Consider the following 57,671-nt stretch of genomic DNA (forward strand, 5'->3'; position numbering starts at 1 on the left):
GTATGAAATGGTTGTTTTTAAGAAAAAAGGGATATAAAAAAAGGCAGCTCCCTCTATGGTTCTGCCCTTTTTGCTTGTTAGCCTAATAATTTATTTTTTATAAGGAATACTGTTCAAAAGGTGTTCTGCCGCTGCGATCAGTTCTTCTTCTCTTGTATCCTTGTCTATTTCGATCCAAGGGGCATAATCTGTACTGGTTTTCTCAAACATCGCCTCTTTGTATTTTAGGTATTTCTTCAGGATTTTTGGAGTATCCTTAATCCAGTTCTCTGTCTTCCATCTGGTGAGCGGTGATTTCTTTAATTCTTTGTATCGGTCGGCCTGTTCATCAGGGCTGATGGTAAAATAGAATTTGACCAGAATAATTCCTGAATCGACCATCATCTTGTCAAAATTGTTGACCTGATCCATGAATTTCTCATACTCGTCATCAGTACACATGCCTAGGATGGGCTCAAAAAGCGCCCTATTGTACCAGCTTCTGTCCCACAAAACTATCTCGCCGGCCTGGGGCAATTTCTCCACAAACTTTTTAAAGTAATACCCGTTCTCCCCGGACTCGTGCTTGTGGGGCAAATTAACTTCCACCCTGAAATGCCTTGGATTGTTATGGGAAAATATCTTTCGGATTATTGTGCTTTTCTCTGAGGAATCACCGCCATGAAACAATACCACTACCTTTTTGCCATTTGCTATGACCCAAAGCTGAAGCCTGACTAACTCCGATTGGATTTCCCTCAATTTGAGTTCATGGCGGGTCGCTTTCAACACTTTTTCCAGGTTGATTTTTTTATTGGCCAACAAATGTTTGATGCCTATTTTAGAGTTCAACACCTCTACATCTTCTTTAGAAAGTACCATGGTCATTACAGGTCAAATTTTTTGTTCTTACGGAAATATTTAAAAATCACATTCGGGTCATTCTTCAGGTTGGCTTTGGTTTTTCCTTTTCCCGGATATTTAAACCTTGACAATACATACCGCAGACTTTCCAGCCTCGCCTCCTCTTTGTCGTTGGTTTCCACTACTACCCACGGGCAATAAGAAGTATGGGTCTCGGTAAACATTAAATCTTTGTACTCTGTGAATTTGTCCCAAAGTTCCTGGCCTTTGAGATCCACCGGACTGAATTTCCATTCTTTGAGAGGATTGCCAAGGCGGGCATCAAACCTCTTTTGTTGTTCTTCTCTGCTGATATCGAACCAGAATTTGATCACCATAATACCATCTTCATAAAGCATGTGTTCAAAATTAGGAACCTGCTTCATGAAGGTTTCATATTGCTTATCGGTGCAAAAACCCATTACAGGCTCGACTACGGCCCTATTGTACCAACTTCTGTCAAAAAATTTGATCTGACCGCTGTTGGGAAGTTCCTCGATATACCGTTGAAAATACCACTGTCCCCTTTCCACATCTGTAGGTTTGCTGAGGGCGACGACCCCACTAGCATGAGGATTAAGGTATTCGACAAAACGCTTGATCGACCCACCTTTTCCGGCGGCATCTCTTCCTTCAAAAATCACCGCAACGCGGAGATTTTTTTTCACAATATGCTCCTGAAGCAGGGAAAGCTCTGTCTGTAGCAGCTTGAGTTCCTCCTCGTATTTTGCCCGTTTGATGGATTTTTTCAAGTTAATCCCTTCAATTTTAGACAAGGCTACCAGTTCCTTCCTGGTTTTAATATTTTCTAATTGCTCGGCTGAAAACATGAAATATTCGGTTTAATATTTAATTAAAAGTTAGAAAATTACAATCACTTAACAAAGGACATACTCCTATTCCTTTCGCTAAAGGTACTTTTGGGAGGAGAAAAGGTGTTTCTTTTTATTTTTCAAATCAAAGGCGACCTTTCACGACCCTTATCTATTCCACGACAAACCACGTGTACCCATCTGCCGGAATATCCACCCTGAGGGTAACTTCCTGTTTTTGATTGAGGGCATAGGAGTTTTTATTTTTACCCTCCACACTGATACTCGCTTTATCATTCAGCCCGGTGTAGTAAAGCGGGATCACCAAATCTTTGGACATGGGTTCTTTGGTAGGATTGAACAACATCACGAGAGCCTTTTCTCTCCCCTGTGGATCTACATGCATCCACCCGTCCCAATCCCTTCCGTCTGCCCGGCGGAGTCGGATGATGTCGGCGTTGAGGATATCTCTGTATTTCTTGTACCAATCGATCACCGAGATGACCACCGCTTTGGTTTCCTCGGTGTCATACAGTCTCGGCCCCCGGTAGCAAGCCTGCACCCCTGCTCCGTAATATTGCATCATCAGTTGCCTGTAATCCTCAAGATGCTCGCTAAGCGGCTCCAATACTGCATCGGCACCTCCTCCGTGATAGGCAGTCAAGGGTACAAAACCCCAACCCATTGAAGGCGTCTTTTCCCAGGTCCCATCATGGATATTCTGCCTGTTTAGGATTTTTTGTCTTTCTCTCGGCAGGGAAAAATTCACCTCCCGATAGCCCAAAGCGATCTTGTGCGTCCCATCCAAAAAGTACCAATCCGGTGCATTGATATAGATTCCCCGGGCATTCATCCATTGGTAAAGACTCTTTTGGAGATTGATTTGTACCCACTGCGAATCATGCAGACCCTCGTGACCCGGATGGGTAGTGGAAGCACAGACATCCCCGGGATAAGGTCCGTCATTTTCAAAAATATCGAAACCGGTGTTTTCAAAGAAAAACCGGAGCTTGTCAAGGTAATCAAGACCCCACTGACTTGCCATACAGGGTGCATTTCCAAAAAAAGCACCGCCGGGTTTGCCTGTAAGTGGACTGATAACGTCATGTTCATCGCTTATTTTGCGGGAGCTAAAAAGCGAATAGCCTCCGATTTTGATTCCTTTGTCATGGGCATAATCTGCAAGGTCTTTCCATCGGGAGATATTTTCAGGAGAAATATCCTCCATATTGATATGGCTTCCAAAACTCAGAATCAAAGCTTCATATCCTGTAGCTACACATTGGTCGATGGCAGTCCTGACTTCCTCGTCGTTTTTGCTCACCAAATGCATGAAAATCGGATTCTGCAAAGTCCAAGGAGCCAAAGCCCGGTACATTTTTCTCCTTGCCAAGCCATTGCGCTCCCTGTCATAACTGTCCAAAACCAATTCATACGTACGGATAGACTGGAAATTTTCTCTTGGCTTGAGGTCGATTCCAATTCCTCTTTCGGGATAGACTTCAAGGATGCTGGGTGTCCGCAATTCATAATTGACTTGGGAAGTATAGCTTGAATCCGGCTTCCAATGTGTCGTCTGACTGCTGAGCTCGGCGTGCATGGCGTTGTTAAACGCAAAGTTGTTTTCAATATAAAGCTGATGGGGCTTCTTCATCTTTTCTGTACTGCCGACCACGGCGGATTCTTCCTCCACGATTCCGAGGATTTCATTGACCACCTGATTGATATGGATGCTTTCCTTTCCGGTATTTTCAAGGGTGAGGTATTTGCCCATTAGAGGAAGGTCATCGAAGATCTCATAATGGACTTTCAAAATGAGGTTTTCAAAATCCGGATGGATATAAGAAAAGCTAACTTTTTTGCCAGAAGCATCTTTTTTATGGCCTGTCCAAAAAACAGTTTTGGTAGGAAAATGAGGTGTGATTTCTCCGATTTCGTAAGATTGGTATTGGAAATCTTCATGAGAGGATTTCATGTCGTCCAACCATTCTTTGCGGAAAAATCCCCTTTCTTGTTGTCCGCTAAGGCCACCGATCTGATAGGTTTTGCCATTCAGGATAATCCGGGCTTCCGGCATGACGGTCCGGAGCATTTGCTCGCCTGTCATCAGGTTTGTGAAATCAAAGCAAGCCAGATTGGGTGATAGGATGAAACTTCTGCGGATCAGGCCATTGTCCATCTGGATTTCTTTCCCATCCAAAAGGGTGATTTCGGCTTTCCTTTGTTGTCCATCCACAAGCCAATCGTCAAAGTTTTTCTGCTCCACATTGGTATTGCAGGAAATGAGTCCGGCAAAAATAAAAATAGAGACAATCCGTGCTGTTTGCTTAATCAGGGAATTGGACATTAGGTTAGGGGTTTTACATTTTGATCCAAATAAATTGACAGGGATTGGAGTGGGTTATCTTTTTGACTAGGAACCGTACTTGAGGATAATCGCCAATTGTCCTGCGTGGTAGGCGGTATGAGTGGTGATTCTACCCAAGGACTCTGCCTTTGTCTTTTTTCCAAATTCCTTGGTTTCAATGACCTCTTCCCAGTCTTCCTGGCTTGCGATGGCTATCTCCAATTGTCTTCCGGCCTCTTCCACCAATGCCAACAATGGTTCCAAATCAGTCCATTCTCCTGTATCTCTTCCGGCTTTTAGTGTTTGGGCATCTACTTTTACAGCCAAATTGCCAAATACATTTTTGGCAAAAAGCAATTCCACTTCAGCTATATGCCGGATCAGGAAGCCGGCAGAATTTGGACTGCCTCCGAGTCTTTTGGATAAATCTTCCTGCTTGATATTGGCCAGTTGATTGGTAAATCTGGTGCGGCCTTCTTTCCAAAGTTGAATGAATTCTCTCATACTCCAAGGTACAAAATTTGAACAGAAATTTGGATTGAAATAACATTCATCGTAATATTGCAATGTAATTAAATGATATATGCTTTGCGATATAAGTTGATATATGCCTTCGGCGATACAATTTTCCATATCAATTCTGATTTGAAGAAAACAAGCCTAATATTTCAATCTATTTCTAAATAGTCTAATCTCTCGCCTCTAAAAGTCTAAAAAATGGGTGTAACCAAAACAGATTTATTCACAGAAGAGCAAAATGAACTGGCCAAAGTCGCTAAAGTTCTGGCTCATCCGGCGAGGATCGCAATCCTCCAATACCTTATCCAATCCAATACCTGCATCAACGGGGACTTGGTCCAAGAATTGGGTTTGGCACAGGCGACGATTTCACAGCATCTCCGCGAACTGAAAGAAACAGGAATCATCAAAGGAAGCATTGAGGGCGTTTCGGTCAATTACTGTATCGACCCGATCCGTTGGTCAGAAATCCAACATCTGTTTGAAACCCTATTTTCCGGATTTCCCAAAATACCGGGTTGCTGCTAATCCTTTGAGGTTTTTGAAACCTCGAAGGTTTAAATTCTATTTAATATTTAAAACCTTCGAGGTCAGAAAGACCTCAAAGGTTACCATTCTATCATCAAACATTCAATAACATTCTTAAATTTGGCGCCTTTGCGTCTTTGCGAGATATCCATATGAAAACTTCAGAATTTACCCAAATCCTCAGAGAAAACCCTGAGAAATCCCTTTTCTTCGAATACCAAGCTGGACAATATGTCCGCACTGACTACCACATCACCGAAATTAAAAATGTCTCTTATGACACGGTGGACTGTGGTGGGATCCGCAACGAGTGGAATGAAGTCCATATCCAACTTTGGGAAAATGAAATCCCTGAACCGGACCATGCTGTCGATACCAGCAAAGCCCTGAAGATTTTTGACGTAGTCCAAAAAGTCAGACCGACTTTTCAGGATAGGGAGATCAAATTTGAATATGGAAACAGTTCCTTCCCTACAGCCGTGCTTCCTGTACACAATATCAAAGAAGCCGGAAACAGCCTGATTGTGCAGCTGACTGCAGACCAAACAACCTGCAAAGCCAAAGACAGGGCGACGACCCCGGAAGAAAAAGCTGCTGCCTGTTGCGGTCCAGCTGCAAAACCAAAGGTCCGTGTTTCCTTGGCCGCACTGGAAGCAAGCGCTTGTGAACCTGGGTCGGGATGTTGCTAGATTGTACCATATACCACGTACTAAGTACCAAGTAGGTGCCATACTTGATACTTTGTACAAAAATATATACCATGAACCTATACCCAACCCTTCAAGCCACAATTGAAAAGGCCAAAAGCCTTGAAATACCCGAGGACCGGATTCCCATCCTTCAGGATTTTATCGCCTATATCCAAAAGAAAATCGATGCGGACCAAACGGTCAACCTGAATTTTATCTGCACCCATAATTCCCGGCGGAGTCAGTTTTCCCAGATTTGGGCGAAGACGGCAGCCGAGTATTTTGGCATAGAAATCAATTCATTTTCAGGCGGAGTGGAAGTAACGGCATTTAACGAAAGAGCGGTAGCCTCTATCAAAAGGGCAGGATTTAAAGCCACGCAAAAAGGCGTCGGAAACCCAAAATACTTTGTCTTCTATTCAGATGATGACGATCCGATTATCTGTTTCTCCAAACTGTATGATGATCCGGCAAATGTTCCCAAGGGATTCGCAGCCGTGATGACCTGCTCACATGCGGATGAAAATTGTCCATTTATACCGGGTGCTGAGGCAAGGATTCCCGTGAGGTACGAAGATCCAAAAGCATTTGATGGAACTTCCGAGGAAGCAGATCGCTATGATGAGCGAAGTCTGCAGATAGCTTCGGAGATGTTTTATGTTTTCTCTAGAATATCTAAAGCCTAAAAGGATTGATATTAATTGATATTGGATATTTGTGGATATTGCTATGATGTTCCAAACCAATATCCAATAATATTGCGCAGCTAATATCTACCAATATCAGCCTCAATACCTACTGAACTATAAATCAATCTAAAAATGTCTGAACCTAAGAAAATAGCCTTTTTTGAAAAATACCTGAGTTTGTGGGTTGGGCTCTGCATTTTGGCGGGAGTGGGGATCGGACATTTTGCCGGGGACAGCATGGCTTACCTGAGCCGAATGGAAATCTACAATGTCAACATTCCCATCGCCATCCTGATATGGATGATGATCTATCCCATGATGCTACAGATTGACTTCAGTAGCATCAAAGGGGTTGGCAAAGCTCCAAAAGGGTTGATTCTGACTGTTGTCATCAATTGGCTGATCAAACCTTTTACCATGGCATTCTTCGCTTGGATCTTTTTTGACCAGATATTCTCAGCATTTATCGAACCTGAGTTGGCCGGAGAATATATCGCCGGAGCCATATTATTGGGTGCTGCCCCTTGTACCGCCATGGTTTTCGTCTGGTCTTACCTGACAGATGGGGATCCCAATTATACCTTGGTACAAGTCTCAGTCAATGATTTGATTATTTTGGTGGCCTTTGTTCCTTTGGTAGGTTTCCTGTTGGGAATTACCGATGTGACCATTCCTTATGAAACTTTGGTTTCTTCCGTAGTCATATTTGTCGTGATTCCATTGGTAGCCGGAGTAATTACGAATAAGATCTTGGTAGGAAAATATGGCGAAGATTGGTTCAAGACGGTTTTTCTACCCAAGTTAAAACCTGTCAGCATCATCGCCTTGCTTTTGACATTGGTTTTGTTGTTTGCTTTCCAAGGGCCAAATATTCTGAATAATCCATTGATCATTGTCCTGATAGCCATACCGCTGATCATTCAGACATATTTTATCTTTTTCATCGCCTGGTTTGGCGGAAGAAAACTCAAATTACCGCACGCCATCTGTTCGCCGGCAGCCATGATCGGGGCAAGTAATTTCTTTGAGTTGGCGGTAGCAGTGGCTATTGCATTATTCGGTTTGGAAAGTCCCGCTGCACTGGTGACAGTAGTTGGCGTATTGGTAGAAGTTCCGGTGATGCTGAGTCTGGTTGCTTTGGCAAATAAGTGGAGGTATTGACCTTTTCCGAAGTTTTTGAACTTTGGAAAAGGTCTACTAATCAATAAAATATGATCGTCTTGTTTCTATAGGCCAATATTTTCCTTTCAAGGTGGTATTTGATGGCTTTTGAAAGAACCACTTTTTCTACATCCTGACCGATCTGCACCAAGTCAGCCGGGGAGTTATGGTGGCGCACGCGGGCCACTTCCTGTTCGATGATCGGACCGGCATCCAATTCCTCGGTAACATAATGTGCCGTGGCTCCGATGATCTTTACTCCACGTTCGTATGCGGCATGATAGGGCTTGGCACCTACAAAGGCCGGCAAAAATGAATGGTGGATGTTGATGATTTTGTTGGGATAATTCCGGATAAAATCTTCGCTCAGGATCTGCATGTACCGGGCCAAGACCACAAAGTCAGTTCGGTATTGATTCAAAAGTTCTAGTTGTTTTTCTTCGACATCCATTCTGTTGGCTTTGTCCACAGCAAAATAATGGAAAGGAATACCGAAAGCTTCTACTACTTTTTTGTGGTCCGCATGGTTAGAAATCACCACAGGAATATCCACATCAAATTGTCCCGAATAATGCCTGCTCAAAATATCAATCAGACAGTGGGAAAGCTTGGATACAAAAACAGCCATTCTTGGTTTTCGGAAGTTGAAAAACAGCTCAAACTCCATGTCAAATTTCTTCCCGACTTTGGCCTCAAAAATCGGTTCAATTTCTTCCCTTTTTAGCCCAAAGGTGTCCAACTCCCAAGAAACACGCATAAAAAACATCCCTATTTCCTGATCTACATGTTGGTCAATTTCAAGGATATTTCCCTGATAGGAGTATAAAAATTCGGAAACACTTGCAACGATCCCTTTCTGATCTTTACACTGGATAATCAAAATTGCTTTTTTCATTTTTTGCGAGTGTGTGTGGTTTATCAATCCAATAATGCCTCGACATCTTCCTTGCTGAGACTCTTCATAAAACTTTCTTCTGTGCTGATCAATTCTCCAGCGAGCGCCATTTTCCTTTCCTGCAGCGCCATAATTTTCTCCTCTACCGTATTTCGGCTGATGAATTTATAGATAATGACTTTGTTTTCCTGACCTATCCTATGTGCCCTGTCTATGGCTTGGGCTTCCACGGCAGGATTCCACCAAGGGTCGAGTAAAAAGACATATTCTGCTTTGGTCAGGTTCAGTCCAACGCCACCAGCCTTGAGTGAAATCAGGAAAATCTTGACTTCATCATTTTGCTGAAAAGACTGTACTTGGGCCTGACGGTCCTTGGTGGTACCATCAAGGTAAGCGTATTTGATATTTTCTTTTTCCAGGTATTCTTTGACAATAGCCAAATGTCTGACGAATTGACTAAAAACAAGCACTTTATGTCCTTCACTGACCGTAGATTCGATCATGTGGGTCACATCTTCCATTTTGCCGGAATCACCTGTATAGTCTTTATCGGTCAACCTTGGATGATTGGCCAACTGCCTCAGCTGTGTCAATCCCCTTAACAAAGCAAACTGCTGGTTTTTCATACCGGGAATTGACATTTCCTTGACAATCTTTTCTCTATAATACCCTTTCACTTCTTCATATGCCTTTTCCTGCTCAGGTGTCATAGTGGAATATTTGACGTTGATCACTTTCTCCGGCAAGTCAGTGGCTACCTGACTTTTTAACCTTCGCAGGATAAAAGGCTTGATCATCGCATGCAGTTTGGCTGCTTTGTCCTGGTCATTCTTCTTCTCTATAGGCAATAAAAACTGTTTTTTGAACATGTTTTGATTACCCAAAAGACCTCTGTTGATAAAATTCATCTGTGACCAAAGGTCCATAGTTCCATTCTCTACGGGGGTTCCTGTCAAGATCAACCTCTGTCTACAAGTCAGTTCATTTACTGCCTTGGCGATAATGCTACCAGGGTTTTTGATCGCCTGTGATTCGTCCAAAATGACATAATTAAAATAGAATCCTTTCAGCAAGTCCACGTCCATTCGGGTGATCCCATAAGAAGTAAGCACAAGGTCATATTTTGCAAAACGGCTGATGTCCTTGATTCTCTGGCTGCCTGTGTATGTGAGGATTTTCAGCTTTGGGGTAAATTTTCTGGCTTCCAATTCCCAATTGTAAATCAAGGAAGTCGGCATGACAAGCAAAGAAGTGGTTTCCGGATGTTGCTCTTTTTCATGAGCCAAAAGAGCCAAAGTCTGAACAGTTTTTCCCAATCCCATATCATCCGCGAGACATCCTCCAAATCGGAATTCGTTCAAAAACCGCATCCAATTATAACCTGCTTTCTGATAAGGTCTCAATACCCCTTTGAAAGTAAGCGGTAAATCATAATCCTCAATTTGATTGAAATTTCTAAGCTTTTCGAGCTTTTGACTCAGCTTAAGTTTTAATAGATTGCCTGTTTGCAGCTCTTGGGCAAGGGCGATATGGTGTTTTTTGAGTACGAGAGATTGCTGGGAGGAATCATGCTCATGCTCCTCCATGAAAGCAAACATCTCCGAATAATTGACAAACCATGAATTGGGAATGACCGCGATCTCTCCGTTAGGTAATTCAAATTCAGTCTTTCCCTGAAGCAAAAGTCTTCTGATCTTATTGAATGGGATCTCAAATGAACCAAATCTAATCACCGCATGCACGTCAAACCAATCAATGTTTTCTTTGACTTCTACAGAAATATTGGCATGCCCGATAAAATACCTTTTCCCTTTTTGGGTGGGCGCTTGTTGGATACGGATTCCCATCTCCTCCAAGTTGTCTTTATAAGCATTGATCCACCCAAATGCCTTGGATTTACAAATCGAATACCGGGCATGCTTGACAGGCAGACCAAGGTCTTTGAGGTAATCCCCGTAGGATTTTTCCTTGTCTAGGTCTCTAATTACTTTGTGAAAAATATAATTGTCTCCAATTTGTTCCAACTCTACATTATTGGATGCTTTTTCTTCAGATCTGAACGCATAATCCCCATATTGGAATTGCAAATCAAAAACTATTTTATCTTCCTCTTCTTCTTCCAATTTATTTCCAAAAAGATCGGTTTTTGGACTCGAAGGCAAGTCACTCAAACTCAATACCGGTCTTGGCAAAGACCTTTCGACTTTGATATCAAATCCTTTTGCATAGACATCAAAGGAAGCGACAAGTTGGGTCACGAACTTTTTGTAATACTGATCTTCAACCTTCCTCGGGATTACAATGAACTTTTTGTTGAGAAAGGGTTGAAGTTTTTTGCCGTCCACCCCTTTTTTAAAACTGTATAAATTGTAATCGACCACCAACCAGGCAGGTTCGTGACAGATCAGATAAGCATTTCGGTATTGCCATTCAAGTGGAGCATCTCTGTATTTGATGGTGGGAAAATAATGTGTATTGTCCTCATTCCTTCTAAAATGAAAAAGTACCGCTGCTTTCTCAGGCATAATATTGATTTCTCTCCAGATCGGATTACCATCATTGCCCATCTCAAAAAAACGCTTCCCTTTCAGATTTTCCAGAACTTTGGCCCTCAAACTTTCAAGTTTGTGTTCGATCAATTCCTGGACTACCTTGTTTTCCGTCTTGGGATCGTAGATCTTCCTAAGGTATTCTTTTGGTTTAAGTTTCTTGGTGTCGAATTTTTTGACAATAGCTTCCTGCTGCATGTCATCCATCCACTTTATCAACTTAAAGTCCGTCTCGTCAAGGCCAGAAGAGAACTCTGGTGCGTTAACATGAGAAATATTCTGATGCGCAAATGAAAGCCTCCCCTTTTCATCCAATTGAACCACAAATGACTCGAACAGCAGTCCAAGGAATTCATGACTGAATAAGGAATATATAATTTGAAACGGTTTTTCTGGGGATACTTTCATAGCTTTAAAATCAATCAACGGAACAAATCCGTCAACCAAGACAGTTTTTTGCAATAAAACTAGCCCGAAAAATACAGAATAATTTTCAGTATAAAAATAAATGGGATTAAGATTTGGGCATTCAAATTTGCACAGTTTGGATATCTGATTAATAGTTAAAATATTAGCTCTCAACTTTAGTATTTTCCAAAAAGTAAAAAACCCAAATGAAACAGTACCTTGAAATTTTTACCCTGAGTCATGTGTTTTTTGGTTCAATTGCTTTGTTGTCAGGAGTCTTGGCCATAATTTTTAAAAAAGGAGGAAAGGGCCACAATTCGGCTGGAAAAATCTATTATTGGTCGATGATTGGAATAGGCATAACTGCCTTTGGTATAGCCATCCCAAAAGGAAACCTTTTTCTCCTGATGGTCGGTGGATTCAGTACCTATATGACCTTGACCGGTTATCGATTTTTACAGTTTAGGAGAAACCCCAAACTGAAGTTCGGATTTTGGGATTATATTTTTATTGGAGTTGGATTTCTCACTGTATTGATTCCCTCAGGATACATTATTCAACTTGATTGGAAAAATACCGGTGGAATTTTGATTGTGTTTTTTGTTTTCAGTGCTATCCTGATCTCCATGCTGACCACTGATCTTTTCCATGCTAAGAAGCATTCTACTTATCCCAAAGGATGGTTTCTTAATAGGCATATCAGCCGGATGATGGGGGCATTCATCGCGACAGTGACAGCATTTTTAGTCCAAAACTGGCAAACAGACCAGATCGTTATTGCCTGGTTATTGCCCACTGTGATTTTTGTGCCATTGATTATCTACTTTACAAAAAAATTCAAAGTCACCTCAAAGCAATTAAAACCGCAAATGCCCACCCAAAATTCCTGATTTTGAAATACGGGAAATAAATTGAAATTTGGTCCGATGGGTAACTCTCAAATTATTTTATTATGACAAAGCCAACGCTTACCAGGCAGCTTGGGTTGATGGGACTAGTGGCTACCGGAGTCTGTTCCATGCTTGGCGCGTCGATCAATGTTGTACCTTTTATGATCCAGCGGCACGTTCCGGGAATCGGGCCTTATGTATTACCTGCATTTATATTCGCAGCAATTCCTGCACTATTGGCTGCATTTGCCTATAGTATTCTCGCTACAGCCATGCCCAGGGCCGGCGGAAGTTATGTCTATGCGAGCCGTGGACTTAATCCTTATTTGGGTTTTGTGGCGAGCTTTTCCCAATGGTTTGGACTCTCTATCGTCATCGGAGTGGTGGCTTATGTGACAGTTCCTTTCTTGAGGGATATTGCTACAGCATTGGAATGGACTTCATTGGCAGCACTATTGGAAACCGGGCTTATCAGGGTGACCTTAGCTTTGGTTTTGGTATGGCTTTTTGTTTATGTCAATATCCGAGGTGCAAGTCTTTATGAAAAGACGGTTATTCCACTGATGGTCTTGATGTTTGTGATGGGAGGAGTAGTAATCGTAGCCGGATTTTCATTCACACAAATAGATTTTGCACAATCAATATTGGAAAAAGAAGGAAGAGATATCTCACCTTCATTTGGAGCAGACTTCCACTTGCCTACTTTCCTTTCAGCAGGGGCTTTGTTGTTTGCAAGTTTTATTGGATTTGACAGCATTGCACAGGCGGGAGGAGAGGCCAAGAATCCCACCAAAAGACTCCCCTTGGCAATAGCATTGACCATCCTGATAGTAGGCGGTTACTATATGCTTTTCACCAGCGCTGTCTATCATGCTGTACCTTGGTCTTTTGTAGCTGAAGAAGCTTCCCAAAAAGACATCACAGCTCCTGGATTGATGGGTTATTTGCTTCCATCAGGTTTGACAGTAGTGATTGTCGCCGGAGCAGCGATTGCTTTGATCAATGACCTTCCCGCTATGCTGCTTTCAGTTTCGAGGCTGATGTTTGCCTGGGCAGAGGATGGTATCTTTCCCAAATATTTCACTAAAATCCACCCGCGGTTCCACACGCCGTATGCGGCAATAATACTAAGCGGGGTCATGGCAAGCATAGGGATCTTGGGAAGCCATTTTGCGGGCGATTTCTTTTTGGGCATTGATATCATGGTGACCTCCATGATGGTGAATTTTCTCTTGATGTGTGTGACTTTATTGACTATTGACAAAGTAAATCCCACATTGGCTTCGGATATCAAAATCATAAAGAACAAAAAAATCAGGATAGCATTGGGTTGGACAGGGACATTGGTTTTGACCTTTTTTCTCGCAATCCACACTTGGAAAGACATTAAAAGCAGCGCAGAAGCTTGGTATTTCCATTCTACTCCGATATGGATGATTGTAATGGGCCTTGCCTCTTTGGTCTTTTATTTTAAACTGAACCAATTGAAATCCAAAGGAATAGACACCAACTCTCTATTTGAAAAATTGCCCTGACATGAAAAAGACGAATGATTTATATACCGAATTGGCTCCTGATTTTACTATTTCAAAAGTATTGACCGGACTTTGGCAGATCGCCGACATGGAAAAGGATGGCAATATCCTTGATCCGAATGCCACTTCACTTACCATGGCGCCATATGTGGAAGCGGGGCTGACTACCTTTGACATGGCGGACCATTATGGTTCGGCAGAAATCATCGCGGGAACTTTCAAAAACACTCACCCCATCGGCAAAAAAGCTACGCTTTTGACCAAGTGGGTTCCCAAACCCGGCAAATCAAGCCTCGAAGAAACAAGAGCCGCGATCCAGATTTCCCTTGACCGACTTCAGACAAAACAGGTTGATCTGATGCAGTTCCATGCCTGGAGTTACACAGACCCGGCTTGGCTGGACCAATTGTTTTGGCTGAAAGAATTGAAGGAAGAAGGATTGATCAAGCATATCGGGCTGACCAATTTTGATTCGGTCCATTTGCGGATTGCATGCGCATCGGGGATTCCGATAGTATCCAATCAGATTTGTCATTCACTCATCGACCAAAGGGCTTCAGGTGAAATGACAAAAGTCTGTCAGGAATATGGCATAAAAATCCTTGCTTTCGGGACCTTGGCAGGTGGATTCCTATCTGAAAAATGGTTGGGAAAAACGGAACCGCTTTTGGAAAATGAAGCGACTTGGTCCCAGATGAAATACAAAAGATTCATTGATGCGGCAGGAGGTTGGGCAAAATTCCAACATCTTTTAGAGACCGTTGCAGGAATAGCTGAAAAACACCAAGTTTCCATTGCCAATGTGGCCACCAAATTCATCCTTGAGCAGCCTCAGGTAGGTGGAGTCATCATCGGTGCCAGATTGGGACAAAGCGCCCATATAGAAGAAACGATGAAACTATTTTCCTTTTCGCTATCAGAAAAAGACAAAGCCACTATTCAAGAGGCACAATCGATATTGACTCCGATTCCCGGAGACTGTGGAGACGAGTATAGGAAACCACCATTTCTTACCGCTTCAGGCGACCTCAGCCACCATCTTGATTCTTTTCCAAAACCTTTTGAAGTTAAAGAAGGAGCAAATGGAAGTTTACAGGTATTCAGCGGGACAGTTTGGGAAGGAATGGCCGGTTACAGCCGTGCTACAAGAAGGGGAAACAGGATCTCTGTCTCCGGAACCACCGCAACCCATGGTCATCGGATGATCGGGGGAAAAGACGCTGGGGCACAGGCACATTTTGTCCTTGATAAAATCGAAGCGGCAATCACTTCACTTGGTGGAAAAATGGAAGATGTGATCCGCACCAGAATTTTTGTCAACAATATCAATGATTGGGAACCTGTAGCACGGGCTCATGGACAACGGTTTGCAGACATCCAACCCGCCAATACTTTGGTGGAAGCAAAATTGGTAGGAGAGGGGTATTTGGTAGAGATAGAGGCAGAGGCGGAAGTTGGTAGTTAGAAGGTTAAAAAGTTTTTAAAGTTTCAAGGTTGGTTTAAAGATCGGTGTTTTCTAAAATTGCCATTTTTTCGGGACCCTAACTTTTCTTAGTTAAAAATTACGTAGATTAGTTTTCAGTTCAGGCTTCATTTGAAAAGGTCGAATTCGCCGGTATTGGGACTTGCCTATGAAAAAAATTTACCTTCTCCTCCATATAGCTTCCCTGTTTCAGATTGCTTTCATAATTTTTCTTGTGCCAAAGCTAAGCTTTGGCCAAAATTTGCTAAACAGCAAACAGACAAGCCATTTTTCATACATATACAAAATAACTGACCTTGAAGCCGAAGTTATTTACACCTCCGGCGAAAAAGGAATCAAGGAATCATTTTTTCATACTTTGATTGATTCATTTCCTATGAGTGAAGAATATCAAGGTGATTTACCTGATGGTCATTATTTGAAAACTTTTGCTTTGAAAAACAGACAAAGGATTGAAATTACGTCAATACAACCTGTAAGAATTTTTATTATCAAAAACGATAGGGATCTAAACATCCAAGTTTATGGGCCGGACGAAAAAATCATCAAAAAGGCCGAAGTAAGTGCTGACGGGAAAAAACTAACCTTTGATCCCAAAACCGAATCTTACCAAGACAAAAAATCCAATAAAAGCGGGGTAGTTAAAGTTACATATGCAGGAAAAACGAGTTTCTTTTTTTTGGAAAAAAAACTGAATAATTCAACATTCAAAATCACCAAAAACAATATCCTCTACGGCACCCCAATCCGGTATGTCTGGATACCGGTAAGGTTTGTTCTTTTGATTCCGGTAGACGGATATAAGTCGATAAAAACCGGTTACGTCCAGGGTTCCATTTATAAGATTTCCGATTTTTTCCAAAGAGCTTACCATAGCACTGCTTGTATTTTTGATGATTACCATTGCGATTGGAGAGATTACAGTTCATATGAATCACATGTGAAAGGCTATATGGTTTTTGACAAGCCTAAATACAAACCGTTGGATACCTTAAATATGAAGAGCTATTTGGTCAACAAAAGAGGCAAACCATATACCAATGAAGTAGAGTTAGAGCTGTATCAGGGTTCAGAAAAAAAATATTCCACAACGGTTCAACCGTTTCGGGAAGGAGCTTTTTCGTACAGTTTACACCTTCATGATTCCCTTAAACTCAAGCTGGACCAGTATGCACAAATTCGCCTGCTTGACAAAAATAAGGATGAATTGATGTCAAGAAATTTAGAGATAGAAGAATATGAATTAAAGCGGAACAGTTTGGAAATCAGCTTATCCTCAGACATACATGTCAGGGGAAAGGAGCAAATTTTAACGCTATCTGCAAAAGACGAAAATGGACTAAGGATTAAAGATGGAAGGGTACAAATTTGGGTTTTCCCCCACCATCCCAAAATCTTTCACGACAGCATTGTCTTTTTACCTGATACATTACAGTTTCTTGAAAGGGAACTCTTGACTAATGGCCCAACAGAGATAGCTATTCCCGATTCCATTTTCCCTATGGTAGATTTGGACTATGCTATCAAGACAGTATTATTAAATGCTGAAAATGAACGCTTGGAGGAAAATATTTCAGGGTTTTTCAAGGCTTTTGCCGAACCATTTTCCATGATGTTGGAAAATGATTCGCTATCTGTCAAATACAATAATCCGAAAGAATCAACTGAAAAAATCTTTCTCTTTGGAAGAGATTATTTCGGAAACAAAGAATTGGTGGAAAGCATATTACCCCCATTTAGAATTCCTTTCAACCCATTAATTTCAGAATATATTGTTGAATATTCAGGTAAAGATCAGGTGTTTTCAGTTGCAGAGGAAAGCGCAAAAGTCTCTGTGGTAACTTCCCGCAACCCTGAAGAGGTAACCTTTGCCATACAAAACCCCCGCAAAGTTCCTGTCACATACTTTTTATACTATGGCAATAATTTGGTTCAATCAGGTCAACAACCAAGTCAAGCAGTTCGAATCCGAAACAAGGGCGAAAAGAATTACTTTCTGTCACTGAATTACCTATGGGCAGGAGAAATACAATACCAAACCTATCAAATTCCTTTGCAGAAATACAGGCTGCAAATAAATTCTCAAGAGCCTGTATTAATTTATCCAGGCGAGGAAACTGATATCCAGATAGAAGTAAAAGATTATAAAAACCGCCCTGTGGAAGGGGTAGACCTTACAGCTTTTGGATTGACCAAAAAATTCAATTTCGAAGCACCTTCCTTGCCTTCACTTGGAAAAAGTCCCAAAGGAAAAAAACTGATCAACAACTTCACCATTACCAACACTAAGCCTGACCTGATTGAGATACCTCTAAACTACCCTGCATGGAAGATAATGGCTTCCTTGGATTCAATATCATATTTTCAGTTTATTTACCCAGAATCCAAACTGTATAGATTCGAACATCCTACTGAGAGTGGCTTGACGCAGTTTTCTCCATTCATACTTAAAAATGGGAATTTTGAGCCAGTTTCGGTTATTTATGTAGACAAGGTTCCGGTTTATTTCTATTGGAATACTATTCAGCAACCTTATTCTTTCCCCATTGATCCAGGGTATAGACAACTGAAATTCCGATTGGAAGATCAGATCATAACTTTAGACAGTGTTTATTTTGAGGCCAATAAGCGGACGATTATTTCCATTGATCCTTCCCTTTATAAGGGTAAAATGAATGTTGAAGAAGCTGAACTGGAATTTTCTCAAACGGAGAAAAACCACCTTTACAATTACATCTTTCCCTACAGAAACCCCTTTATCAGAGGCTTTTCTTATTTGAAGACAGACAAAAATGTGATCAACCTGGGTTTGGGTAATGGCCCAAATTCAAAAAAGACCTATTTGGCAGGTCCTGTCTATGGTTTTTTGGATTTCAAATTAATCAACGGATTCACGACAGGCTTTCACCACGAACCTTATTATGAATATGACTTTAGGGAAGGCTTGCTCAAAATGAGATCTCTGAATGAATATATCCTACCCACCCAATCCTCCAGGGTATCTATATCGCATCCATTAGGAGAACAGGTAATGACTGAGGAAAAATTGTTTGAACTTTGGCAGTCACACCTGGAAAAGTTAAGGATAGAAAAAGCACAATATATTAACCCCAATAATACAACTAAAGGGAGAGGGAGATTAGAATTGGGATTTGATAAACAATTACCCATGGAAAGCCTTCCGATCAACGTTTTGATTTTCAATCAAAGCAATTTGAATGACATCAGGATTTATCCGGGAAACGCAAAGGTTTTTCACGACTTAAAGCCCGGAAAATATGAAGTCTTTTTACTTTTTAAAGGATCTTCCTATTCCAAGATTGATTCGATCGAGGTCCTGAAGGATGGATTGAACTTCGTAAAAGTCCCGTTTCCTATTTCTCCGAAAAAGGATGCTTTCAGTCAAAAACTCGTGCAATTGATAGAAAAGAATCTTTTCAATGATAGCCCTTCAGATTTACTTTTTGAACAAAGAGAATTAGTGGGATTCCAAAGAACCTATTTGGAAAATAATAAATATTCTGGACCTGGGATTTTGGTTTCAGGGTATATAGTAGATGAAACAGGATTTGGATTACCCGGAGCTACAGTCATTGTCGAAGGATTGGCCCATGGGGCGAGCACTAATTTGGATGGCTATTATGAATTGGTCGTGCCATATGGCTATTCGGAGTTGGTGGTTTCATTTGTTGGGTATAAGTCTACCAACTTCAGGATTAGCCAAGGAATACCTGACAGAATTCAAATGGAACCTGATGTCAGGGCACTTTCAGAGGTAATTGTGACCGGATATGGAGTGATGCAAACCAAAAGAACTTTATCTTATGCTACGACAGTAGTCGATGCTGAATTTGATTTTGAAGAAGTGGAAGGAATGCTTCAAGGCAGAGTTGCGGGAGTAGCTATCCAAGATGCAGGAAAAGGAGTCAATCTTCAGATAAGGGGAATGTCTTCTGTAAACTTTCAAGAAAAGCCCCTGATATTGATTGATGGGAAAGTTTTTCTTGGAGAATTGAATTTATTGGATTTAACCCAAGCGAAAAAGGTTGAAAGTCTTCTCGAGGAAGAGGCTTTTAAACGGTTTGGTGAAAAGGGTAAGAATGGTGCTATCCTGATATATTTCCAAGAAGAAAAAATCAATGATCAAACTCAAGATGAGGGATTGGATTGGGAAAATGCCGGAGGCGGGAAAATCCGGAATAATTTTTCGGATGTTGCATTTTGGCAACCTGATTTGATTACAGATGAGGAGGGAAAAGCAAGTTTCAAAGTCAAATTCCCCGATGATATCACAGCTTGGCAAACACATGTGCTTGCAATGAACGGGAAGAAGCAAAATGGCAAAAACCAAGGTTTGATAAGGTCCTACATGCCAGTGGTGGCTCAATTATTTATTCCTAGATTTTTGATAACCAATGATACAGCAAGAATTCTCGGAAAATCACTGAATTATATGGGAGATTCTTTGGAGGTAGAAACAGGGTTTGAAATCAACGGTAACCCAACCTTGCCAAAGCGGACTGGAATCCTTACGGATATCCGGGTAGACAGTCTCACTTTGGTCTCAAAAGATTCTCTCAAAATCCAATACCAATTACAGACCAAGAAAGGGTTCAAGGACGGAGAAATCCGAGAAATTCCTGTCTTTCCTCAGGGCATGTCCCAAACCAAAGGTCATTTTGGCATCTTGGAAGCAGATACTGTTTTCACTTTGATAACGGATACCTCAGCGATGGCTTCCAAATTAACATTTTGGTCAGACCTTTCTGGGATTTATGAAGAAGAATTGGCATTTATCCACTCCTATCGCTATTTATGCAATGAGCAAATGGCATCCAAAGTCAAAGCACTTTTGCTTCAAAGAGACCTTGACTTTTGGAAAAGCAAGCCATTTGAGCAAGAAAAAGTCCTTCGTAAACTGATAACATCACTCCAAAGAAACCAACAGTCAAATGGAATGTGGGGTTGGTGGAATGATTCCGGGGAAAGTCTTTGGATCACCCTTCATGTGGTGGAGGCATTGGGGATGGCTCAAGAAAAAGGGTTTGAAGCAGGATTTTCCAAACCTGCTTTGGAAGAAGTACTACTTCGGTATTGGGACAAGGAAAAAGATTTTGAAACCAAATCAAAAATCATTCATGCTTTTATTTCTTTAAGAAGTCAAGTGGGCTTCACGAGGCTGATGGAAGATTTGGAAAAAACCAAAAAAGAAACTGTTTCACATGATTTGGGTCTGTTGTGGATTAAATCCAGGCTCAATCAGGAGATTTCAATAAATGAATTGGATAAATACCAACGGAAGTCCATTTTAGAAAATACATATTTTGGTTCAGGTTTGGAAGAATCTAATTGGCAAAACGGGGACCTTGCCTTAAGTCTTTTGGCATACAAAATCCTCAAAAACAATCAAAATACACCAGATTCAGTAATCAGAAGTGTCCGGAATTATCTTTTTGAGAAAAGGGAAAAAGGAAACTGGATCAATACCTACCTGTCGTCTAGGGTTTTGGAAACGTTAATTCCTGAAATGGTAAAGGAATCTAAATTTGCCGGAAACCAATCGGTCATAGTGGAGGGAGATATCGATGTCAGTATCTCCAAATTTCCATTTATCGAAGAATTCAAAGCCACACAGCCTTTGGTAATCAATAAAAAAGGAAATCTCCCTTTATATTATTCTTATTCCGAAAATTTCTGGAATCCAAACCCAGAACCTAAAAAAGGAGCTTTCGAAATCACTACTCGATTTGAGGAAAATAATGGAAACATGCTCAAAGCAGGCACTGAAGTGGCATTGATGGTGGAGATCACGGTAAAAGAAGATGCTTCTTTTGTAATGATCAACGCGCCTATCCCCGGCGGTTGTAGCTATGGCAATAAATCCAACCGCAGCAATTGGGAGACCCACCGGGAATACTTCTTGGAGGAAACAGCAATTTTCTGCGAAAATTTGCCAAAAGGGAACCATACCTTCAGAATATCCTTAGAACCTAGATTTACCGGAACGTACACCCTCAACCCAGCCAAAATAGAAATGATGTACTTTCCTACTATCAATGCCAATGAAGGTCTAAAGAAAGTAAGGATAGAAGATTAATTCGAATCCGAAGAAATGGGAATAGATTGTTCTGAGTCATGTTCTTTTTTCCGGCCTTTATTAAAAACCTTGTAACTTATACCCCATATCAAAATATGATATCATGAAGAAATTATGCTTTTCCGTTCTTTTCGTTCTTTTCAACTCAGTCCGTGTATTTTCCCAAGAAACTGAAAAAACTGCTCCAATTCCCGATCCATTGGTTTTTGAGACTTCCCATCAAGGGACTTTTCATGGGAAAGCTATCAGCTACAAGGCCATCTCTGGGGAAACATTTCTCAAAAACAGTGAAGGTGAACCTGTTGCGGCACTTTGGTCCACTTCCTATATCAAACCCGAAACCGATTCCGGCATGCGGCCCGTCACCTTTATTTTCAACGGAGGTCCGGGTTCCGCGTCGATTTGGCTCCATATGGGAGTCTTTGGTCCCAAAATAGTCAAGGTGGATTCTGATGCCAAAGCAGATGATGGGGCCGCCCCATTTGACCTCGTCAATAATGAATTGGCTTTGTTGGACATTACAGACTTGGTATTCATCGATCCAGTGGGGACAGGCTACAGCAAGGTAATCGGCAAAGGTAAGGCAGAAGATTTTTGGGGTTTGACAGAAGATGCCAAATCAATCGCCCAATTCATCCGCCTTTGGATTACCAAACATGAGAGGTGGCAGTCTCCAAAATATATCGCAGGTGAAAGCTATGGAACGACAAGGGCCGCCGCTGTCACTGCGGCATTGGAAGGTGGAGGGCAGGCCGTGGCTTTGAATGGCCTGATCTTGATATCCCAGGCATTGGATTATCAGGGTTCGACTTCAATGCATGACAATATCGCATCCTATTTCACCTATTTTCCCACCATGGCCGCCACTGCTTGGTACCATGGCAAAGCCGGTCAGGGGAAAAAACTGGAAGATTTTGTAGCGGAAGCACGGGCATTTGGCTATAATGAATATTTGCCAGCATTGTACAAAGGCAACCAATCTACATTCGAGGAAAAAGAAAAAATTGCTCAAAGACTATCCTATTTTTTGGGACTGAAAAAAGAATATATTCTTCTATCTGACAACAGAATCCTCACAGGTAGATTTAAGAAGGAATTGCTTAGAAAAGATGGGAAAACCATAGGGACTTTAGATGGCAGATATCTTGGGGAAGAAGGCGACCAAACTGCAGCTTCACCGACCTTGGGCGATCCTTCGAGCTATGGCATTGATGCGGCTTATACTGCTGCCCTGCACGAGTATTTCGCCAAAACACTGAAAGTCAAAGTGGACCGTCCTTACCTGACCTCCAACGGCAGTATTGGTGGCAAATGGAATTGGAGGCCTGTTCCTGAGGGTTCTTATTGGGAACCTTCTTATGTCAACGTAGCACGAAGCCTAGGCGAATCCATGCGCCGCAACAAAGACCTGAAAGTCATGGTGGCCAATGGGTATTATGACCTGATCACGCCATTTTTGGATGCAGAATACACCTTTGCACGACATGATATCCCGATGGAAAGGGTGCAGATGTTTTATTTCGAAGGAGGACACATGATGTACAACCACCGACCGGATTTTGAAAAATTGGTGAAAGATATCAGGGGATTTATCCAGAAATAATAAAGGAATACACAAACACTACTTTGATGAACGATCAAGATATTCAAAACATTCCCGAGTCTTATTTTGCCATAGATGAAGCCACCAAAGTACTTGGTTTCACAATGCCATCAGACATGCTTACCTGTTCGCTGTTGAGGACCTTGGCTGCGTCCAAGCCTTCGGGTAGATTTTTGGAATTGGGAACCGGAACCGGGCTTTCCACTTCATGGATCTTAAACGGAATGGATAAAAGCAGCACTTTGATTTCAATCGACAATGATAAATCGGTTTTGAATATTGCCAAAACACATTTGGGAAAAGACTCCCGTTTGTCACTTGTCCTTTCCGATGGGGAAGATTGGATTCTTAAAAATATAAATAAGCGCTTTGATTACATTTTTGCTGATACCTGGCACGGAAAATACCTACTATTGGAAGAAGTACTTGACATGCTAAATCCTGGAGGCTTATATATCGTGGATGACATGCTTCCCCAATCCAACTGGCCTGAAGGCCATGCCGAAAAAGCCATCGAATTTGTCAAAAAGCTTGACCAAAGAACAGACTTGAAGCTGACGAAATTGGATTGGGCGACAGGAATTATCATCGGTGTGAAAATTAAGTGAAGGAGAGAAATTACCCAACTTTCCTGTTTTTTTATTTACATACGAAACCATTTCTCTTTTTTTCGCATTTACACACCTGACAGTTTCAATCAAAAATAACCTTTATGGAAAAGCCGGATTTCAATATCACCGAAGTCAATAAAATCATCCGTGGACGTAGGTCCATGTTTTTTGCCCAATTCAAAGAAAATGATCCTGTAGATGACGCCGTCATCGAGGAAATACTGGAAAATGCCACTTGGGCGCCTTCACACAAATTGACAGAACCATGGAGTTTCATCGTATTTGCAGGAGATGGAAGACAGAAGTTTGCTGATTACCAATCTGAGTTGTACAAAGAAAGAACAACCAAAAACGGGACTTTCAACGAAGCTGCCTATATGAGGTTCAAAGAAAATCCTTTAAAAGCATCTCATATCATCGCCATAAAAATGAAACATGATCCCAAAGCAGGTCTTCCTGTGATGGAAGAAATAGCAGCTGTAGCCATGGCTGTCCAAAACATGTACCTTTCGGCCTCTGCCCATGGTTTGGCAGCGTTTTGGGGGACGGGAGGGCCTACATTTTGGCCTGAAGCGAAGCCTTGGTTTGGCTTGGAAGAAGAGGACATGCTGATGGGATTTTTCTATATCGCAAAACCTGCAACTGAAAATTGGCCAGTCGGAAAAAGAAAGCCTGCTGCTGAAAAAACTGATTGGGTAAGGTAAATAAAGAGAGTAAAAAGTAAAAGGTAAAAAGTAAGAAGTCATAATCGAAAACCTCTTACCTTTTACCTTTTTCCTAATTTCACTTTAAACTGATTACATGCCTCTATATTGTGGAGGCTCGATTCCATTGGCGCGGATGTAGGAAATAGCAGCACCACGGTGATGCGTAGTGTGATCATCCATCAAGCCAATCACCTGACGTCTTGATCCGGTTCCCCCAAATATTTCGACTACTTCAGCCAATTCTGCCTCACTGAGTTTACCTACAGTCGTTTTGGCATAAGCATAACAGTTTTCGACAAAAGCTTTCAATTCTGCTTTTGTGGCTGGTTTGGCATCAGCTGCAAAACTCGGAGCTTCACCCTTTAAAAACCTTGAACCAATCATTACCATTACTCCAGAAAGATGGGTAATCTGCTCGTTGAAACTCATAGCTCCGGCATCAGGCTTATAATCTAAAAGATTATCAGGCATTTTGTCCACAACTTCAAGCGTATACTGCTTACTATTGTCCCATTTGGCTACAAATTCTGAAATTGTAGTCTGTGCGTTGGCAATAGCTGTAGTACATACCAATGCAAATACGACCATTGCGATTTTTGAAATTAGTTTTTTGGCTTTCATAAAAATTGGATTTTGATGTTTTTCTATAAATATCCGTTATCCACCACTCAAATCAAACCATTTTGATAAATTTGAGCCATGATGAAAAGGAATTATATACCGTTGATTTTACTTTTTATACTTCTCAGTTGTAGTTCGGATTACCTTCCAAAACCCAAAGGGTATAACCGTTTGGACCTTCCTGAAAGGGAATTTATTGCTTTGAAAAATGATGTACCCTATTCGTTTGAGCATTCTGTGCACGCCAATGTGGAGCCGGATTCTTTTAACCTAGCCGAAAAATCCTGGATCAACCTGAATTATGAATCTTTGGGAGGAAAAGTCCACTTGACATATTTGGCCTTGGATACTGATGGAAAAGACATCAAAACTGTGGTTAATGATGCCATCAACCTCACCGCAAAGCATCAGATCAAAGCATATGGTATTGAAGAATCCATGATGCTGACACCAAAAGGATATACCGGTGTTGTAGCCGAACTTTCTGGAGAAGTCCCTACACAATTCCAGTTTTTTGTAACCGATTCGACCAGGAATTTTTTGAGGGGAGCTTTGTATTTCAATACGGCTATGAAAAATGATTCACTTGCTCCTGCCATTGAATACATCAAAGTGGACATGATCCATTTGATCAATACACTTGAATTCAAAAAATAAAGCCATCCAATTTTTAACTGGATGGCTATTTAATGTTTAAAGAAGCGGGTTAGAAAGTAAGTTTTTTCCAGCTTTTGATAATAACGGCTCCTCCTATGATAGCAACAATAGTCGCTATACTTGCAGGTACGGCATTTCCGTATATCCAGAATCCCACGGCAAACAAAGCTGAATAAACCATGATGGAACCAACAAGCATCAATCCTATTTCCATAGGCAATTGTCCCTGTTCCTGCTTTTCATTGGGATACCTGTCCAATAATTTTTTCCATCCAAAAGAAGCAGGTCGGACTTTTCGGTAAAAGGATAGTAAGATTTCATCATTTTCAGGTTTGGTAAATAAAGTGACCAAGACCCAACCTACGGTAGTAATTCCCACCCCATAAAGTAATTTGAGGTAAGCTTGGTTTTCAGGGATCAAAATCCATCCCACTTTTGGATTGATCACCTCAAAGAATATTGCCACAATAAATGAAATCAACATCGCAAAAATTTCTGTATAGGCATTGATCCTCCACCAAAACCAACGAAGAATAAAAATCAATCCTGTCCCTGCCCCGATCTGAAGCAAGATATTGAATGCTTCCAAAGCATTGGAAAGTGCCAAAGCAAGGACTGCTGCAAAAACCATCAACAGTACGGTAGAAATCCTTCCAACCATCACAAGTTCTTTGTCAGTAGCTGTTGGTTTCAAAAACCTGAGATAAAAATCATTCACAACATAAGAAGATCCCCAATTGAGGTGTGTCGAAAGTGTGGACATCACTGCAGCAATCAAAGATGCCAGGACAATTCCTATCAATCCTGTCGGCAGGAAAGTCAACATGGCTGAATAAGCCAAGTCATCCCCCAATTTGTCAGCAGGAATATTTGGAAAAGCCACACCCAAATCAGTAATCTGGGGGAAAATAATCAGTGATGCAAGTGCAACAATAATCCACGGCCAAGGCCTCATGGCATAGTGGGCAATATTGAAAAACAATGTTGCGCCGATAGCATTCTTTTCATCCTTTGCGGAAAGCATCCTTTGGGCGATATAGCCACCACCACCGGGTTCTGCCCCAGGGTACCATGTAGCCCACCACTGAATGGCGAGTGGCATGATCAGCAATGGAATAATGAGGTTCCAGTCATTGAAATCCGGTAGGAAATTAAGTTTTTCAGATACATTTGGATGAGTGAGCAAATTATTCAAAGAACCGATTTCGGGCATATCCAAAATGTAAAACGCTGCCCCGATAGATCCTGCCATGGCAATAAAAAACTGAAAGAAATCAGTAAGCAAGACACCTTTCAATCCACCTAAAGAACTATAAATGACTGTCACTACTGAAGCGAGAAGCAAAGTCTCGATTGGACTTAATCCCAACATCACACCGCCGATTTTGATCGCAGCTAATGAAACCGTAGCCATGATGACCACATTGAAGAAGACACCCAAATACAAAGCTCGGAAAGCCCTTAAAAAAGCTGCAGGCTTGCCACTATACCGCATTTCATAAAATTCGAGGTCTGTCGTGAGCTCAGACCGTCTCCAAAGTTTGGCATATACAAAGACCGTTAGCATCCCTGTCAGTAAGAATGCCCACCAAACCCAGTTGCCTGAAACCCCTTGTTTTCTTACAATGTCAGTCACCAGATTGGGTGTGTCTGCTGAGAAGGTTGTGGCTACCATCGATACGCCTAGAAGCCACCAAGGCATATTTCTTCCCGAAAGGAAAAATTCCTTTGCGGATGCACCGGCTGTCCTTGAGGCAAATACACCTATCAACATAGAGATGATAAAAAAGGCCGCAATGATAGCCCAGTCAATGAAGGATATATTCATAATGATTTGGGTTGAATTGATTGAAATTAAGCTGAGTTTATTGATTTTTTTAATTTACTACTCTAAACTTCTTTAATAAATTTTACTAATGTAAATAATATCTCAATAATTGCAAAAGGTAGGATTTTCAATGTTAAAAAAAAGGGATTGAATACAATTACAATCGAAACCCTTCTCTTTGAAAAATAAAGGAAAATCAAATGTTGAATGCACATTAAGAATCTACTGCTGAAATGATTCCAAAAACTTACTTTTGCAACTGAACTTCATTTGTAGATATGTCCTCTTTTTCCTGGTTACCGACCCTCAACAAAGAATATGGATTAGAAATCTCACCTTCTGCTATCCGGTCTTTTGGCGACGGTCATATCCACCAGACTTTTTTGATTGAAACAAAAAGTGCAAAACTTATCCTCCAGCGCTTTAACAATCTTGTTTTCAGATTTCCTGAAAGAATATCCCAAAACCACGCCATCCTTATTGACCAAATCAAGTCAGAGGAACTACCTTATATCTTGCCATTGCCCATTCCCAATTTAGCAGGCGAATTATTTACTTTCATTGATGAGGCTTACTTTAGGATTTCTCCATTTGTATCAGGCAAATGCGTCAATGAGATCGAAAATCCACATCTTGCCTATCTTGCTGCAAAGGCATTCGCCCTGTTTATCAAAGCAGGAATCCACATTCCGGCATCAGAGTTTCAGGAAGCCATTCCGGGATTTCATGACCTGGAACTCCGATACAACCAATTGTTAGAGGCTTTGAAAAACACCAAAAGAATCTTGAGCGGAGAATTAAAAGAACTGGTCGAATTCTATTTAGGACAAAAAGACTTGGTGGATCAATATCTCAGTTGGAAAGAAAAATTACCCTTAAGATTGACCCACAGCGACACCAAAATCAATAACCTGATTTTTGCTGATGACTTTTCCAAAGTCAATGCTGTAATTGATTTGGATACCCTGATGGCGGGATATGTCTATTATGATTTTGGGGATTTGGTACGGACAGTGGCTTGTACGGAAGGCGAAGGTTCAAAGGATTGGGAAAAAATCAATGTGGACAATGCCAAATACAATGCTCTATTGGAAGGATTCTTGGAAGTGGGCAATGGAGTTTTTACAGAAGAGGAAATCAATTCCCTTTCATTTGGAGGACTGATGATGACCTGTATTATGGGATTTAGGTTTCTGGCGGATTACCTGAAAGGAAATATCTACTACACCATTCACTATGAAGAACAAAACCTCCACCGGGCTAAAAATCAGATGTATTTATTGAAAGGATTGAGGGAACTCGTAAAATAATTGTCTAAAATTTTACCCAAAATGTTGAAGGTAGAAAATTAAAACTTTTTAAGTATGCACAATTAAACCTACCCTTAGGTTAGTAATCACCTTCTCCCAAACTCTGCTTTTGCTTCCTCGAGAAAGCTGACAAAATTCAGGACATTGGTATCGTAAGCTTTTGGCTTGACAAGCAATTCTTCATTGTGGTCCAGGATCACATAATAGGGCTGCGCATTGTTGTTGAACTTCGTGATCTGGAAATCAGCGTTTTGCTTGCCAATGGTTTTTTTCTCCTTTCCATCATAATCAGACACATACCATTCGGCTTCCGGCAGTTCATACCGCTCATCGATATACAAAGCAACCATCACAAAATCTTCCTTCAGCCTTTGCAAAACCTGCGGATCTGACCACACACGGGCTTCCATTTCCCGACAGTTGACACAGCCGTGGCCTGTAAAATCAATAAACAAGGGTTTTCCCTGCTTCTGTGCGGCGGCTAAAGCCTGTTTGTAATCAAAATACCCTTGGATGCCATGAGGGAAATGCAGGAAATCAGCATATTTCGGGTTTTCTCCCAATTGATTGTCTTTAGTGATCGCGCCTGCCCTACTTTCCATCACATTGAAGTCATGGGTCGCCATGGGAGGAAGGTAGCCACTCAGGGCCTTCAACGGAGCTCCCCAAAGTCCTGGAATCAGATAGACCACAAATACGAAAGTAGCTATTGCCAACATTAACCTTGGAACACCGATAAAGTCCATCGGTGAATCGTGCTTGGTCCTGATTTTGCCCAAAAGATACAATCCCAAAAGGAAGAAAATCACAATCCAAATCGTGATATAAATGTCTCTGTCGAGCAATCCCCAATGGTAAACCTGATCAGCAACGGAAAGGAATTTGAAGGCCAAAGCCAATTCCAAAAATCCCAATACCACCTTTACCGAATTCAGCCAACCACCGGATTTAGGCAGGGAATTGAGCCATTCAGGGAATACTGCAAACAAGGTAAAGGGGATAGCGAAAGCGAGCGAAAATGCAAACATCCCCGCTATCGGGGTAATGAAATCCCCGCCTGCAGCCTTGATCAAAATAGATCCTACAATCGGTCCTGTACAAGAAAACGAAACCAACACCAAGGTAAACGCCATAAAGAAAATCCCTGCCATTCCACCTTTGTCCGCTTTGGCATCGATCTTATTCACAAAACTGCTAGGCAAGGTAATCTCAAACATGCCCAAGAAAGCAAATGCAAAGAAGATGAAAATAAGAAAGAAGAAAACATTGGGCAGCCAATGGGTTGAAAGCCAATTGGCAAATTCTGGTCCCTGGACCGCCGCAACTGCCGTCCCGGCGATGGTATAAATAGCGATAATGGACAAGCCATAAATCCCGGCATTGCGGATTCCTGAAATCCTAGACTTGGATCTTCCTGTAAAGAAAGTCACCGTCATCGGAATCATCGGAAACACACAAGGTGTCAACAATGCCGCCAATCCTGCCAAAAAAGCAACAAACATAAAACCCAACAATCCACCCTTACTACCTTCGTCTTCAAGGTCCACAAAAGACCTTTCTTGGCTTCCGTCTGAGACTTCCGCTTTTTCCTGAACAGGTTCAATGGCTGAAACCGAAGAATCAGCCTCGGATTTTTCAAGATTGGAGTTGTCAGCTGCAGATTCAGTAGGAGTTGGTGTTAAGTTGGATGAGCCCTGTGCAGTGGCTTTGATCGTAAAATCTTCCTCATAAAGGATACATTGCCCGGTCACATCCGAGCACATTTGGTATTCTACCGTTCCCTTGATTTCCACATTTGGCTCGGTGATGGAAATCTTCTGCCGAAATTCTGCTGCAATCGAAAAATACGTGATATCTGCCTCCCAAACTTCATCAAATTTCTTCTTCGGATTGATCGGTTTCAGCTTTTCGGTGGCCGAAATCCCTTTTGATCCTTCCAGGCTTAGGCTGGTAAGTACAGGACCGGCATTCTCATCAAAGTCATTGGAATAGATATACCAATTTCTAGGAATTGATGCTTTCAACACAATTTCTGCTTCACCGCCGACTTTGAGGTCCGGATTGGCAAGTTGGATATTCCACTTTGGTGGAGACACCACTTGGCCAAAAGAGGTTAGGCTTATCAGAAATAAGAAGAAAAAAAGCAGTGAAGGTTTGAAGTATTTTGACATTGCGGTGTGATGTAGGCGAATCTGATTGATAAAGGTGGTTTTGAGCAAAATAGTTCAGACAAATAAGACACTATTCCCACAAAGGCACTAAGACACAAATTGAATTTGGTTATCAGCTATTAGGTTATTTGAAATGCTATTTCAATTGTTCAGAGGCGGAAACTTGATATTACCTCGGTCTTCCGACTTTGATCAGATAACTTAGAATTCTTACCCTTTAGAAGTAGAATTTTGGGTTACCCGCAAATTAAGCATATACGGATATAAATTTTTGCGTCTTTGCGTCTTCGCGAGATACTTTTTTATTTATTTGCTTCCTCCTTGAAGTGTTTGAAAAACAAAGCAATCGTCTCTATTCCCATGAAATAATTCTTGAGTCCATAATGCTCATTGGGAGAATGCAATGCATCGGTATCCAAACCGAATCCCAACAATATCGGATCAAGTCCCATTACTTTTTGAAATAAGGCACAAATGGGGATGGAACCTCCCTCTCTCGTCGGGATGGCTTTTTTGCCAAAGGCTTCCATGATAGCACCTTCGGCCGCCCTATAGCCGGGAGAATCTGTTGGAACCACTGCTGCTGCCCCACCATGATGGGAGATGACTTTTACTTTAACCGATGCCGGAGCGATGGATTTGAAATGGTCTTCAAACAATTTGGCGATTTCCTTGTGGTCTTGGTTAGGAACAAGCCGCATAGAGATTTTTGCAAATGCTTTGGAAGGAAGTACCGTCTTCGCACCTTCTCCGGTATACCCCCCCCAAATGCCGTTGACATCCAAAGTCGGACGGATTCCGACCCGCTCGATGGTGGTATATCCTTTTTCGCCTGAAACTTCTGCGATATCGAGCTTCTTTTTATAATCCTCCAGGTCAAATGGCGCTTTGTTCAATTCCTCCCGGTAAGCAGCGGAATATTCTTCCACTTTGTCATAAAATCCCGGGATGGTTACATGGTTGTTTTCATCGTGTAGTGAAGCAATCATTTTGCAAAGCGTATTGATCGGATTGGCGACTGCACCTCCAAAAGTTCCGGAATGGAGGTCTTTGTTTGGGCCTGTCACCTCGACTTGCATGTAAGCCAATCCCCTCAAACCTACAGTCACAGAGGGATCCTCCATAGAAATCATGTGTGTATCCGACACAATGACCACGTCAGCTTTGAGTTTTTCGAGATTTTCTTTGACAAAAATATCCAGGTTCTCAGAACCTACCTCCTCTTCACCTTCGATCATGAATTTGATATTGCAGGGCAAAGCATTGTTGGCCATCATGGCTTCAAAAGCCTTTACGTGCATGTAAAACTGACCTTTGTCATCTGCTGATCCCCGGGCAAAAATAGCCCCATCAGGATGTCTTTCGGTCTTCTTGATGATAGGTTCAAAAGGCGGCGAATCCCACAATTCATAAGGATCGGCAGGCTGCACGTCATAATGGCCATATACCAATACCGTCGGTAAAGCAGGATCAATGATCTTTTCGCCATAGACAATCGGATAACCGGCGGTCTGACAGATTTCAGCTTTGTCTGCACCGGCTTTAATCAGACTTTCTTTGACAAAGTCAGCGGCTGCAAAAACATCATTTTTAAATTTGGGATCGGCGCTCACAGATGGGATGCGCAAAAGGTCTAAAAGTTCGTTCAGGAACCTATCCTGATTTTCTTGGATATACTGTTTAACTGACATATTTGGGGTTTTTAGGTCCCGCAAAGACGCAAAGGAATGGCTCAATGTTCCAAGCGCTTATACAATACAATTCCTTGCAGGGAGATTAACTTCAATATTGGTCAAAATTACGTTTTAAATAAGGAATTGCCTATTTTACCAAAAACTTTTATCTATGAAAGCCATCCTTTGCACCCATCACGGACTTCCGGAAACTTTGACTTATACTGATATCGTTGATCCAGTTTTGGAAGAAAAAGAAGTTCTCATCCGAGTCAAAGCCTGTGCGGTCAATTTTCCTGATGTTTTGCTGATTCAGGACAAATACCAGTTTAAGCCTACACTGCCCTTCTCGCCCGGGGGCGAGGTTTCGGGTGTGATTGAAAAAACCGGAGCTGGGGTCAAACACCTCAAAGAAGGACAAAGGGTGTTGGCACTTTGTGGTTGGGGTGGTTTTGCCGAAAAAGTAAAAGTTGGAGCGGACCGTGTTTTCCCTATTCCACCCCAAATGGATTATATGACAGCAGCTTCTACCCTTTACACTTTTGGTACGGCCTATCATGCATTGAAGGACCGGGCAAAAATCCAACCCGGAGAAACGCTTTTGGTTCTTGGCGCTTCCGGAGGGGTGGGTTTGGCAGCTGTGGAACTAGGGAAAGTAATGGGTGCGATAGTATTCGCCGCGGCCTCCACTGCTGAGAAATTGGCTGTTTGCAAAGAAAAAGGAGCTGACCACCTGATCAACTACGAAAGCGAAAACATCAAGGAAAGAATCAAAATACTCACTGATGGCAAAGGAGTAGATGTGGTATTGGATGTAGTGGGTGGCAGATACGCTGAACCCGCTTTGCGGGGAATGGCTTGGAAAGGCAGATACCTAGTGGTCGGATTTGCAGCAGGAGAGATTCCAAAATTGCCGTTCAACTTGGCTTTACTCAAAGGTTGTGATATCATGGGGGTTTTTTGGGGAAGATTTTCAACCGAAGAACAAAAACAAAACCAACAAAATATCATGGACTTGGTAGGAATGATCCAAACCGGCAAAATCCGGCAACATATTCATAAAGTATATTCGTTGGAAGAATCACCCCAGGCTTTGAGGGATATGATGGACAGAAAGGTGGTGGGAAAAGCAATGGTTGCTGTTGAAGAGGCAAAAGAGGAAAGCAAAGAAGCGAGAGACGAGAAGCGAGAAACGAGAGATGGCAGTATCAAGTATCAAGACGCAAGTATCAAGTCGATCGAGGAGGAATCTTCCGAAGAGGGCGAACGAATGTATAGAAGTGTGGAGGATTTGAAAAAGCAGGTTGGAAAATCATTGGGAACAAGTAGTTGGATAACAGTTTCCCAAGAAGTGATTCAGAAGTTTGCCGAAGCCACTGAAGATTTTCAATGGATCCACATCGATACCGAGAAAGCAGCAGCCTTATTGCCGGGAGGGAAAAACCTGGCCCACGGATACCTGACTTTGTCACTTGTTCCCAAACTGATATATGAAATCCTACCTTTGGAAGGTGTCAAAATGGCGCTGAATTATGGTGTAAACAAGGTCAGGTTTCCTTCCCCAGTCTATTCCGGCGATCAGATCCGGCTGAAAGCCACGTTGACCAATATGGAAGAAAGTCCCGATGGGAACACGAAGCTATTTATCCAAGCCGAAATGGAATCTAACCATGCCGACAAGCCTGTCTGTGTGGCCGAATTGATTACCTTGGTCAGGTTTTGAAAACCGACAGCGTGGTTTTAGATAATTAAATAAACCCTAAATGAAAAAGATCCTTTTGCTTCTTGCTGTATTCATTTCCAATTTGGCTGTTTTGGCCCAGGAAAAACCCTGGATGCTAGGTCCTTTCCTCAGACCTGAAAATGCCCGACCGATCATTTCTCCTACGGAAAAAACTTCCTTTCAGGATCCGATGTCGGGAAGATCAGTCGAATGGGAATCCATGGCTACTTTCAATCCTGCAGCCATTCTCAAAGATGGAAAAATCCACATCCTCTACCGCGCGGAAGAAAAACTCGGCGAAAAGGAAATCGGAGGCCACACCTCAAGGTTGGGCTTGGCAGTATCTGAAGATGGGGAAACCTACATCAGGCAGTCTGAGCCTATTTTTTTTCCTACCAATGACAACCAAAAGGAATTTGAATGGACCGGGGGCACAGAAGACCCGAGGATCGTGCAGACCGAGGATGGGTTATTTGTATTGACTTATACACAGTGGAACAGGGAATTTCCACGCTTGGCAGTGGCGACGTCCAAAGACCTGAAGGCATGGGAAAAACACGGGCCGATTTTCAAGGAATTCAAAGATGGCAAATACCACAACCGTGAAACCAAATCAGGTGCCATCGTCACTGAACTCAAAGATGGCAAACTCGTAGCTGCCAAAATCCACGGTAAATATTGGATGTACTTTGGTGTGCCACATATCTGGTTAGCGAGCTCGGAGGATTTGGTTCATTGGGAACCTATTGAAGGATCTGATGGAAATATAGCCCCTGTACTGAGTCCGAGATTGGGATATTTTGACTCATGGTTGGTAGAAGCCGGACCGCCACCGGTGCTGACCAAAGACGGCATCGTCGTACTCTATAATGCCGGCAACCAAAAAGACATCGGTGTCAAAGAATTAGGGAACAGGGTATATACTGCGGGACAGGCCTTGTTTGATAAAGATGAACCATGGAAATTGCACGACCGCACAGATGAACCCTTTCTCAAACCTGAATTGCCTTTCGAAAAATCAGGGCAGTATGTGGACGGAACCACATTTGTGGAGGGCTTAGTATATTTTAAGAATCAGTGGTTTCTCTATTATGGCACTGCGGATTCGATGGTGGGAGTGGTGATTTCCCCCTACGATTGAAGTTTTTAAATTTTCCAGCATCAACTCATATTGTGGGCACTGTAGGATTTGACCATCCCCATGAATTTTTCTTTATACATAGTAGCAGCAGGAAACAGCATTTTCATTTCTCTTTCAGATAAAAGTCTGATTTCGTCCAAATATTGTTGGGCATCTTTTGGATCCCATTTACTTCCTCTACTCAGCTTTGTATTGGTCAATAAAAAGTATGTCAGGTTCTTTGGTAAATACTGGACAAAAGGTAGGGCATAATGCGCTTCCATAAAAAAATGCCTGTTTGGCGTCTGTACAAAATATTTCTTTCCGACGCGAATCGCTTCTTTTGCCATTTTCTGTTGATTTTCCCAAGTGTAGAGATGTTCAATTACCGAATTGGAAAAAACAAGGTCAAAGCTTCCGTTTGCAAACTGAGATAAATCGGTGGCATTTCCGGCCATGCTGCTCAATCCCTTGATTTGTACCTTTTCGGCGCTTAGGTTAAGCATCACGACTTCGACCTTACCCGAATGCAACAAGGCTTGATCTTTCCAAAAGTGTTCCATCCCTCCAATATCCAAAATTCTGACGGGAAAATTTTTCTCAAAATTTTTCTCGATTAGATTTTCAAAGTATTGGAAACGCTGTTTTCTGAATTTATTTCCTAAAGAATTGGGATTATCAGAAGAAGCCAATAAGGCTTTAAAATCCATCATATTAGAATATCAATCTGCTTCTTGGGCAAAGCTATTTATTTTAACAAATTAATTACACCAAAAGTAAGAGGTCAATGATATTCTTTTTTACTTTTGCCAATAATTTCAATGATTTGCAAACACTTTCATCAAAATCCGGAACTATTGAAACCATTTTAGTTAAAACCTCCGTATTTAAATGAAAGATTATTGATTTTTATGAAAAAACGCTTTTATAAATATTTTCCCTGGCTTTTTGTTCTGGGAGACATATTGACAGTTTCATTCTCATTTTTTATTTCCAACAAGGTATTTCAACCTTTTGAAGAATTTAAAGGATTAGATTTTCCTACTTTCCCTGCCTTCATCATGATCTGGATGGTGATTACCATCCTCAAAGAAGACTTCAAAATCGGCAGAACAAATGAAGCGGATCAGACTTTCAAAAAACTTATAGGTTCGCTAGCCTGGTTTTTGGTGATCATTTCGATGATCTGGATGCCATTTCATGACAACTCCCTCAGACTGCTTTCCTTCCTTTCCCTTGCTGCCAGCCTTTTGGTATTCTTGGGAATTTATAGAGTTGGGGTTCATCTTATTTTGAGAAAATACAGGGAAACAGGCCATAACTATAGAAGGGCCGTTATTTTGGGCATGGGTGGCACAAGTGACCAACTAGCGCAAGTGTTCAAGTTGAGAAGGGATTTTGGGATCAAGTTTTTGGGATACTATGATGACAAAGATGTGTCCGGCCAAACCCGGGGAAATATCAAAAAGTTTTTTGAAGAGGCTGTCGACCTGAATATTGACCAAATTTATATCAGCGAGCACCTTGAAGAAAAAAAAGTAAAAAAGGTGATCAATTTTGCTGACGAACATTACATCAAGGTCAAGGTAATTCCGGGAGGATCACTTCAATTGGAAAAGAACCTTTCTTTCTCCAAATATGGCGATTTCTTCGTCATCAATGTCAACGAAATCCCATTGGACAATGCCTTCAATAGGGTATTTAAAAGGGCTTTTGACATCGTTTTCTCGGCTTTTGTATTGGTCTTTATACTCAGTTGGCTTATCCCTTTGGTGGGCTTGTTGATTAAGTTGGAATCCAAAGGGCCGGTTTTCTTCATTCAAGAAAGAAACGGGGAAAACAACAAAGTATTTATGTGTCTGAAATTCAGGTCCATGACGCCGAATGACTATGCTGATACCCATCAGGCTGTCAAAAATGATCCAAGGATTACAAGAATCGGCTCTTTTCTGAGAATGACATCCTTGGACGAAATGCCTCAGTTTATCAATGTGCTTCTTGGCGACATGTCCATCGTTGGGCCCAGACCGCATACCATTCCGATGAATCAGGTATTCAAAACCCAGATTGAAAAATACAATAGCAGACATAAAATCAAACCCGGAATCACTGGACTTGCACAGGTAAAAGGATATCGTGGCGAAATTGAAAATCCATATCAGATCAGATCCAGAGTAAAGCTCGATTATTTTTATATTCAAAATTGGTCGATTCTCCTAGACCTCAAAATCTGTATCCTGACAGTTTATGAATTGGTCGTAAACAGAGAAAATGCCTACTAGACAAATATCTTTTCCTGAATTTTTTGAATTCAGGTCTACAATCAAAAAACCCAAGCCTTGACAGCTTGGGTTAATTTTTTATTGGCTTGAAATGAAATTTTGCTGAGGTTAAATTCTGAACAACGCATCAAAAAAGCCCATTGTTTCTCCCTTGATCTTGAATATCAGCATTGGAATCTCATTGTTGACCTGCACCAGCTTTTCGGCAACACTCCCGAGCAATACCGCCGCAGAGGCTGTCCTTCCCCTGCTTCCCATTAAAATCAAATCTATTCCTTGGTCTTTGGCCTTTTCTATAATTAGATGGCCCGGCTCTCCTTTATTGGACAATACAAAGAGACAATCAAATTCGGGATGATGGTGTTTTTTGATAAATTTATCATAATCCTTTTTGGCATTTTCCTCCATGATTTCGGCAAACTCTTCAAAAGATTTGCCTGTCTTGTGGTAGCCTGTCGGCACTTCAAAAAGATGCAGGGCATAAATTTTGGCATCAAATTCCTCTGCAGCTTTTTGGGCAAAATTAATGGTCATGTTGGTGTGTTCCGAAAAATCCATGGGAATCATGATCTTTTTTGGAATTTTCATTTCGACCCTTTCAGGTAAGAACAAAACAGAACATGGGGCCTTTTGGGCCATGGTTTTGGCAAGTGAACCGCTTCCCTTAAGCGTGACTTTCCTTCCCATTATAATGAGGTCTACATCTTTGAGTTTTGCCCATCTGAGGAATGTTGTCATAGGACTCCCTTCTTCAGCAAATACCTCTATCTCTACATTTTCGGGGAAATTGTTTTGTTTGATGATTGTAGTGATTTCCGCTTCAATAGCCTCATCAGCAGGTGCCACCAAATCGGGGAATTTTTCCCTTATTTCATCAGGTAAGGCTAGGTTTTTGGAAACATGAATGAAATAAAGTTTTTTGATTCCTAATATTCCAGACAAGACCGCCATTTTGGAAATCAAAATATCGTCCATTTCCGTAAGGTCCATTCCGACCATCGCCTTTTCAAAATTCTCCATTGTTTTGCAGCTTTTTATCCGTTCAATTTACAATTTTAAAATTTTCTTTGGAAAAATCCCTTGTACAATTTATCCCATTCCCCGATTTAATCTGATTCTCCTTTTCTAAATGATTTATATTTGTGTTAAATGGCAAAATCAATAGGTAAATATTTTATTGCAATCGTGCCGGAAGGTGAAATCCAACAAAAAGCAACAGATCTCAAGTTAATGCTCAAAGAGGATTTTAACCTCAAATATGCCCTCAAATCTCCGGCACATGTTACACTAAAGATGCCATTCAATTGGAATGAGGCAAAGGAAAGCAAGCTGATAGATCTCCTTACCGGTTTTTGTCAAGACCAACAGCCTTTTCAGCTTAAATTTTCAGGATTTGATAAGTTCGGGAAAAGGGTGATTTTTATCAAAATAAAAGAAAATCCGACACTCTCCTCCTTTCAAATCGGCCTTTCAAAATTTTGCAAAACAAACCTCAACCTTGTGGAAGAATTGAGTGATAGGGCATATCATCCGCATATGACTTTGGCCTTCAAAGACCTCAAAGAAATCCGTTTCGCAGAATATTGGGATTTTATCAAAAAGCAAAAATTTGAAGCCGAACAAGTAGTCCAAGATATTGCTCTGCTTAAGAGGATTGAGGGAAGATGGGTGGTAGTAAGCAGGTTTCAGCTAAACGGAAAACATTCCTCAGCTACTTGACCTTTCCTTTTTTCTTCAATTCCTTAAATACTTCCAGATACTGTTCTGTGACAAAATCCCAGTTGTATTTTTGAGTCAATCCTTCCCTGGCGGTAAGCCTTAGCCCTTCAATTTCTTCGGGATTATTTTCCGCTTTGGAGATCAGCGCTGAAACTGAAACAGGGTTTTTTGAAAAGTACCAACCGTGTTTGCCATTTTGGAGCATTTCTTGGTTGAATGGAGTATCCAATGCCAATATTGCGCAGCCATATCCCATAGCCTTGAGCATGGCAGGATTGGTTCCTCCATATTCATGTCCATGAAAATACGCGAAACAATTATGGTACAATGCCTTCAATTCTTCGGGATCTGTGACATATCCGGTAAACAAAAGCCTTTCATCCTGCATGGATTTGAGTCCTTCGGCATAGCTATCCTGATAGGGCACATCTCCTACGATCACCAGTTTTCTCTTGGTATCTGATTGGATAAATCCTGCGATAATCAGGTCAGCATTGTTGTCAGGCACCAACCTCCCCACGATCAGGTAATAGCTTTCTTTAGGTAGATTCCATTTTTGAAGTTTGGTGGGATCGGAATCGAAAGATGGATTGGCGCCATAGGCGATGACCTTGGATTCAGCCTTGAAAAGCTCTATATAAATCCTTCTCATTTCATCGGAATCGTTGATGATCTGGTCATAAAATTTCGTGGCCATTTTGGATGCCCAAAAGAAATATTTCGATCCAAAACCTTTCCATTTTGGGCGAAGCCATTCTAGCCCATCGACGTTGATGGCAGTGGGTTTACGGAATATTCTGGAAATCAAACCAAAAGGCCCATTGGCAGAGTTGACCACAAAAATCACATCCACATCCGAAAAGCAGGCATGGATCATCGAGAAAAAAGAGTGTGTCAGCTGGGTCAGGATCTTGGTTTCCACCGCCGGCATATAGATCAGTTTGATTCCATTTACCACAGAAGGCTTCTCTTTGAAGAGGGAGCGATGACAATACACCCTGACATCTACTCCTTTTTTTTGGAGCCGCTCTCCCAATTCCTTGACCATGGTATCGTAGCCACCATAGACATAAGGATAACCTTTGGCTCCCAAAATGCATACTTTCAGCGTCTTGTTTTCTTTAGTCATTTTCAAAAAGTCTTAGAAAGTTTTTCTTAAAAGCCTGAGGTGAAAATTTTTCCAATACCCTTGATCTTCCTTTTTCGCCTATTTCTTTTCTTGATACTTCATTTTTGACCAAAACAGAAATTGATGCTGCGGCAGATTCTACATCATCCCAAGGGATCAACAGGCCCGTTTCTCCCTCCACAATCATCTCCTTTGCCCCTCCTTGGGCTGTAGCCACAACAGGCTTCCCTGAAGCCATTGCTTCCAAAATAACCGTAGGAAATGGATCAGGAAGGATAGAAGGCAATACAAAAATATCCAAAGCATTCAAAATTTCAGGGATATCTCTGCGAAAGCCCAGATAGCTTACATGGGCATCCAACCCTGAGTTTTTGATTTTTTCTTCCATTTCGGTTACCAAATATTCTGTCCCTGGGTAGGCGTCTCCGACAATTACAAAATGGACATTTTGATGAGTTTGAACCAAACTTTGGGCAATTTCCAAAAAATAGCCCTGCCCTTTCCAGTGATTGATCCTTCCGATCATTCCGATCAAAACCTTTCCTTCACTGTTCGGAATCTCATTCCTGATATCGGTATTGGTTTCCAGATAGGGTCGGTAATCAATCCCGTTGTGCAACAGCACCAATTTGGGTTCATCTACCTTGTCTTTCCAATTGTCCCAAACTGCTTGGGAAACCACAACCACTTTATCCGCATACCTGTTGATGATTTTTCCCATCATCCAAACAAACCATCCCGGAGAAAGCAAAATCTCATGGAGGTGCCAAATGTGTTTAACCCCTTTCATGCGTGCCAAAAAGGCTCCAACCAAAACAGCAGAAGTATTGGAATAAATATGTGTGATGCGGTTTTCGGACATCAATGTTTCCAAGAAAGACTTGGCTTTCAGGATCGTTTTGAACCTATTGACCAAACCTGATGGACTGAAATATTTTCTGCGCAATATTCCAAGCTTGTGGATATGGACCTCCGCTTTCAACGCTTTCAATTCCTCTACCAATGGACCATCTTCAGAAAGGACAACTATCACCCCGTAACCTATCCTTTTCAATGCACGGACAGATTCCAGAAATATTTTACTTGCTCCATAGAGGTCCGATGAACCATGGAGCATCAAAACATTTTTGTCGGTAGGAGAATGGGTTTTTGCCATCAAAATTCCCTTTTGATCATATAGGAAGCACCCAAGAATCCGGTGTGGTCTGTCAATTCTATGTGGATATTATTGGAATATCTGGAAAAAAGGCTGAAAAGCTCCTTTGGGTCGTAGGGGTTCATCTGCATCATTGGTTCAACCTTCAGACTCCGGTTTTTCAGACAAGAATACACAAAGTTATAAAGGGAATAATGCGCCCTGAGGTAGTAATGGAAATACTTGATTTTGGGCCAATTATTCCCGTATGTTGCCTGAATCTGCATGATGCCCCCGACTTCGAGCCTGTCTAACAGTTGTTGGATGATTAGCATCCCAGACTTGGTCTCAATATGTTGCAAGACAATATAGGAATTGATAAAATCAAACTTCCCTGTTTGGGGAAGGGTTTTGCCTTCAGATAGCAGGAACTCTATATTCTCAGCCTTCATTTCCATGGCGTGGGATTTAGCCTTTTCCAAAATTTCCGGAGAAACGTCTATACCTACGGTCCTGTTTTTTGTGACAAAAGAAAAAGGAATTGCCAAACGTCCCACCCCACAACCAAAATCAAGGATGGCTGCATTAGACAAGTCAGAGCCATAAAGTTTTTCGATCCTATGCAATGTTTCCATGACATAGGTCTTCCCGGTAGCAAAAAAATCAGACAAACCTTTATCCGTGATTTTGTCAGACTTGTATTTTGGATCAGATAGCACCCCGTAATAAGGGTCCTCTTTTCCGAATTTTTTCCAGGTTTCTACCGTATTGGTCTTCATTTACTTTCTGCTTTTGATGATCCTTGCGGGATTGCCAGCCACGATGCTGTAGGGAGGGACATCCTTGGTGACGATGCTTCCGGCTGCGACGACTGAACCTTTTCCCACCGTCACTCCTGCCAAAATTACGGAGTTGGCAGCCAACCAGCAATCATCTTCAATTTTGACGAAAGAGCGGGTCACTCCCTGCTCAATCATGGGTAGAGTTGTTTCAGAAAAATTATGGTTTTCAGAATATATGCTTACCCTTGGGGACATCATGACATTATCGCCGATCTCAATATATCCCGAACAGCCGATATAAGCATAAGGCCCGATGCTGCTGTTGTTGCCGACTTTCAGCCCAACTCCCGCTTCTCCACCATAGAGGTTGGTCGGTCTGATGATGGCATAACTCCCAATGGTCACCTTGTCGCCAAAAACCAACCCTTTTTGGGAAAGTCCATTGATCTCGCAATGGTCTTGGGCAATGAAATTACGGCCAACATGGATATAGGCCGCTTGTCTGATAGTGACCCCTTTTCCAACCAAAAACAAGCCCTTGGCAGTACCAAACCTCCACCTGACTAAGGCTCCTCTCAAAGTCCATAAACCCATTCTCATCATTACCCCGAAGGTTGAAAGGGAGTCCCATTCAGTACCAAAGCGGTCCCTGAGGTCAATGCCTGTGAATTTGGAGATGGCTTTGCCGAGGAAATTACCCATTTAGAATTTCATTAAATGCCTGCTCCAAAGATAGGAAAAACTTCTCCGTGGAAAATTCCTTCAACCTGATTCTCCCTTTTTCACCAAGGTACTTTCTGAGCTCAGGATCATCCACCAAAAGCTTCATGGACTGAAAAAGTGCTTCTGACTCATTTTTTTCCAAAACCAATGCTGCCTCTCCGGCCACTTCCATCAGGGCTCCTTGCCTTGAGATGATTACAGGCAATCCAAAAGAAAAAGCTTCCAAAACAGGCAAGCCAAAGCCTTCATTTGCCGATGGAAAAACATACCCCAAAGCGTTTTGGAAGTAGTTTGCCAGCTTTTCCTGCGCCACGTATCCTGTAAAAATCACTTTATCTTCCAATTCCAAAGAAGCCACCAAGCTGGTCAAATGATCATAATCATCCAAAGTTTCACGCGGACCTCTTTGTCCTACCAAGACCAATCGGATGTCTTCATATCCCTGCTGCCTAATCAGTTTGTCAAAAGCAATGAGGAGCATACCGAGGTTTTTCCTTTTTTCCAAAACCCCTACATGGAGGAAATATCTAGAAGAGGCAATCGGCTTTTGATTGCGTGGACTTTCCATTGCGGAAAGTCCTGAGGCAGGATAAACCACGCTGATCGGAATAGATTTGAATTCGGATAATTCCTGTAATCTCATTTTGGAAAATTGGGTGATCGTAATGATTTCCCCATTTTTCCTTAATCCTTTTTGCAGAAAATAAAGGTAGTACTTCAGCCAAAGTCCCTGGTAATGGTCTGGATTGTCCCAAAAGAAAGTGTCGTGGAGCACCGAAATTTTCTTGCCCTGGGCCCAAAGAGGACTCATGATGTCCGGACTAAATACCAGATCGGCCTCGTGATAATAAGAAAGTAAAGGCAAGGCGACCTGCTTTCTGAAGAAATAGAGAAGCTGAAAAAAGATGTTTTTCCATTTGGCGGTTTTTCCCCGGAAGAACTGATTTTGCTTCACTTTCTGAAAATCCGGGCTGATGACATAGTCAAATCCACTATTGCGGTTTTTGAGAATCTCTTCACAAAGTGTCACCATGTACGTTCTGATCCCGGTCTGGGCCACATAGAGGTAATACACATCGATCAAAACCTTGGGCCTAGGCATTTTCTTTCAAGATTTTGGAGTATTCATTCATGGTATATCCCACCATCCACCAAGAAATCCAGCTGACATAAGTGTACAGTTCTGCATTGGCAGTGAAAAGCGGCAACAGAAGCCCTGTCTTGACAGCAGCAGCAGTAAATGCAATTCTAGCAGACATTACATTTTCTGTTTCCCTGAAGACTTTGATTGACTTTCTGATAGAAAAACCCAAAAGAAATATATAGAGAAACATTCCCAAAAACCCCATTTGAACCCCATAAATCAGGAATTGGTTTTCACCTCCGATTCTTGCGTCCTCAGATACACTTCCTGAGTTGCCACTCATCGCCAAACCTACTCCAAATGGATTTTCGATCATCGATTCAAGAGCGTTGAGCCATTCGAGTACATGTCCTACACTCGATGCATTTTGGAAAGTAAGGGTATCCACCACGAAATAATAAAAATCCTCTGATGCAAAGAAAATCACAAATATTACAAATAATAGGACCAAACTGAACCCAAAAAGAATCAACCTATTGAGCTTAAAAATCACTGCAATAAAGAAGATCATGATAAAGAATGCGGCAAAGGCAGCCCTAGAACCTGCAAAAAACAAACTTCCCATAGCTGAAGCCATCACTAAAAGGTAGGGAAAGGCATCTTCTCTTTTGGAAGTCAAAAACCATATCAATCCGGCCGCAAAACCCAAAAGGACCGAACTAGCAAGTTCAAGTGGATCGGAAAAGAATGAGGCAAAACGTTTTGTGACGGCCTGTGTTTCAAACGTCCAGGAGAGCCCAAAATTACCCGAAGGCTCCATGTTATTGACGACCTGATTGAAAAGGGCATAACCTGTATAATTTTGTAGATGGGTGTTGAGGAGTCCTTCCAAAATGTTTACCGAAAAGGCAGAAACAGCAATTACAAAAATTACCTGAAACAGCCTTTTAATTTCTAAGTCCTCAAAAACCGTATTTCTTCCTATAAAATAGACCATCGCAGGAATAAGCAGGTTTTTAAAATATAAGGCCTTATTGACGATGGTAGTATCCCCCAAAGGCAAAAGAAGAAATAAAAATGCCAATCCAATAAAGCTTAAAACCAGCCAATCCACGGCATGAAGGCGAAACGGATATTCAAATATTTTTCTTTGGTACAACACAAAAACCAAAACAGAGAGAATAACCATCAGGTCTTTGGCTAATTGAAAAAATGTAACCGGTATGGCAGAACTAGTCGCTTGAAATACAATACTCAAAAATGTAATGTGAAAAGGAAGGTACGCTGCCAGAAAAAACACCACATACTCCCATTTCCCTTTGAAGACCATTGCCTTCAATGTATAATAGAGGAGTGGGGCATAACCCAAAAGGGCTAAAATAAAGAGTATCTGAGCGATCAATGCAGTTCAGGCTTTTGACAGATCAAAGTCACGGTAAACCTCACCGGGCATCTTCCATTGACTTTTATCCCCCTGAATATATTCAATAAAAATTTACTTTGCTCAATGCCTATGATCCAGTCAGGTTTGATTCGGTTGTTTTTGAAAACGGTGTATTTGAAATTCGGAATTGGGAGCACTGTTTCAAAATTAGTAAACCCAGTCTTTGTCAGGGCGCTGACCATTTCATGGTAAGTAGACTCGTTGAGATGTCCGCCCTGTGCTTTGACTTTTCCCGAACTGGAATTGTCCAAAATACGTGTCACATCCATTGGTCCAAAGAGCCTGTTTGGCATGACAAGGATGAATTTTCCTCCCGGTACCAAACTCTCATAAACAGACCGAAGGTGGTCCATTAGGTCAAAGGGTGAAAGGTGTTCGATGACATTATCGGAAAAAGCCAATTCAAATTTTTCTTCGGTCGAAAAATTGATGATGCCTGATGATATAAATTGAATATGGGGATGCTGAAGAAGAGTTTCGGGAATAAAAACATCGACACCTGTCAGTTTCTTATAAGGAATTTTCTTTTGGATATTCATCAGAAAATAGCCTTCCCCGCAACCAAAATCAATGATGGATTTCTCCCTCAGCTCTTTTTCGAAAAGGGTAACCTGTGGATCTTTGGTTGCAATCCTGTTTTCAAGGGAGTCATCTTCTTTTGCTGTTCTTCCATAAAACTGCAAAAGATTGGAATAGAATTCATCGTACAAAGCTTCCCTCTTGGTAGGATCTTTTTCACTTACCAACAATTTGTGGTAGTGGTTTTCAAGTTTGAAAGCTTCCTCCAAAACCTCAGCACTCAAACCGATTTCTTTGGAATATGCTTCAATATCAGGGTAAATTTGTGTGTCAGAACTGTTCATCAATTGAATTTCATTTGGCAAAAAGACCTTCAAAATGTCCTTTTAAAATTGCTTTTACTTTTTGGAACCTCCCATTAAAAGCCAGGTAAATAATGAAAGCAGCGTTTTTTGCGGTTTGGTACAGCAAACTTAATACAAAGGAGAGTGGATTTGCATGTTTTCGGATTAAAAACAGATGGTTTCTCGTCCTATAAAAATGAATTATGGGTGGAACAACTCCTTCCTTGGTTTTGACATTTTTTGATGATCCCCCTGCGACATGATAAATTTTAGATTTGGGAATATACCTCAGTTTATATCCGTTTTTTTGAATCCTCAGTGACCATTCCACATCTTCATAGTAAGCAAAAAATCTTTCATCCAACATTCCTGACTTATTTATCACGGCCGATCTTACCATCATGGCACAGCCTGTGATCCAGGGCGTGTCCATTTCCTTATCAAATTGTCCCTGGTCTTCTTTTCCTATCCCTACTGACCAACTCATGCCTAGCCATTTGAAATATCCCCCTCCGGCATTCCAGATTTTGTCCCGCTCCTTTTCAAACATGATCTTTGGTTGGGCCGCTCCATAGTCAAGATTCTGATCCAAAAAAGAAACCAAAGGCTGAAAAAAATCAGGCTCGACGACTGTGTCGTTATTCAGCAAAAGCACATATTCAAAAGAATGATCCAATGCCCACTGTATACCAAGATTGTTTCCTCCGGTAAACCCAAGGTTTTGATGACTTTGCAAAAGTTGAATTTCAGGGAATTCTTCTTTCAGTTTTTTACCAGAACCATCTTCGGAACCATTATCAACCAAAATTGAAACGAATTGATTGTAAGTTACTTCTCGTAAAGATTCCAAACACGCCTTCGTCAAAGCATAGCCATTCCAATTAATGATGATGACAGCAATCTTTGCTTGGGAATAAGGGTTCGTGGAAAAATGAAGTGAATCCAATATTTTATGGTTGATTCCTGTTGGGTACCTTTTGAAACATCAAAATTAAGGTTTTCTGTCGGGATTTTCTATTCTCTAATCCAATCCAACTCCGATGCTACAAAAAGTGGGTTTTTGGACGACTCTTTAAGCCAAAATCAACTTTGAAACAAGTAAATTTTCATCTCCAATTGCCTGTTAGTTTCAATATTTACTTTTCCAAAAAGCATTCATCAGGTCCCTGTTTTTGAGAAGATTAAGAATGGTACATATTAACAAAACTACCAACTCAGTAGAAAGTAACCCATAACACAATCCCATTCCCCCGAAAAGATAAGTAAGCGAAAGGCATGCAGGAAGCATATATAGCAGTAAAATCCAGGATGACCGAAACATCAACTCTTTTTGGTCCCTTCCCAAAAACATGACCACATTGGCAATATTGAGACAGGCAAGAAGCGGTATAAAAGCCAAAATTCTGAGGTAGGTGACGGATTCTTCCAATCGGGTTTTAGCCAATAACTCAATGATAAAAGGGGCCATGGCAAAAGTAAATAAGGAGATTATCAAGGCTGCTATCATTGTCCCGAAATAGGCTTTTCTCAAAAACAAGACAAACTGTCGAATGTCATCCTTCAATAGTTTGGACGTGTTGGGATAAATGGAATGGATCACCATCGAAGGAAACATCCGCAGGACCATCGATATCCTTTCTGCCAAACTGAACATCCCCAATACCTCAGCTACTGAAAAAAAACTCAGGATAATCAGTCCACCATGTACGGAAATATGGGTTGCGATATTGGACAGAAAAAGCAGGCCATTGTCCTTGAGAGAAGCAAAAAGCTGGAGAAATTTTGGTTTGTAAAATCTGATCTCCAGCATATAGTGGATGTAGAGCAGAAGCAGGATATTGACCCCCAAACCTGATGCACCCATTATGAAATTGACCCATTTGGCAGAATCAGGGGCATGAATGAAAAGAACAATCCCCATCAAGTAAAGCAACTTGCTGAATACATTTGCGATGGAAATCAATTTCATTTTTTCCATTCCCTGAAAAAACCATAAAGGGAGGGTGGCTTCAGAAAATAAAAGCAACACAGAAAAGAGTAGTATCCATTGATACTCTTTGAACATATTCAGTCCAAAAACTGCCACAATTAATCCTATGGTGGCTAACAATGCCATCAAAACTTTACTGAAAACAACATTGGAAACTACATGAGAAAGGGATTCTTTGTCATTTTGGAGAAGGGCGACTTCTCTGGGTCCACTGAGGTTATATCCAAACCCCACCAAAATATTTGCAAGGATTATTACTGAAAGAGAAAGATTGACCAATCCAAAACCATCCACACCAATGGACTGTATCAACAGCGGCATGGAGATGAGCGTGATAACAATATTGGAAGCTTGAATGGTGATCAAAAAAATAAAATTCTGAATCGATTTATTTTTAAACAGGCCGGTAAAAGTATGGGAAGTGATTTTCTCTATCATATCATAACATGATGGAAATTCAACTTTCTTCGATATGAAGGCGGTATAATCTTCTGAAATATAAGAAAACCATCGCCACAAAGACCATCATAGCCGCCCCGAAAACGGTTCCCTTCAGAATCTTGATTCTTGTGCTTTTGAGCGGGAATCTCGGGGAATCTATGATCTGTATCAAAGGGGAATTGTTGCGGTGGTTGACTTTGGCGATTTCGAGGTTTTTGGTAATCTCAGCAAAAACCGCTGAGGCCGCCTGAATGTCCACTTGTTTTTTGCGGCTATCCACGGTAGCACTCTGGATGAGTGCATTTGGAAAGGGAATCCTGTCAGCCATATTTGCGTATTCCATGAGATTTTCATCCAATACTGCCCTGACGCTGTCAGCTTGGGTTTGCAGGATGGTCAGGTTTTCCGCAGTTTTTTTGGTCTTAGTTTCGAGGTAAAAATTATTTACCCTTTCTACCATGGATTCATTGAAGACCTTGGCAAAAGCTTCATCTTTAGAATTGATGGTAACATAGATGATGCTCAATTTGCGGTTGGGTTTTTCCACCACCAGATGTTTTTCCCGGATTAGCTTGGATATTTCTTTGACCACGGAATCTTGGGTCACCGAAAAGTTTTCCCTAGGAATGGAAAAATTGAGGCTTGCCAAATCTACTTTACTTTTCCATTTTTTGTCAAGTTCATTGAATTCAATAAATCTATCTATCAGAAGGGTATTTTCATCAAAGGGGCTTAGGAGTGTTTTGCCCAACATGTTATCAGATTTGTAGAGCTCCATGATATTTTCGCCCTGAAAAATCCCTGAAGGACCGCTCATTGATCCCAAATTGATCCCGAGCAATGAGGCAAGCCCTGAAACCTGCCCCATACCGCCCATATCTGATTCTTCCAAAACAAAAGTCGTCTCTGCATGATAAACCGGCTTCTTGAAGATAGATACCAAGGCTCCCAATACAATCCCGACTGTTGCTGCCAAAAGGAAAAATTTCCATTGTCCAAGGAAGAAAGATATCCACCCACGAACATTGAGAATTACTTCTTTTAATGTAATCTTATCATCCAAAATATGTTGCTGTCCATTCATATTATCAAGGAGTGAGTTGGGTGATTACCAATGCAAGGGTCGCAAGGGCGGTTGCTATTCCTACGATTTCGCCGGGCCTGACCGGAACTCTAGGTCCTTTGGTAGGCACGATCACTTCGGCACCGGGAGCAACGGCAGGATAAGACCTGAGTCCCAAAAAGCTCTTGGTCCGCGCCACTTCACCATTGGCATAAACCACATATGTTCTTTTTCTGTTGGCCCGGATATCAAAACCCCCTGCCCTGTTGATATAGAATTTTGTTCCCTTTTCCTTCTCAAACCTTACTGTCGCAGGATAGACCACATCGCCTCTTAGTCTCACTGTTTGTAATTGTCTCGGTATAGAGATGACATCTCCTTCTTCAAGAATAAGATCCTTGTCAGAACCCGGGTTTTTAAGAATTTCCTCCAGGTCAATGGCAACTGCCTCAGTCTGCCTTATCCTGAGCGGTGCAAGGTCAGCTTTGGTTTCTGAAATTCCGGTGATGGCCTCTTTTTTGGATTGGGCAGCAATGGCTCCTTCCGAAGTACCGAGGTCCACATTCCCGATTTCGAGAAATAATCGCTGCAACAGCAATTCCTGTGCTTCAGTATTGTTGGGATCCCGTTGTAGTTTCTGCTGTAGGTCTTGGAGGTTTCTCTGTCTTCTGAGTTGCTCAGATTCTGTATCAAAAAACTCCGTCCTTCGGATCAAAGTAGCGCCCTTGGTATAGGCATAGGGTGTCAATCCCCCTGCCCTATTGATGACATCAGAAATTCTTTCTTCAGCCGACTGAACTGAAAATATACCCGGCGAATTCACCTGACCTTCTATCTGTACCTGTTTATTAAGCGTAAAATTCGGCTTTCTCCTGACTACTACATTGTCATAAGGCTGAAGAATGACAGGATTTTCCTGAATATCCAAGCCTATGTTGATTTTGATGGGAATTAATTCTGAAAAAGTCCCTGACTCTGCTGTAGCAGACCTTCGGGCGATTTCGACATCATTTACATTGGCGGATTCTCGCAAGCCTCCTGCCAAAATAATTAAGTCTTCAGCAGTCATTTGTTTTGAAAATGGATAAGTGCCGGGATTTTTAACCTCTCCGGTCACCTGCACATAAAATTCCTCCTGAATATCATAAATACTGGAAATCCTGACAACATCCTCTCTTTGAAGAGGAATGTCAGCCGTTGTTCCTTCAAGGATTCCACGAAGATTGACAGAAATCACAGAGGTAGTGAGGTCATCAAATGTTCTCAAAATACTCGCCCTTTCGAGGTAAGCCTCTCCCCGGATACCGTCAGCATTCTTGATCAGTTGCGAAAGGGTTAGCCCCTCTGTAAGTGAGAAGTTACCCTCTCTAAAAACTGCACCTTTGATCTGCACCCTGTTTGCAAATCGGTTCAAAACTTTGCCAACTGTATATTCATCTCCACCTTTGACGGTGAAAATTGAAAACTGCTCATTGAATATATCTGATACAGCTTTTTCTTTTCCCGTAATTCTGATGACATTGACACGGTCCTTGAAAGCCAGGTCCGTGAATCCACCTGCATATTTCAATAAATCTTCAAAGGTCTCGCCTTCTTTCACCTCAAATATTTTGGGTCTCTTTACTTCACCCAAAACGCTGACTCTTGACAAAAAAGGATCCACCATGACTACATCCTGATCTTTCAACTGGAAGTTTAAATTGGCGTTTCCATTGACCAAAAAATCATAAATATCAACGGTAGAGACAATTTTACCATCCCTTACAATTTTCACTTTCCGCATTGTACCGTTGTCATTAGGTCCACCGGCAGCATACAATGCATTGAATACCGTGGAAAAAGCGCTAAGTGTAAATGTTCCCGGCAACCTCACTTCCCCTACCAGGTGTACTTTGATTGTCCTGACATTCCCAAGGGTAACCTGCATAAAAGTATTGGGATTGGGGCCTGTCATTCCGGTATAAAAATTGGAAAGCCGGTTTTTGATGATAATGGCAGCGTCCTCTATTGATTTGCCTGAAAGGCCCACCGGCCCCACATTGTCCAAAAGAATAAACCCATCAGAACTTATGGTAGCTTCATAATATTTTTCGGATTGTCCATACACATCTATATATATCAGGTCACCAGGTCCAAGGACATAATTCTTTGGCGTTGCGACATTGAGATTTGGTTCAAAACTCAGTCTCCTCTTTTTGTTGTAAAAGATATCCCCACCGAAGTAAGGAGAGGGTTCTTCAGAGAAAATCCCAAGATCATCCTGGTCCTTAAACAGTCCTTCGGTAATTTCATTGAGATCATTTTGTCTCCTAGGTTCCCTTTTCGATGGGGTGGCACCTGGCCTTCCTCCAGAACCGGAAAATTCCATTTTCTCAATTCTGCCACGAAGTTTTTCCAGTTCCACCTCTGACACACCTCGAAGTCTTGCCATTTGGATCAGCTCAAACTCCGTCAGACCGGCTTCATTGGCCCTGCGGATAAGTTCCTGAATTTGGGCATCAGAAAGGTCATCTACCTTGATGGTGCTGAGGTCAGCCATGGATTGGGCTTGGACGATACTTGGAATGGCAAAAAGCAGTGCAATCGCAATAAAAAATAACCCTAAAGCTTTTTTTAAATATAATCTTTTCTGAAAATACATGAGGAATTGGTGTGTCATCTGATTGGCTACTTGGTCATAGATGCTAAAATACATCTTATCAACCTAGGGTATATTCTAAATTAAACAGGGTAAAATCTGCGTAAAGATAACTATTCCATGCAGTAAAGAAATATCATGGCAATTAAATTAGGCCTATGGCAATTACTCTGTACAGTTTTTGCAGATGTCGATTTGGGATCTGTCTTCCAACAATTGTCTGCGGAATCCCGCATAATTTTCATTCCTCCAGATTTCCTTAATCCCTTTATTTTCAATTTTTCCCATTACATGTTGACCATCTTTATCAAAACAGCAAGGCAACATCCTGCCATCCCAAGTAAATACAGCACCTTGCCACATCCGCCAACATTTATTTTCAATTTGCTTTTTGAGTTTCCATGTCCCATCACCTTTGGGAAGATAGCGGGAATACCTATGATCGGTTGGAATCAAAGGCGATCCGTTTTGATAATCATAGATTTGGGTGGTCTTGAGTTGTAATTCATCCACCCCGATTTCTTTGGCCCATGACTTCAAAGCCGGAATCTGATGTTCATTTTTTCCGGTCACTAGGAATTGAAGCACAATCCTTGGGAAAAGCAGTTTTGATTCTTTTCTTTTTTCGAGTAACAAGCAAAGACCTTTTTTCACCTTTTCCAGATTGCCTCCGATCCTATAATCCTCATAGATTTCTTGGGTGATTCCATCCATAGAAACGATCAGCTGCTTTAAGCCTGAGTCAAAAATGGCTGCTACATTTTTTTCACTTAAATAGTGGGCATTGGTAGATGTGGAGGTGAAAACCCGGTTATTGTCTGCATAAGAAACCATCTTCAAAAATCCGGGATGAAGAAAGGGTTCCCCCTGAAAATAAATATGGAGGTAAGTCAGGTAATCCTTGGATTGGTCAATGATGGTCTGAAACAGCCGCTCTTCTATCATTCCTGTAGGTCGCGAAAAACTCCTTAATCCACTTGGGCATTCGGGGCAACGGAGGTTACAACTAGTGGTAGGCTCAATGGAAAGTGTGGTCGGGAAACCCCAAATTCTTGGTTTGCCGGTAATTCGGCTTACATGGTACGAGGTAAAAAGCATGATGTAATTGCTGAGTTTTTTGAAACTCATGTATTTCATTAAAGCTCTTCCCAAGTGAAGTTTGTTTTCCACGGATTGAAATAATCAAAAAATACCCAGTAAAAAAAAAGTGCCGGTCTTTCCCGGCACTTCTATGAGTTTTAATTCTGAATGGATCCTACAAATTTATAACCGGAACAGATAATTTGCAGCAATTATTCCGGCAATAATACCTTATCGATTACATGGATTACACCATTGGTAGCGTGAATGTTCAAAGCAGCTGCAACAAGTCCGGAGTCATTGATTTTCAAATCAGAAAGATTAACAGTCAGGTTTTGTCCGGTCAATAAAGTCGGCAAAGAAGCACCTTGTCTCAAATCCTGAGAGAAAGCCCTTGCTGGTACTACATGGTATTGCAATACTGCTGTCAAAGTTTCCAATGGAATCTGATCTACTCCTGCTACCCCCAAAGTAGTGTAGAGATCTTGGAAAGCTGCATCTGTAGGCGCAAAAACTGTAAAATCATCGTCAAATCCACCTTGAAATGCTCCGGCAAGATTTGCCCTTACTAACGCTGCTACCAATTGCGTAAACTCAGGTTGTGCGGCAGTAGTAGAAGCGATTGCAATTTCAGCAATATTCTGTGTCGGTGGGGTAATCACATTGTCCAAAACGTGAATGATGCCATTGGAAGCCGGCACATCGGTTGCGGTGATTTTTGTATTTCCGTTGATCCAAATTTCGTTGTTTGGCGCGATACTTACATAAAAAGGATCACCGGAAACTGTCGTCACTTTGCCTGCAGTGACCGAAGTGGAAGGGACAGATGCTCCCACGACGTGATATGTTAATGTCTCACTAAGTCCATCGGAAGCCAAAAGTTGATCAGCAGTCAATCCATTCTCAGTTAAAAACCTGTTGAAGGCCTCATTTGTAGGTGCAAATACCGTGAATGGACCCGTTCCCGAAAGGGTAGGTACCAAACCTGCAGTCTGTACAGCAGTCACAAGGGTAGAAAAATTGTTATTTGCAGAAGCTACCTCCACAATATTTGGATCTGGGGTAGGTGTCTCCTCCTCATTGCAGGAGGAAAAAAGCACAAGTGTCAAAAACACCATGGATAAGGTCAATAAAGACCATTTTGATCTGATAGTTTTCATAGATTTTGTTGGTTAAGTGTTAATTAAGTATCCTCAAAACCACTCAATTCAATGAATGTTATCTTAATTAATACTTTCGGCTTGTTTTTGTGTATGAACATAAGATTTTTGTGACTAAAAACTCATTTCATAAATTTTGTCAGTTTTGACTTTACCAAAAAATCAATCAATAATTTTAAGATTCCTTGTAGATTTGGCCAAATTCTATTTCTGCATGCCATTCTTATGAAAAATCGAATCCTTTCTACTGCATTTCTGATCCTAATCACACTTTTTACTTCCTGCAAAAAAGAAAAGGAGGAATGCCAGTTAGATGAAGATATCCTGAAAGCCGATATCGGTCTGAACATCGTCAGGCTTGAAAGGGATTTCTTTTCGGCATCAAAGGCTGAGGAATTCTCTTATTTGTTTGAAAACCATCCCTATTTCGCAGAAAAATATTTATTGGCAGATACCTATCCTTCCAAAGAACAATTGGCTGCCGAACTTCTCGCAACCCATCGGGATACCCTGATGCGTGAACTTTTTGACGAAGTGATGATTCACTACCCTGACATCAAGGGTTTGGAAACAGACCTTACAAACGCCTTCAAATACATCAAACATTATTTTCCGGAGTTTAAAGTACCAAAGGTTTACACTTTTGTCAGTGGTTTCAGTTCAGACTTGTATATCGATGAGGAAATGATCGTGATCGGATTGGATTATTTTCTTCCGGCCGACCATCGCTTTCAGGCACCTGACTTGCCTGAATATATCGCAAAAAGGTACGAGGCAAAGTACATTGTCCCGATGATCGTGACGGCGATTTCTTCTGTGTACAACAAAACTGACCTGAAGCAAAATTCTTTGGTAGCCGAAATGATTTATTACGGCAAAGCTTACCATTTTACAAAAGCCATCTTGCCCTGCACCCCTGATGAGTATATTATAGGCTACTCCAGTGAAGAAGTTGCTGCCTGCTTCGACAATGAGGTTTTGATTTGGTCTTATTTTGTGGAAAATGACCTGCTATTCGAAACCAATCCCTTTGAAATCAGAAAATATACGGGTGAAGCCCCATCCACTGTCGAAATCAGTCCTGACGCTCCGGGACGTGTCGGAAGATGGCTTGGATGGAATATTGTGGATGACTACCAGTTCAACAATGATGTCCAGCTGAGGGAATTGATGGAGGAATCCGACACAGAAAAAATCTTTAAGCTGTCAGGATATAAACCTCGTCCCTGAAATCCTTACCGAATTTATCAGGATTGATTAGAGCCAATAATCGTTGAATGGCAATTTCTTTTGAAAAATACTTTTCTGCCAATTGACGGGAATTTTTTTGGGTTTCCTGAATCAGTTTCGGATTTGAAGCCATTTTTTCCAACTTTTCAAAAGCATCTTCGGGATTTTCAAAATTGAAATAAATTCCCAAATTATACTCTTTTACCAATTGGTACACCCATCCTTTATGGTTGACGATGATTCCCTTTCCTGCTGCCAGGGCATCAAAAAACTTATTGGGACTGTTTGTTTTCAGTACCGGAAGGTGGGCAAAAGTGACCATTGCTAAGTCCGAAACCGCCAAAAGCTGACGGACTTCTTCCTTGCTTCCAAATGGGAAATAGAAAAAATTGTGAAGTCCCAAGTTCTTTGCCTTGCGTAGCAAATCTTCAGACTTGGCGCCTTTTCCCATTACGGCAAACTGGTAATCCCTTCCTTTATCTTGTGCCTTTTTGGCCAAAATCAGCATTTCATCGACAGCATTGACCTGACCGATAGCGCCTGCGTAGGCGATAGTAAAGGTCGGTTTGAGGCCAAATTTTTGGAGAAATGATTCCTTTTTCTCCATCGGATGGAAAAAATCAGTGTCTGCAAAATTGGGTATCAGGTGGATTTTGCAGGTGTCACACTTTTCCCGGATGGAATTGGCGATGCCGGGAGAAAGGGCTATCACCTTAAAAGCATGCCTGTAAATCTTGGATTCGAGACTGTAGAGAATTTTCTTCAAGACAGGATTTTGGATGACGCCTACCTGAATCGGGGCATCTGGCCAAAGATCCCTTACTTCAAAAAAGAAAGGTATTGCCAGCTTCTTTTTGGCCCACAACCCAATCCATCCGGTAGTCAAAGGAGTCGAGGTAATGTATAAAAAATCAGGCCGCGGCAATTTGAGAAGTAGCTTTTTTGCCTGGTCCACAAAAGCGGAAAATGCCCAAATTCTCTTCAAAAACCCATATTCCTGACGGTAGGACACGGGAAGGTAGTGTACCTTGATCCCGTCAATGAGCTTGAAATCATAATAGTTTTCAGAGTGTGACGTAATCATCTCCACCTCGATACCCGCCTCTACCATGCCTTTGGCCAAGTGGTATGAGCGGGTTCCCCCTCCCTGAGAAGGCGTGACAAAATACTGATGGATATAAATGATCTTCATTTTGGAAACTTACTCAGCCAACCTGCAAGGATAAACAGGTTCCAAACCAATAGGAAATGTCTCTTTTCTGCTTTTTCGAGCTGTGCTGTAAATTTAAGCATTTCGGGGGTAAAACATTCCCCCCGGTCTTTTGATAGCTGTCGGATGGGTTCAAAAACCCATTCCCTAAAATCATTTTCCTCCATCCATTCCTGCAGAGGTAAACCAA

Annotated in this window: 46 protein-coding genes (2 of these 46 running past the window's edge); 19 read left to right on the top strand and 27 right to left on the bottom strand. The window is 41.6% G+C overall.

The features are described 5' to 3' along the window. Positions 1-37: the final stretch of a hypothetical protein gene (locus NU887_RS14290; protein ID WP_258424061.1), read on the top strand. Its footprint begins 521 nt before the window's first position; only the last 37 of its 558 coding nucleotides appear in the window; its start codon lies beyond the left edge, outside the window; its stop codon occupies positions 35-37. Between the two features lie 53 nt (positions 38-90). Here NU887_RS14290 and NU887_RS14295 read toward each other — a convergent pair whose 3' ends face one another. The 4 genes from NU887_RS14295 to NU887_RS14310 all read right to left on the bottom strand — a co-directional run bounded on the left by NU887_RS14295 (position 91) and on the right by NU887_RS14310 (position 4,545). Next, on the bottom strand, positions 91-867 hold the full coding sequence (locus tag NU887_RS14295) for a polyphosphate kinase 2 family protein (RefSeq protein ID WP_258424062.1): 777 nt from the start codon (positions 865-867) through the stop codon (positions 91-93). Then, positions 867-1,712 (bottom strand): polyphosphate kinase 2, encoded by an 846-nt coding sequence (ppk2, locus tag NU887_RS14300; RefSeq protein WP_258424063.1) that lies wholly within the window; start codon positions 1,710-1,712, stop codon positions 867-869. The genes NU887_RS14295 and ppk2 overlap by 1 nt, the downstream gene beginning before the upstream one ends. Positions 1,713-1,866: 154 nt before the next feature. Then, positions 1,867-4,041 (bottom strand): alpha-galactosidase, encoded by a 2,175-nt coding sequence (locus tag NU887_RS14305; RefSeq protein WP_258424064.1) that lies wholly within the window; start codon positions 4,039-4,041, stop codon positions 1,867-1,869. Between the two features lie 66 nt (positions 4,042-4,107). Beyond that, the gene (locus tag NU887_RS14310) at positions 4,108-4,545 is read right to left on the bottom strand and encodes a DinB family protein (RefSeq protein WP_258424065.1); all 438 of its coding nucleotides are present in this window, start codon (positions 4,543-4,545) and stop codon (positions 4,108-4,110) included. A gap of 213 nt (positions 4,546-4,758) precedes the next feature. On the opposite strand from NU887_RS14310, the gene NU887_RS14315 reads away from it, so the two are divergent. The 4 genes from NU887_RS14315 (at position 4,759) to arsB (ending at position 7,627) form a co-directional block, all read left to right on the top strand. After that, positions 4,759-5,088 carry an ArsR/SmtB family transcription factor gene (locus tag NU887_RS14315; RefSeq protein ID WP_258424066.1) on the top strand — a complete coding sequence of 110 codons (330 nt, stop codon included), beginning with the start codon at positions 4,759-4,761 and terminating at the stop codon, positions 5,086-5,088. A gap of 152 nt (positions 5,089-5,240) precedes the next feature. Then, positions 5,241-5,777 (top strand): DUF6428 family protein, encoded by a 537-nt coding sequence (locus tag NU887_RS14320; protein WP_258424067.1) that lies wholly within the window; start codon positions 5,241-5,243, stop codon positions 5,775-5,777. Between the two features lie 71 nt (positions 5,778-5,848). Then, the gene (locus NU887_RS14325) at positions 5,849-6,463 is read left to right on the top strand and encodes a low molecular weight phosphatase family protein (RefSeq protein ID WP_258424068.1); all 615 of its coding nucleotides are present in this window, start codon (positions 5,849-5,851) and stop codon (positions 6,461-6,463) included. A 135-nt stretch (positions 6,464-6,598) separates the two neighbouring features. After that, positions 6,599-7,627, top strand: coding sequence for an ACR3 family arsenite efflux transporter (gene arsB, locus NU887_RS14330; RefSeq protein WP_258424069.1), 1,029 nt, complete (start codon positions 6,599-6,601; stop codon positions 7,625-7,627). Between the two features lie 40 nt (positions 7,628-7,667). Here the strand turns inward: arsB and purU are convergent, their stop codons facing one another. Both purU and NU887_RS14340 read right to left on the bottom strand, forming a co-directional pair. Beyond that, positions 7,668-8,522 (bottom strand): formyltetrahydrofolate deformylase, encoded by an 855-nt coding sequence (gene purU / locus NU887_RS14335; protein ID WP_258424070.1) that lies wholly within the window; start codon positions 8,520-8,522, stop codon positions 7,668-7,670. A 23-nt stretch (positions 8,523-8,545) separates the two neighbouring features. Then, positions 8,546-11,479: a DEAD/DEAH box helicase gene (locus NU887_RS14340; RefSeq protein ID WP_258424071.1), complete on the bottom strand. Its 2,934-nt coding sequence runs from the start codon at positions 11,477-11,479 to the stop codon at positions 8,546-8,548. A 206-nt stretch (positions 11,480-11,685) separates the two neighbouring features. Here NU887_RS14340 and NU887_RS14345 point away from each other — a divergent pair, with 206 nt between their 5' ends. The 7 genes from NU887_RS14345 (at position 11,686) to NU887_RS14375 (ending at position 24,402) form a co-directional block, all read left to right on the top strand. Continuing rightward, the gene (locus NU887_RS14345; RefSeq protein ID WP_258424072.1) at positions 11,686-12,369 is read left to right on the top strand and encodes a hypothetical protein; all 684 of its coding nucleotides are present in this window, start codon (positions 11,686-11,688) and stop codon (positions 12,367-12,369) included. 62 nt (positions 12,370-12,431) lie between these two features. Further along, positions 12,432-13,904: an APC family permease gene (locus NU887_RS14350; RefSeq protein ID WP_258424073.1), complete on the top strand. Its 1,473-nt coding sequence runs from the start codon at positions 12,432-12,434 to the stop codon at positions 13,902-13,904. A gap of 1 nt (position 13,905) precedes the next feature. Then, a complete protein-coding gene (locus NU887_RS14355) occupies positions 13,906-15,369 on the top strand; it encodes an aldo/keto reductase (protein WP_258424074.1) in 1,464 nt (487 codons plus the stop codon). A gap of 166 nt (positions 15,370-15,535) precedes the next feature. Then, positions 15,536-21,484 (top strand): carboxypeptidase-like regulatory domain-containing protein, encoded by a 5,949-nt coding sequence (locus NU887_RS14360; RefSeq protein ID WP_258424075.1) that lies wholly within the window; start codon positions 15,536-15,538, stop codon positions 21,482-21,484. Between the two features lie 103 nt (positions 21,485-21,587). Beyond that, a complete protein-coding gene (locus NU887_RS14365; RefSeq protein WP_258424076.1) occupies positions 21,588-23,087 on the top strand; it encodes a S10 family peptidase in 1,500 nt (499 codons plus the stop codon). Positions 23,088-23,113: 26 nt separating this feature from the next. After that, on the top strand, positions 23,114-23,695 hold the full coding sequence (locus tag NU887_RS14370; RefSeq protein ID WP_258424077.1) for an O-methyltransferase: 582 nt from the start codon (positions 23,114-23,116) through the stop codon (positions 23,693-23,695). A 104-nt stretch (positions 23,696-23,799) separates the two neighbouring features. Next, entirely contained in the window at positions 23,800-24,402 is a 603-nt protein-coding gene (locus tag NU887_RS14375; protein WP_258424078.1) for a nitroreductase family protein, read from the top strand. A 93-nt stretch (positions 24,403-24,495) separates the two neighbouring features. Here the strand turns inward: NU887_RS14375 and NU887_RS14380 are convergent, their stop codons facing one another. After that, positions 24,496-25,026 (bottom strand): DinB family protein, encoded by a 531-nt coding sequence (locus NU887_RS14380; RefSeq protein WP_258424079.1) that lies wholly within the window; start codon positions 25,024-25,026, stop codon positions 24,496-24,498. A gap of 81 nt (positions 25,027-25,107) precedes the next feature. Between NU887_RS14380 and gldD the strand changes: the two genes are divergently transcribed. Continuing rightward, a complete protein-coding gene (gldD, locus tag NU887_RS14385; RefSeq protein WP_476727040.1) occupies positions 25,108-25,683 on the top strand; it encodes a gliding motility lipoprotein GldD in 576 nt (191 codons plus the stop codon). Between the two features lie 49 nt (positions 25,684-25,732). Here the strand turns inward: gldD and NU887_RS14390 are convergent, their stop codons facing one another. Next, on the bottom strand, positions 25,733-27,511 hold the full coding sequence (locus NU887_RS14390; protein ID WP_258424081.1) for a sodium:solute symporter family protein: 1,779 nt from the start codon (positions 27,509-27,511) through the stop codon (positions 25,733-25,735). Positions 27,512-27,789: 278 nt separating this feature from the next. Here NU887_RS14390 and NU887_RS14395 point away from each other — a divergent pair, with 278 nt between their 5' ends. Beyond that, positions 27,790-28,821, top strand: a complete 1,032-nt coding sequence (locus NU887_RS14395; protein WP_258424082.1) for a phosphotransferase enzyme family protein — start codon at positions 27,790-27,792, stop codon at positions 28,819-28,821. A gap of 86 nt (positions 28,822-28,907) precedes the next feature. Here NU887_RS14395 and NU887_RS14400 read toward each other — a convergent pair whose 3' ends face one another. Next, positions 28,908-30,992, bottom strand: coding sequence for a protein-disulfide reductase DsbD family protein (locus tag NU887_RS14400; RefSeq protein WP_258424083.1), 2,085 nt, complete (start codon positions 30,990-30,992; stop codon positions 28,908-28,910). Between the two features lie 302 nt (positions 30,993-31,294). Further along, positions 31,295-32,683 carry a dipeptidase gene (locus tag NU887_RS14405; protein WP_258424084.1) on the bottom strand — a complete coding sequence of 463 codons (1,389 nt, stop codon included), beginning with the start codon at positions 32,681-32,683 and terminating at the stop codon, positions 31,295-31,297. A 154-nt stretch (positions 32,684-32,837) separates the two neighbouring features. Here NU887_RS14405 and NU887_RS14410 point away from each other — a divergent pair, with 154 nt between their 5' ends. Then, positions 32,838-34,388, top strand: a complete 1,551-nt coding sequence (locus tag NU887_RS14410) for a zinc-binding dehydrogenase (RefSeq protein WP_258424085.1) — start codon at positions 32,838-32,840, stop codon at positions 34,386-34,388. 40 nt (positions 34,389-34,428) lie between these two features. Further along, complete coding sequence (locus NU887_RS14415; RefSeq protein WP_258424086.1) at positions 34,429-35,529, top strand: glycoside hydrolase family 130 protein; 1,101 nt, start codon at positions 34,429-34,431, stop codon at positions 35,527-35,529. A gap of 20 nt (positions 35,530-35,549) precedes the next feature. Here NU887_RS14415 and NU887_RS14420 read toward each other — a convergent pair whose 3' ends face one another. Further along, positions 35,550-36,221: a methyltransferase domain-containing protein gene (locus NU887_RS14420; protein WP_258424087.1), complete on the bottom strand. Its 672-nt coding sequence runs from the start codon at positions 36,219-36,221 to the stop codon at positions 35,550-35,552. A gap of 198 nt (positions 36,222-36,419) precedes the next feature. On the opposite strand from NU887_RS14420, the gene NU887_RS14425 reads away from it, so the two are divergent. Next, positions 36,420-37,790: an exopolysaccharide biosynthesis polyprenyl glycosylphosphotransferase gene (locus NU887_RS14425; RefSeq protein WP_258424088.1), complete on the top strand. Its 1,371-nt coding sequence runs from the start codon at positions 36,420-36,422 to the stop codon at positions 37,788-37,790. 108 nt (positions 37,791-37,898) lie between these two features. On the opposite strand, the gene NU887_RS14430 is transcribed toward NU887_RS14425, so the two are convergent. Next, positions 37,899-38,810, bottom strand: coding sequence for a universal stress protein (locus NU887_RS14430; RefSeq protein WP_258424089.1), 912 nt, complete (start codon positions 38,808-38,810; stop codon positions 37,899-37,901). A gap of 129 nt (positions 38,811-38,939) precedes the next feature. Here NU887_RS14430 and NU887_RS14435 point away from each other — a divergent pair, with 129 nt between their 5' ends. Next, positions 38,940-39,509 carry a 2'-5' RNA ligase family protein gene (locus NU887_RS14435; protein ID WP_258424090.1) on the top strand — a complete coding sequence of 190 codons (570 nt, stop codon included), beginning with the start codon at positions 38,940-38,942 and terminating at the stop codon, positions 39,507-39,509. Here the strand turns inward: NU887_RS14435 and NU887_RS14440 are convergent. The 13 genes from NU887_RS14440 to NU887_RS14500 form a co-directional block, all read right to left on the bottom strand. Further along, positions 39,502-40,638, bottom strand: a complete 1,137-nt coding sequence (locus NU887_RS14440; RefSeq protein WP_258424091.1) for a DUF1972 domain-containing protein — start codon at positions 40,636-40,638, stop codon at positions 39,502-39,504. The genes NU887_RS14435 and NU887_RS14440 overlap by 8 nt on opposite strands. Next, positions 40,631-41,794 carry a glycosyltransferase family 4 protein gene (locus NU887_RS14445; RefSeq protein ID WP_258424092.1) on the bottom strand — a complete coding sequence of 388 codons (1,164 nt, stop codon included), beginning with the start codon at positions 41,792-41,794 and terminating at the stop codon, positions 40,631-40,633. The genes NU887_RS14440 and NU887_RS14445 overlap by 8 nt, the downstream gene beginning before the upstream one ends. Then, positions 41,794-42,552, bottom strand: coding sequence for a class I SAM-dependent methyltransferase (locus NU887_RS14450; RefSeq protein WP_258424093.1), 759 nt, complete (start codon positions 42,550-42,552; stop codon positions 41,794-41,796). Before NU887_RS14450 ends, NU887_RS14445 begins: the two co-directional genes overlap by 1 nt. Beyond that, positions 42,553-43,257 (bottom strand): acyltransferase, encoded by a 705-nt coding sequence (locus tag NU887_RS14455; RefSeq protein ID WP_258424094.1) that lies wholly within the window; start codon positions 43,255-43,257, stop codon positions 42,553-42,555. Next, entirely contained in the window at positions 43,250-44,380 is a 1,131-nt protein-coding gene (locus NU887_RS14460; protein ID WP_258424095.1) for a glycosyltransferase family 4 protein, read from the bottom strand. Before NU887_RS14460 ends, NU887_RS14455 begins: the two co-directional genes overlap by 8 nt. Continuing rightward, positions 44,373-45,764, bottom strand: a complete 1,392-nt coding sequence (locus NU887_RS14465; protein WP_258424096.1) for an O-antigen ligase family protein — start codon at positions 45,762-45,764, stop codon at positions 44,373-44,375. Before NU887_RS14465 ends, NU887_RS14460 begins: the two co-directional genes overlap by 8 nt. Further along, positions 45,761-46,669, bottom strand: a complete 909-nt coding sequence (locus NU887_RS14470; protein ID WP_258424097.1) for a class I SAM-dependent methyltransferase — start codon at positions 46,667-46,669, stop codon at positions 45,761-45,763. Before NU887_RS14470 ends, NU887_RS14465 begins: the two co-directional genes overlap by 4 nt. A 10-nt stretch (positions 46,670-46,679) precedes the next feature. Next, entirely contained in the window at positions 46,680-47,615 is a 936-nt protein-coding gene (locus tag NU887_RS14475; RefSeq protein WP_258424098.1) for a glycosyltransferase family 2 protein, read from the bottom strand. Between the two features lie 183 nt (positions 47,616-47,798). Continuing rightward, on the bottom strand, positions 47,799-49,097 hold the full coding sequence (locus tag NU887_RS14480; protein ID WP_258424099.1) for an oligosaccharide flippase family protein: 1,299 nt from the start codon (positions 49,095-49,097) through the stop codon (positions 47,799-47,801). Between the two features lie 19 nt (positions 49,098-49,116). Further along, complete coding sequence (locus NU887_RS14485) at positions 49,117-50,184, bottom strand: GumC domain-containing protein (RefSeq protein ID WP_258424100.1); 1,068 nt, start codon at positions 50,182-50,184, stop codon at positions 49,117-49,119. Between the two features lie 4 nt (positions 50,185-50,188). After that, positions 50,189-52,804, bottom strand: a complete 2,616-nt coding sequence (locus NU887_RS14490; protein ID WP_420839771.1) for an SLBB domain-containing protein — start codon at positions 52,802-52,804, stop codon at positions 50,189-50,191. A 162-nt stretch (positions 52,805-52,966) separates the two neighbouring features. After that, positions 52,967-53,971, bottom strand: a complete 1,005-nt coding sequence (locus tag NU887_RS14495) for a radical SAM/SPASM domain-containing protein (RefSeq protein ID WP_258424101.1) — start codon at positions 53,969-53,971, stop codon at positions 52,967-52,969. Between the two features lie 122 nt (positions 53,972-54,093). Next, positions 54,094-55,041 carry a fasciclin domain-containing protein gene (locus tag NU887_RS14500; protein ID WP_258424102.1) on the bottom strand — a complete coding sequence of 316 codons (948 nt, stop codon included), beginning with the start codon at positions 55,039-55,041 and terminating at the stop codon, positions 54,094-54,096. Between the two features lie 225 nt (positions 55,042-55,266). On the opposite strand from NU887_RS14500, the gene gldB reads away from it, so the two are divergent. Next, positions 55,267-56,271, top strand: coding sequence for a gliding motility lipoprotein GldB (gene gldB / locus NU887_RS14505; protein ID WP_258424103.1), 1,005 nt, complete (start codon positions 55,267-55,269; stop codon positions 56,269-56,271). On the opposite strand, the gene NU887_RS14510 is transcribed toward gldB, so the two are convergent. Continuing rightward, on the bottom strand, positions 56,240-57,463 hold the full coding sequence (locus NU887_RS14510) for a glycosyltransferase family 4 protein (protein ID WP_258424104.1): 1,224 nt from the start codon (positions 57,461-57,463) through the stop codon (positions 56,240-56,242). The genes gldB and NU887_RS14510 overlap by 32 nt on opposite strands. After that, on the bottom strand, positions 57,460-57,671 hold the 3' end of the coding sequence (gene asnB / locus NU887_RS14515; protein ID WP_258424105.1) for an asparagine synthase (glutamine-hydrolyzing). Its footprint extends 1,576 nt past the window's final position; only the last 212 of its 1,788 coding nucleotides appear in the window; its start codon lies off the right edge, out of view — the gene reads right to left on this strand; the stop codon is at positions 57,460-57,462. Before asnB ends, NU887_RS14510 begins: the two co-directional genes overlap by 4 nt.

This window comes from Aquiflexum gelatinilyticum, assembly GCF_024741135.1.
In the GTDB taxonomy this organism is placed as follows: domain Bacteria; phylum Bacteroidota; class Bacteroidia; order Cytophagales; family Cyclobacteriaceae; genus Cognataquiflexum; species Cognataquiflexum gelatinilyticum.

Bases quoted from the DNA above. Each gene is read 5' to 3' on its own strand.
- arsB (WP_258424069.1), top strand. From the start codon at position 6,599: ATGTCTGAACCTAAGAAAATAGCCTTTTTTGAAAAATACCTGAGTTTG.
- NU887_RS14340 (WP_258424071.1), bottom strand. From the start codon at position 11,479: ATGAAAGTATCCCCAGAAAAACCGTTTCAAATTATATATTCCTTATTC.
- NU887_RS14450 (WP_258424093.1), bottom strand. From the start codon at position 42,552: ATGAAGACCAATACGGTAGAAACCTGGAAAAAATTCGGAAAAGAGGAC.
- NU887_RS14420 (WP_258424087.1), bottom strand. From the start codon at position 36,221: ATGATGGATTTTAAAGCCTTATTGGCTTCTTCTGATAATCCCAATTCT.
- NU887_RS14400 (WP_258424083.1), bottom strand. From the start codon at position 30,992: ATGTCAAAATACTTCAAACCTTCACTGCTTTTTTTCTTCTTATTTCTG.
- gldB (WP_258424103.1), top strand. From the start codon at position 55,267: ATGAAAAATCGAATCCTTTCTACTGCATTTCTGATCCTAATCACACTT.
- NU887_RS14415 (WP_258424086.1), top strand. From the start codon at position 34,429: ATGAAAAAGATCCTTTTGCTTCTTGCTGTATTCATTTCCAATTTGGCT.
- NU887_RS14435 (WP_258424090.1), top strand. From the start codon at position 38,940: ATGGCAAAATCAATAGGTAAATATTTTATTGCAATCGTGCCGGAAGGT.
- NU887_RS14490 (WP_420839771.1), bottom strand. From the start codon at position 52,804: ATGTATTTTCAGAAAAGATTATATTTAAAAAAAGCTTTAGGGTTATTT.
- NU887_RS14460 (WP_258424095.1), bottom strand. From the start codon at position 44,380: ATGCCTAGGCCCAAGGTTTTGATCGATGTGTATTACCTCTATGTGGCC.
- NU887_RS14470 (WP_258424097.1), bottom strand. From the start codon at position 46,669: ATGAACAGTTCTGACACACAAATTTACCCTGATATTGAAGCATATTCC.
- NU887_RS14350 (WP_258424073.1), top strand. From the start codon at position 12,432: ATGACAAAGCCAACGCTTACCAGGCAGCTTGGGTTGATGGGACTAGTG.
- NU887_RS14370 (WP_258424077.1), top strand. From the start codon at position 23,114: ATGAACGATCAAGATATTCAAAACATTCCCGAGTCTTATTTTGCCATA.
- NU887_RS14320 (WP_258424067.1), top strand. From the start codon at position 5,241: ATGAAAACTTCAGAATTTACCCAAATCCTCAGAGAAAACCCTGAGAAA.
- NU887_RS14375 (WP_258424078.1), top strand. From the start codon at position 23,800: ATGGAAAAGCCGGATTTCAATATCACCGAAGTCAATAAAATCATCCGT.
- NU887_RS14410 (WP_258424085.1), top strand. From the start codon at position 32,838: ATGAAAGCCATCCTTTGCACCCATCACGGACTTCCGGAAACTTTGACT.
- NU887_RS14405 (WP_258424084.1), bottom strand. From the start codon at position 32,683: ATGTCAGTTAAACAGTATATCCAAGAAAATCAGGATAGGTTCCTGAAC.
- NU887_RS14315 (WP_258424066.1), top strand. From the start codon at position 4,759: ATGGGTGTAACCAAAACAGATTTATTCACAGAAGAGCAAAATGAACTG.
- NU887_RS14500 (WP_258424102.1), bottom strand. From the start codon at position 55,041: ATGAAAACTATCAGATCAAAATGGTCTTTATTGACCTTATCCATGGTG.
- NU887_RS14430 (WP_258424089.1), bottom strand. From the start codon at position 38,810: ATGGAGAATTTTGAAAAGGCGATGGTCGGAATGGACCTTACGGAAATG.
- NU887_RS14440 (WP_258424091.1), bottom strand. From the start codon at position 40,638: ATGACTAAAGAAAACAAGACGCTGAAAGTATGCATTTTGGGAGCCAAA.
- NU887_RS14365 (WP_258424076.1), top strand. From the start codon at position 21,588: ATGAAGAAATTATGCTTTTCCGTTCTTTTCGTTCTTTTCAACTCAGTC.
- NU887_RS14395 (WP_258424082.1), top strand. From the start codon at position 27,790: ATGTCCTCTTTTTCCTGGTTACCGACCCTCAACAAAGAATATGGATTA.
- NU887_RS14485 (WP_258424100.1), bottom strand. From the start codon at position 50,184: ATGAATGGACAGCAACATATTTTGGATGATAAGATTACATTAAAAGAA.
- NU887_RS14425 (WP_258424088.1), top strand. From the start codon at position 36,420: ATGAAAAAACGCTTTTATAAATATTTTCCCTGGCTTTTTGTTCTGGGA.
- NU887_RS14360 (WP_258424075.1), top strand. From the start codon at position 15,536: ATGAAAAAAATTTACCTTCTCCTCCATATAGCTTCCCTGTTTCAGATT.
- purU (WP_258424070.1), bottom strand. From the start codon at position 8,522: ATGAAAAAAGCAATTTTGATTATCCAGTGTAAAGATCAGAAAGGGATC.
- NU887_RS14305 (WP_258424064.1), bottom strand. From the start codon at position 4,041: ATGTCCAATTCCCTGATTAAGCAAACAGCACGGATTGTCTCTATTTTT.
- NU887_RS14380 (WP_258424079.1), bottom strand. From the start codon at position 25,026: ATGAAAGCCAAAAAACTAATTTCAAAAATCGCAATGGTCGTATTTGCA.
- NU887_RS14325 (WP_258424068.1), top strand. From the start codon at position 5,849: ATGAACCTATACCCAACCCTTCAAGCCACAATTGAAAAGGCCAAAAGC.
- NU887_RS14355 (WP_258424074.1), top strand. From the start codon at position 13,906: ATGAAAAAGACGAATGATTTATATACCGAATTGGCTCCTGATTTTACT.
- NU887_RS14510 (WP_258424104.1), bottom strand. From the start codon at position 57,463: ATGAAGATCATTTATATCCATCAGTATTTTGTCACGCCTTCTCAGGGA.
- gldD (WP_476727040.1), top strand. From the start codon at position 25,108: ATGAAAAGGAATTATATACCGTTGATTTTACTTTTTATACTTCTCAGT.
- NU887_RS14445 (WP_258424092.1), bottom strand. From the start codon at position 41,794: ATGGCAAAAACCCATTCTCCTACCGACAAAAATGTTTTGATGCTCCAT.
- NU887_RS14455 (WP_258424094.1), bottom strand. From the start codon at position 43,257: ATGGGTAATTTCCTCGGCAAAGCCATCTCCAAATTCACAGGCATTGAC.
- NU887_RS14345 (WP_258424072.1), top strand. From the start codon at position 11,686: ATGAAACAGTACCTTGAAATTTTTACCCTGAGTCATGTGTTTTTTGGT.
- ppk2 (WP_258424063.1), bottom strand. From the start codon at position 1,712: ATGTTTTCAGCCGAGCAATTAGAAAATATTAAAACCAGGAAGGAACTG.
- NU887_RS14310 (WP_258424065.1), bottom strand. From the start codon at position 4,545: ATGAGAGAATTCATTCAACTTTGGAAAGAAGGCCGCACCAGATTTACC.
- NU887_RS14295 (WP_258424062.1), bottom strand. From the start codon at position 867: ATGACCATGGTACTTTCTAAAGAAGATGTAGAGGTGTTGAACTCTAAA.
- NU887_RS14480 (WP_258424099.1), bottom strand. From the start codon at position 49,097: ATGATAGAGAAAATCACTTCCCATACTTTTACCGGCCTGTTTAAAAAT.
- NU887_RS14390 (WP_258424081.1), bottom strand. From the start codon at position 27,511: ATGAATATATCCTTCATTGACTGGGCTATCATTGCGGCCTTTTTTATC.